Raw genomic sequence first — 56233 nt, 5'->3', positions numbered from 1 at the left:
GTAGAATTGTTTTCAGGAAGTCGAAGAGGAAATGCGTTTTTTAAAGGAATGTATAATTCGATGAGGGCAGTAGGTATTACACTCGTTATTGGAATCCCGATTGCAATGATGAGTGCCTATGCTTTAAGCAGGATGGAGTTCAAGGGGAGAAAGGTGATCAAGAATCTTTTCCTGATCACGATGGTGATTCCGGTAATGGCAACGATCATTCCCCTTTATCGTATGTTTGCAGCAGGAAAAATGCTGGATCATATTTTCTGGCTCAGCATGGTGTATGTCAGTTCCTATCTGCCGATGGCTTCATGGCTGATATCCAACTATTTTGCGACGATTCCAAAAGAGCTGGAAGAGGCAGCTATGATAGATGGATGTGGAAGAGGAGCGGCATTTTCCCGGATCATCTTACCTCTTTCCCGCCCGATTATTCTTTCCGTGACATTGATTATGTTTTTGAATACATGGAGTCAGTTTCAGATACCGCTTATTCTGGCTTCATCCATGGAGACAAAGCCGATGGCGATTGTTGTGTCGGAATTTATGACGAAAGACTCTATTCAATATGGATTGATTGCCGCGGCCGGAATGACCGCATTGATTCCACCGGCGCTCACAGCTATGCTGTTCAGGAAATATCTGATTTCCGGAATGATGGGAGGGTCTGTGAAGGGATAAGCGAATATGATACATGCAAAAGGCTGCCGTTTGGCAGCCTTAATTCTATTCAACAATAATTGCATTTGGATAAATCCGTTCCATTCGCTCATCTGGGAAATGTTCATCCAGAAAATATTCGAGCCCTGTCGATGCTTTCACACCTTCGGTCTGCCGGATGGAATAGCGCGCCATCGCAAGCCCGGACATGATCATATCAAAAATCATAAAGACAATCATCACCCAAGTCAAAGTTACGCCGATTTTCTTCGGAATCTTTTCAATCCAGCCTGAGAACAGCGGGTAGAGGATTTTCAGCCACACAACGGCGGCGATACCCCAGAAAAAGCAGTACAGCAGGTTGATTCGGCCGCCCAGATTGAACGGGATATGGCTGTAGTCCCAGAATACCGTGCCGAAAACAATCTCAGTGAAGACACTGCAGATGTATTCGTAGGCCCCGCCGAGTATAGTGCCGAATACGAAAATATAGCTGTCGCTGCGGGTCCGGTACTGATATAAAATGGCTGTAAGCAGCACACATCCGAGTCCCCAGACAATGCTGAACGGGCCATAAACCACACTGCTTCGGCTCATTAGTTTCCCGGCAGTGATCAGACAGAAGATGGTTTCGGTGATATCCCCCAGGAAAGCCCCGAGAAAGAACAGGCATACCAGTTTATAGAACGAGCATCCAACGGCAAATACGCCGGCTTTCTCTTTGGCTGCTTCCAGTTCACGTTCTTTCTCAAGTTTCGCCTGCAGCAGAGCTTTTTCGTCCAGATTCGGATAGGCTTTTTTCAGATGCTTCAGTGTCCAGCCGGTCAGATCTTCTCCCAGTGTGTCCGCTGCATTCTGGAGGTCTTCAGAAATCCTGTATACAATAGACGCTTTATTTACACGGGAGCGCACGGTCAGAATGCCGCTGATGGTTCCGATCAGGTCAATGCCGAGAATGATTCCGGCTATGATCAAGATCAGTTCGCCGATGCTTCTTGGGATCAGATGCATCAGATCTGTAAGAAGCGGATTGGCAAATGAAACGCAGAATACAGCGATCAGTCCCCAGAGAACTGTGTAAGGAAGTGTGACGTAGCCTCCGAACTGGAAACGCTTTCTGGAATAGTCCCACCATTTTCTATGGAAAATACGTTCTAAGACAAAACCGGTTCCAATCGTTACGAAGAAAGAAAGGACGGTTCCTCCCAGAAACAGGAAGAACAGATTATTTTTCAGCTCCGACAGAAAGACCGCAAATAGTAGGGCGCTGATACCGTAGGACGGACAGTAGGGACCGAACAGAAAACCGATATCGACAAACTTCTTCTCTCTTACAGCAGCCGCGGCTGTGCCAAGCGCCCATCCTGCCAGGGAATACAGAATAAAAAACCATAGCAGTTCATACATTGAATAACTCATCTTTTGTGCCTCCATTTCTTCCTATCACTATAGCAGAAGAGAGAAGGAAGTGCAAGAAGCGGTGATTAACGTTCCTCCCGAATCAGTTTAAGAACAGCGGTATGTTCATAAGTCATTGCCTCATCGTGGACAAAAGCGACTGTCCCATGCACCGGAGCGCAAAGTGTGCTGCGCACCGTGCCAAGATATGGATCATGGATCCGTGCAAGAACTTGCCCTTTTTTGATTTCATCACCGGCTTTTACGAAAGACTCAAAGAAACCTGCATCCGCCGCCCGCACCGGTATAAAGTCCTCGCTTTCGATGACCTGTGAGAGATATCCGTTCTTTCCGTTGTAGCGAATGATGTGCTGCTTGGACATAAAGTTCAGGATGGCCTCCACAGCCTGCGCCGCACTGACATGGTCGATGCGTGAAGTGTTGGTCGTGTAAATGGAAAATGCGTTGGTCTCCCAGATCTGCCAGTTGTAATTCAAGGTCGTCGTATCAAAGGGACGAGGCGTGTGGAGTACAACGTACGGAAGCCCGAACTGTTTGGCAAGCTCCACCTTTTCAAATCCGGTTTTCATCATACGCACATGCGGGACAAAAGAACCCGGCATATAGAAAGAGGCGAACTGAATACCGAAAGGATAATCATTTACAATATCAAAAATTCCTGCAGCGATGCGCTGTGTGGTCTCTCCTTCATCCACGACCGGATATTCACGGACGGTAAAGAGCCATCCGTCAGACGGAGAGATGACGCTGCCAAGCAGGATGCCCTGCAGTGGATCGACGATATGACCGATTTCGTCTCCCTTCCGGACAAAACCGCCATGAGAGCGTGTCTTTACGAAAATGCCGGATCATCTTCAATACCCCAGAACGCGAGGATATTGTCCATGACTTTTTGAAGCTCGATAAGCGGTGACTGTGAAACGCGCGCCTTGTTCAGCTCATAAACTGCAAGCTGAATATAAGAAAGTGTTTCGCTTCCGATGGATTCGCGCAATGTGATGCCATTGTCGTACGCGCGCATCAGATTGGAATAAATGGAATTCATATCATCTGCGTCAAAGCAGTAACGCTGGATGAAATTCTCGCTCATGGAATACGTTATTTTTATAAATACCAAACTTGACACCATACCGGGCGAGCAGTTCGTTTACCGTATCGGTGTGCCTGTAAAGATCCATTTCCTGCATAATTCTCCTCCTCCTTTGTAATTCCTAATAGAAAAGGCGCTTTGCATAATTATGCAAAACGCCTTTGTTTAATACAACTCTTATAGTACCGGAGAATGCCGGGAGTCAATCTGTTTTTTCCTTTTCTTATAATTTGGCAAAAACCGGTCGTTTCTTTATTCCTGAAGATCATGAATCAGGGCGTTGATCTGCATGCGGGCTTTCGTACGCTGCATGCCGTCGCAGTATTGTTCCGCCATACGCAGAAGATGTTCACGGCAGGCGGTTACGATTTCCGGTCTTTTCAGCTCTATGATCAGCGTCGGAGCAGTATTGCGGACAAGAAGAGCCATTCCTTCTTTTTTGACGAAGAGATTGTAATCATGTCTGGTGTCCGGTTTAGAAGGAATGAAATAGTAATTTTCATAGGTATCCATCAAGCGAAGAATGTTCTTTAAATGAAGCACATAGGTTTCCGGGGTATACATAGACTGCCCGTCGTATGTTTTGTAAGGCGCTGCAATCGGAATCATCCCGGAACGAATATCCTTCGGGTCGGACAGCTCGCATATGTCGATAAAAGGGGTATGCTTCAAATGCTCTTCAAAAGAGGATAGTTCGTTTAAATTCTTTTCATAAGCAGTCTTCCATAATACATGATCGGTCTTATCTCGAAGCTGTTCCAGAATCTCTCTCGGGATTGTAGTTGCTGAAATAGGAAAGACTTTCTGGACGATGGATCCCGGCTGTGAAAAGAAATCCTCAAAACAATCCATAAGTTCTTCCGAAGTGTTGTGTACAGTCAGTGCCGGCTGGCAGAGGGACAGATAATCGTTATACTGTCCGGTGTATGCGTAAACGAGAGACGGATTGGTGGTAAGTAGTGTGATTGGGTTGCTTGTCATCCCGACACACGTAGAGAAGATTGCAAAATGACCGGGCAAAACGATCATGGAATGACGGTACAGATTATCGCGCAGTCGGGGATAATAATATACCTTCGTCTGGCCTGTTACATAAAGCGGAAGCCAGTAACGCAGAGATTCGACATAACGATTCATAAAATTGATAGATGGCATGATCTGGCATATCGTGAAGCCTCTGGTGATAATTTCCATTAAGCTGGACTGAAGTTCAAGGGTGAAGGAATAGTCCTCGAACAGCTATTCCAGATTGTCGTCATAAGCAAACAGAATCGTAGAAGGTTGCTCAAGCGTTTGCATGAGGCCGAGTAATCGATGAATGGCTTCTCTTTTTCCGCTGTTGCCATAAAAATATTCTGTTTCATCATTAGAAGACGAAATGTGGTTCGATGCTGAAATGTTGTGTTTTGGTTCAGGGACAGCCGGAGTGTGAGATATCCTGCTCAGTGTATTTTCAACAATATCGTAATCATCGGAAAGCCATTTAAAGATATATTCAGCCAACGCAGATGAGGGCATGGAAGAACGCAGAATACTCTGCTCCAGCATTTCAGAAAGCGCATGACGCTGAAAGTCAGCTACACAGTGTTTGGAAAAGAAATCAGCCATACGTGAAATGTGCTCGCGGTTTCGAGGCATTCCTCGTTTTCCTGTGCGAAGAAGGCTGATCAAAGAGCGATCCACCGAAATGGCGGCCGCAAGTTCTTTGTTTGAAGTCTGTGTGAGATTCATTAGAAAATTCAATTTATCCGAAAATAGCATAGTAGTACCTCCCGATTATAATTGTATTGTATCAAAATCGGGGATCCTGTGCCAGTGATTTGACGAGAATTTGTCAGATTATTAAAACGAACAATAACAAGCGCGGATCCGTGTAAAACACATTCAGTAGGATCCGCGCTGCTTTGCATTTCTTAGTTCAAATGCCAGATATCTTTGTTATATTGTTCAATTGTTCTGTCAGATGAGAAAAATCCGGCTTTCGCAATATTTACCAACATCATTTTGGCCCATGCAGTTCTGTCGCTGTAATCGGCGAGCATGCGTTCTTTGGTTTCGGTGTAATCGTTGAAATCAAGAAGGGTCATGAACCAGTCTTTGTGAACCAGCTCATCGTGAAGTCTGGTCAGGTTTTCTTCATTTCCAATCTTTTTCATTTCGTCTCCAACGATGAAATCCACACATGTCTTGATGCGTTCGTCAGAAGAGTAGATTGCGTAAGCATTGTAGTCACTCTTTGCATAGTGCTCAATCACAGCCTCGCTTGATTCTCCGAAGATATAAATGTTCTCAGGGCCTACAAGATCGCTGATCTCTACATTTGCACCATCCATGGTTCCGAGTGTGACAGCACCGTTCAGCATGAACTTCATATTTCCGGTTCCGCTCGCTTCTTTTGATGCAAGTGAGATCTGTTCGGAAATATCGCAGGCCGGAATTAATTTTTCGGCAGCGGTTACATTGTAGTTTTCCACCATAACGAGTTTTATGTATGGAGCAACTTCCGGATCGTTTGCAATCAGCTCCTGCAGGCAGAGGAGAAGATGAATAATGTCTTTTGCAATTACATAAGCCGGAGCAGCCTTTGCGCCGAAAATGAAAGTGATTGGCTGTTCGGGTTTGTTGCCTGCCTTAATATCCAGATATTTATTAATGATGTACAGAGCATTCAGCTGCTGGCGTTTGTACTCATGCAGACGTTTGATCTGAATGTCGAAGATGCTGTTTTCGTTAATTTCGACACCGGTATTTTCCAGAATAAAGTCTTTGCATACTTTCTTCGCATTTGTTTTGATTTCAAGAAGTGTATTTAAAACATCTTCGTTTTCTTTGTATTTCAGAAGGTTCTCGAGAGCGGAGGCATCTTTCTTATAATCTGTACCGATCAGGCTGGAAATATAATCGCTCAGTGCATGATTGCAGTGAAGCAGCCAGCGACGGAAAGTGATTCCGTTGGTTTTATTATTGAATTTTTCCGGGTAAATATCATAAAAAGCTTTTAATTCACTGCTTTTCAGGATTTCCGTATGAAGCGCAGCCACACCGTTAATTGAGAATCCATAATGAATATCCATATGTGCCATATGAACCAGATTGTTTTTGTCGATGATGGCAACGGCTTCCTGCGGATACTGCATCTTGACACGTTCATCCAGGCGGCGGATGATCGGCATCAGGTGAGGAACAACTTCTTCCAGATAGCTGATTGGCCATTTCTCCAGTGCTTCGGCCAGAATCGTGTGGTTGGTGTAAGCACATACGTGTGTCACGATATCGCAGGCTTCCTCGAATTCAATTCCCCTTTCGGTAAGGAGACGGATGAATTCCGGAATGATCATACTTGGATGTGTATCATTGATCTGGACAACAGCATAGTCTGCAAGATCGTGCAGGTTACATCCTTTACTTACTGCTTCATCGAGGATCAGCTGTGCAGCGTTGCTGACCATAAAATACTGCTGGTAGATCCGCAGTTTTCTTCCGGCATCGTCGCTGTCATCCGGATAGAGGAATAAGGTCAGATTGTGGAGAATATCATTTTTGTCAAATGTAATTCCATCGCCGACAATACTTTCCTCTGCGATGTCGATATCAAAGAGGCGCAGACGGATGGATTTGTTTTGATATCCGGCTACATCAATGTCATATAAAGATGATTTGAGCATAAAGCCGCGGTAAGGAACCATATAGGAAATGCCGGTCGGTGTTAACCAGCTTTCGTCTGTCAGCCATGGATTTGGAGTTTCTTTCTGCAGGTGGTTCTCGAATACCTGCTTGAAAAGTCCAAGGTGATAATTGAGACCGATTCCTTCACCCGGAAGTCCAAGTGTGGCGATGGAGTCAAGGAAGCATGCCGCCAGTCGTCCAAGGCCACCGTTTCCGAGAGATGGCTCCGGTTCCACTTCTTCGATTTTTGAAATAGATTTGCCATTTTCTTCAAGGAATTTTGCAACCTCATCATAAATACCGAGATTGATCAGGTTATTGGAAAGCAGCTTTCCAATCAGAAATTCTGCAGAAATATAGTAAATTTTCTTTTTGCCATCCTGATAGCCTTTCTCAGAAAGTGCTTTTTTTGTATAAACTAATAATGCATGGTAAATTTCTTCATCTGAACACTGTGAACAGTCTTTTCCAAACATGTCAAAAATTAAATTTTCTAATGATTTCATTGTTGTATCTCCTTTCAGGGGTAAATGTCTGTTTACTGTGTATGTATAGACTATAGCACGCCCTGAAAGGTGAAAAATACAACAAAATTGTTCTGTTATGACATGTTCTTGCGAAATTTGTGGGGAGAGATTCCGTTTGCCTGCTGGAATTTCTTGATGTAGTAGCTTGTGTTGTTAAATCCGCATTCCAGCGCGATTTCTGTGACGGAGTCATCGGAATGCAGAAGAAGCGTCTTTGATTTTTCCAGACGTAGGTCATTGATATATTCAATCAGAGTTTTTCCGGTATACTGGCGGAATAGTTTCATGAAATAGTATTCGCTGTAGTTGGAAAGCCCTGCCAGTTCTTTGGCATTCAACGGTTCATTGTAATGTGAGTTGATGTAGTCCAGCACATTTTTTATAGAAGAAAGACTCTTATTCTGCTCAGCGTGGTCTGAGGTGATGATGTAATTTCCTGCGAGCATTTCATAGAAAAATGCGTAGAATAGTGCCTTGAGACGTACATAATAATAAGGTTCCTTTTTGTCAAGACAAGAGTGGATTTGACCGAAAATCTCCATAAGGCGGTCGTAGCCGGAGACATCCGGCGTGATACGATGAACAAATTCCGCCTGATTTGCCGCCAGCGGAGCGATTAGACGCTCTTGACATAAGTCCCCGGCGGTTCCTGCAAGATAATTCAGATCAAAAACAATGCTTTTATAGTAGAGGATGTGGCGTGGATCCGTTTTCATGGAATGCAGGACCCCACGGTTCACAATCAGCAGATCACCTTCTCTGACACGGAGTGCCTCTCGGTTTAACCGTACCAGTCCGCTTCCGGATTCGATGAAGATAAATTCCATTTCTTCATGCCAGTGCAGGTAGAGAGAACGGAAGATCTCGCAGTTGTCGGTGTAGGTTTCTACTGGTAGTTCAAAGGATCCATGAGAGCCGAGCTCTTTTAAAGTATTGTCTACCTGCTGAGAGATGGTTCCTGACATAATTGCTCCTTTCTGTCACTTGATCGGCGGTATTTCAAAGGTGTCATCTGATATTGCCTGCGAAATAACCGGATGAAATATGAGTGATTTTCAAAACCGGTATTTTCAGAAATTTCAATCACGCTTAAATCGGTGGTAAGAAGCAGTTCGCACGCTTTTTCCAGACGATAATGGTTCATGTATTCAACCAGGGTCATTCCGGTAAATGACTTGAAGAACTTTGTAAAATAAGAGACACTGTAGCCGCAGAAATCAGCGGCTCCCTTAAGAGACAAGGGACTCGCATAATTCGAGTGGATAAAAAGAAGTAGTTCTTTTATCTTTTTAATCTGGGTGAGCTGTGAATGGTCGGGAGGAGCATGTAATGTTCGCCCTTGCAGTGATTCGAACAGCCAGAAAATCCGGTAAAGCTGAGACTTCACGAATAGTTCGTATCCATGGGAGGACTCGGAGATAGTCTGTGTAAGGGAAGTCAGTATCTCGGAAATCCGGTCGTGCTGTGGATGGTTGGAAGGAATCCGGAAAGGAAGGGAAATCTGCTCGTCCAGATAAGGCTTTATATATGTAGTGTAACAGTAGTCGGAAGGCGAATCTTGTCCCAACATCTTTAGATCAAATAAAATACTGAAGTACTCACAGGTTTCTTCATGGAGTTGTTCAATGGCGTGCAGCATCCCGGGAAGGATTGGCACGATATCCCCTGTGTGGACAGTAAAAGGCACTTTGTTCAGTGTAACGGTACAGCATCCGCTCTGAACAAACATCAATTCCATCTCATCGTGCCAGTGCATAGGGCAGGAATACAGGGAAACCGGAATTTGAAAATGATAGACAACATAAGGGAATTCCAGCGTTCCATGTTGTCTGTATTCATAGAGAGAGGAAATGTGCGTATCTGACATGATTCAAGAACCTCCTTTTATTGGTGTAAAAATACGAGAATCTTCCATATTATGTTACAGTGGGAAGATTCTCGTAATGTTTCTTATATATTAAAGTGTTTTGCCTGTAAGCATTTCGTAGCTCTGCAAATATTTATCGATTGTTTTCTGAACAATCTCATCCGGAAGAGTCCAGTCATTATCCGGATTCGCTTTCAGCCAGTCGCGGGCAAACTGTTTGTCGAAGGAGGGCTGACTATGGCCTGGTTCATATCCTTCAGCAGGCCAGAAACGAGAGCTATCCGGAGTCAGCATCTCATCACCGATCACCAGATTTCCTTCTTCATCCAGACCGAATTCAAACTTGGTGTCTGCAATGATGATTCCGCGGTTTAGTGCATAATCTGCACATTTCTTATAAAGTGCAATAGTGTTGTCACGAAGCTTTGCGGCATATTCTTCCCCTTTTCCCGGGAAATATTTTTCCAGATGAGTAATACTTTGTTCATAAGAAATATTTTCATCATGGTCACCGATCTCGGCTTTGGTAGATGGTGTGTAAATAGGTTCCGGAAGTTTATCGGATTCTTTTAAACCTTCCGGAAGTTTGATTCCGCATACGGTTCCGTTTTCCTGATAGCTTGCCCAGCCACTTCCGGTGATATATCCACGCACGATACATTCAATCGGGAGCATGTTCAGTTTACGGCACATCATGCTGTTACCGTCAAACTGTGGCTGCTGGAAGTATTCCGGCATATCCTTTACATCTACAGAAATCATATGGTTTGGAAGAATATCCTGAGTCAGATCAAACCAGAATTTGGACATCTGAGTCAGAACAGTTCCTTTCTTGGTCACTGTGTTGTTCAAAATCACATCAAAACAACTGATACGGTCTGTTGCAACCATAATCAGGCTATCGCCGTTATCATAAATCTCACGGACTTTTCCTTCTTTGATAGGTTTCATTTTTCTACACCTCGCTAAGTTGAAATTAATATGTATTCTACTTAATAGATAAACAGATTTTGAAACAAAATGCAATCCTATTTTGAAATTTTGTGCAATCCGTTATCTATTTGTATCCCGTTCCGGAACAAGAAAGATAAACACCAGGGAACTGATCAGCAGAAGATAGGGGTAATAAAGATTCGGCATAATGTCAAATGCTGAAATCTCATATCCTAGTCCTGCAGCTGCCGAGATTGCCACAAGCATCTGTGCACCGTATGGGATAATCCCCTGGAAGACGCAGGAAAATGTATCCAGTATAGAAGCGGCATTTTGGGGAGAGATCTGATAATCTTCAGCCATTTCGCGCGCAATCGGGTTAGCCATGACGATTGCCACGGTATTATTTGCGGTGGCAATGTCCATTGCACCAACAAGAAGCCCCATGCCAAGCTTTCCGCTTTTCCTGCTTTTGAATATGCGTTTGACCAGACCGAGAAGGGCGGTGAATCCTCCGTATTCGTGAATCAGAGCACAGAGGGTGGCAACGAGGATAGCGACCATGGTAGTCTCATACATGCTGGAAACACCGTCTCCCATGTGGCTCAGAAGTTCTGTGGCCTTTGTGGTGCCTGTCGCGAGCATGATGACGGAGCCGGATGCAATGCCAATCAAAAGGACAACAAATACATTGATGCCGATGATTCCACCAATCAGGACGAGCAGATAAGGACTAACCTGGATCAGGTTGTAATCGGTATGAAAATTCGTAGATCCTGCATGCCCTGAGGTGCGGATAAAGAACACGAACAGAGTGATCAACGCCGCAGGAAGGGCAATGGCAAAATTGGCACGGAATTTGTCTTTCATTTCACAGCCCTGTCCATTGCAGGCGGCGATCGTGGTATCGGAAATGAAAGATAGGTTGTCACCGAACATGGCACCGCTCATGACAGAACCGATACAGAGTGGTGCGGCAAAACCGGAACCTTCAGCTACGGCGAGAGCAATCGGTGTGATTAAAGTGATCGTTCCGACGGAGGTTCCCATGGCAAGAGATACAAAACAGCTGACTATAAAAAGTACAATAACTGCATAGCGCGCGGGAATCAGTGAAAGCAGAAAATAGGCAACGCTTTCAGCACTGCTTCTGCCGACAACACCGACAAAAATTCCGGCGGTCATGAAAATAAGAATCATAGTGATGATATCCTTATCCCCGACTCCTTTTGCCATGACCTTCAGCTTTTCATCAAAACTCAGTTTTGGATTCTGAAGGCAGGCGACCAGAAGAGCAGCCAGAAAACAGACTACTATGGGAATATTATAGAAGCCCATTGTGATATGCAGCCCGTATTCAAAAAGAATTCCCAGGCCTAGATACATGATCAGGAAGACTCCGATCGGAAGAAGTGCTTTCCAATTTCCTTTTTTCATATAAAATCTCCTTTTTTGTGTTTTTGCGCAATACACCAATGGTGTAAGGCAACGCTATGCATAAGTATAACATATCTATACGAAAATGGGGAAAAGAGTTGAAGCAAAAAAATCTGTAGTGATATAATGATATTTCAGAAAGAAACAAAACGAAATATCAACAGAATGATGCCGAAAATATATAGATTAAGGGAGCATGTGATATGCTCCCTTAAATTATGTATTGAAATTAAGAATATCAGCTGCGTTTAATAAAGGTAGTCTGACATTTCGGACAGCGAATTTCAATCTTGCCCTTTCCTCTTGGAACACGGATTTTCTGTTTGCAGGAAGGACATTTATAGATATGATGCGTCTTACGCTGCTTGAAAAGTTTTTTTTGGTTCCACCAGAAGTTCCGAATGCCTGCGGTCGCTTTCAGAAAAGATTGATTCTCGGAGGATCTCTTGTAAATGTTTCTGGAGAACATTCTGAAATAAGTATAAATAAGTATTACCAACGCCAGATAGTACAAAAAGTTCCATCGAAAAAAGCCGGAAAGAAGAAACATGATAATTCCGGTCCACATCATAAATCTTCCAAAAGAATCGACCCCATAGCGACCATACATAAAACGCATAAATTTTTCTTTCATTTCTAATCATCCAATCTTTATAGTAGTGTTGTGGTAAAAGGTATATTATTATTTTACACAGACTTTCTGTGGAATCAATAAACTTCTTATTAAAAAAGTCTAAAAAGTGTGTTATACTTCTGGTTATAACAAGATTCCCGGGAGGCAGTAATGGAAGAAGAAAAAAATAGGGAAATAAAAAAAGAAGATATACAGAAAGAAAATAGAAAAAAGCGTCCGGAAGGGGCAGGAGAAGAACGTCGTAGGAAGCGTCCGGAAGGAGCAGGAGAAGAACGTCGTAGGAAGCGTCCGGAAGGAGCGGGAGAAGAACGTCGGCGAAAACATTCGGAAGGTATGATGAATGAACGCCCGAAAAGACGCCCGGAAGGAATGAACGAAGAACAGCGTAGAAAACGTCCGAAAAAAGAGTATGCGGAGCATACCGGCATACAGGAAAAAGAAATGCAATCAGAGCATATGGCTGGAAAAAGCACGGGACACAAAAAGAAAACGCACAGAAGAGGCCCAAGGAAACGGCACAGTAAAGGCTCAAAGGCGGCTGGAGTTATCAGCAAGATCATTTTGATTATTGCTCTGGCAGTTTTTGCATACTCAGCTTATCAGTTGTTTGATATTTATTATGGATATCACAAAGGAGAAGCAGAATATGACGAAATTGAGAAAACGGTTGTGAGCATTGATCAAGAGGAAGCGGATCGTTATCAGGTGGACTTTGACGCGTTGAAGGAAATCAACCCGGACGTCGTGGCATGGATTCGTTTCGATGAACCTGCGATTATAAATTATCCGGTAGTTCAGGGAAAAGACAACAGTGAATATTTGTCGAAGACGTTTAAGGGGTATGAGAATACGGTTGGAACGATTTTCGTTAATGTGGATAATAATCCGGATTTTACTGACAGAAATACAATTATTTACGGACATCATATGAATAACGGAACGATGTTTAATGAACTGGATGAATATGAAAGTGAAGAGTTCTGGAAGAAATATCCTTGCTTTTATATTTATACTCCGGATGGCGCACAGCTGAAATATCAGATCTATTCTGCGGGCATTGTAAAAGATATAGCTGAGAATTATACATATGAATTTGCGGATGATGAGGCGTTCCGGTCATTCCTTCAAATAACAAAAGAATCCAGCTTTTACGATACAGGTGTGGAACCGGATCTGGATTCCAAAATTGTAACGCTTTCAACCTGTACAAAGGCGAATAATGATGAACGTTTAGTCGTTCACGGGATGCTGGTTGAGGTCAAAAATTAGGAAACAAAATTGAAAAACAGGAGGAGAAGATGGCTATAGATGTAAAATTCGAAGTGGGAGACATCATCCGGATGAAAAAGCCACATCCCTGCGGAAACTCGGAGTGGGAGATCTTGCGTGTGGGAGCAGATTTCCGGCTGAAATGCCAGGGATGCGGACATCAGGTGATGGTTTCCAGAAAACTTGTGGAGAAAAATACAAAAGAAATTAGAAAAAAAGCTTGAAACGTGTGTTGATTTATGGTATCATACCAACTTGTGATATACTATTTTTATCCTTGTTCCCGGCGAATCCGGGAGCCAGAGACCATAAGGAGGTGCAGGACATGAGCAAATATGAATTAGCAGTTGTTGTCAGCGCAAAACTCGAAGACGACGCCAGAGCAGAAGTTATCGAAAAGGTGAAAGCACTTGTAACACGTTTCGGCGGTAACGTAACTGACGTTGATGAATGGGGAAAGAGAAGATTAGCTTACGAAATCCAGAAAATGAAAGAAGCTTATTACTACTTTGTCCACTTCGAATCTGATACAACTACACCGGGCGAAGTTGAGAAGAGAATCCGTATCATGGACGGTGTAATCAGATATTTATGCGTGAAAGACGAAGCTTAGAAAGAGGCAGCGTATGAATAAAGTGGTTTTAATGGGACGTTTGACAAGAGATCCTGAAGTAAGATATTCACAAGGTGAGAATGCTCTCGCTATTGCAAGATATACATTGGCTGTAGACCGTAGATTCAAGCGTGACGGAGAACAGAGTGCAGATTTTATCAACTGTGTTGTTTTCGGTAAGAGCGCAGAATTTACAGAACGTTATTTCCGTCAGGGAATGCGCGTTACGGTCTGCGGACGAATCCAGACCGGAAGCTATACCAACAGAGATGGTGTGAAGGTCTATACAACAGAGGTTGTTGTTGAGGAGCAGGAATTTGCAGAAAGCAAGAATGCGAGCGGCGCGCAGTCTTATCAGAACGCCCCGGCTCCGGCACCAAGCGTAGATGCTGGTGACGGCTTCATGAATATTCCGGACGGAATTGATGAGGAATTACCTTTTAACTAGGAAAGGAGATGTGCAAAATGGCATTCGAAAAAGGAAACAGACCAGATTCTCCGATGAAGAGAAGAGGCGGACGCAGAAGAAAAAAAGTTTGTGTATTCTGTGGTAAAGAGAACAACGAAATCGATTATAAAGATGTAGCAAAATTAAAGAAATATGTTTCTGAAAGAGGAAAGATCCTTCCGAGAAGAATCACAGGAAACTGTGCAAAACATCAGAGAGCTCTTACAGTAGCAATCAAGAGAGCAAGACATATCGCTTTAATGCCATACGTTCAGGATTAATTAAAATATTAAGGCTGAATCTCGGGAAATTTTCCGGGAATTCAGCCTTTTTGTTTTGCGTGTATTCGGTTAATCATCAAAACTGCCGCCTGCCATGGCCTTGATCGAAGAGGCATATTCGGAAGGAGTCATCCCGGTGATTTTCTTAAACTGCCGGGAAAAATAATGAATCGAAGTATAACCGAGCTGTTCGGAAATCTGGGTGAAGTTCATGTGATTTGTTCGGATCATCTGCTTGGCCACATCGATTTTCATGGATGAGAAGTATTCGATGACTCCCTTGGAACATTTTTCGCGGAAAATCTTCTGAAGCTGCGAACGTCCGATCAGATTATCGCGGCAGATCTGCTCTATGGTCACATGCGAGTGAATATGGGCTTCCAGATAATTTACCACCCGGTTGAAAATCTCGGTATCGCTCCGGCTTGTGGTTGACTTGGGAGGGAGTTTTGGGAAATTTTTCTTAAAAACAATCGGATTGGTATTATGGCGGACCAGATGAATCAGCAGGTGCTCCAGATCAAGTCGTATCATCTGTTCTGCCCCGAAAGAATTTGGTGTTTTCTTTTCCATATGCTGCAGATACGGATTATCCAGGCGACACGCGAAGCAGTCTCTTGCTTCGATGATCGTATCTGCCAGAAGGTTTCGCTCCAACTCATCAATTCGCAGGATCTTACCGGCAAAAAAATTCATGGCTGGCGATTTCGATGCAAATGATACCACGACCAGATTGGGGGCAGAATCACCGGTTGCCTTTACTGCGTGGAACTCATTGGGCTGATGGAAAATAATATCGCCCTTTTTTAGCAGGTGGTAGGTCGTTTCCGTAATGACACCGACTTCTCCTTTGTCTACATAGAGAAACTCCCAGAAATTGTGGGATTCACCTGCAAAAGAAAAATTATTCATGTACTCAAAATAATGAACAGTGTATAATTCATCAATATGAATGGAATCTTCAAGTTGTACGCCAATATAACCCATATATTGCCTCCAGTGTGACGGTGCGAATGATAAATAATCAGAGTCATTGAACCGAAATATATATTCTCAATAAGTATATTAAACCAATGTTCGGAAAAAATCAATCATAAGTGGCTGATAGTGCAAAATGATAAAAAGATAATATAAATGAATTTTTCACATATGTGCAAATAATCGGAAATAATCTATATATAAGGATATAATAAGACAAATTTAGAGATTGATTATATAAAGACGAAAGAGAGAAAAAGTTATATTATGGACTTAGTTAAAGTAAGTAAAACGAAAATAAAAGTAGGGAGAGATGGAAAATGAAAAAACCAGTATTAGTAATCATGGCGGCAGGAATGGGAAGTCGTTACGGTGGACTCAAACAGATTGATCCGGTAGATGAGCAGGGACATATCATCATGGACTTCTCCATCTTTGACGCAAAGCGCGCAGGCTTTGAAAAAGTTGTTTTCATTATCAAAAAAGAAAATGAAGCAGATTTTAAAGAGGCTGTCGGAAATCGTATGGCAGAGCAGATGGAGGTTGCTTATGTATATCAGGATCTGCACAATATTCCGGAAGGATTTGAAGTGCCGGAAGGACGTGTGAAACCGTGGGGAACGGCTCATGCGGTTCTGAGCGCGATCGATGAGATAGACGGGCCATTCGCTGTAATTAATGCAGATGACTACTATGGAAGAGATGCGTTCCAGGTTATCTATGATTATCTTGCAACTCATGAGGATGATGATAAATATCGTTACACGATGGTAGGATATAAGCTGGAAAATACGGTTACGGACAATGGTCATGTGGCACGTGGAGTGTGTGATACGAATGAGGCCGGAGAACTGGTACGCATCACAGAAAGAACACGTATTGAGAAGAGAAACGGTGGAATCGCTTATTCTGAAGATGATGGAGCGTCATGGACCGAACTTCCGGGAGATACACTGGTGTCTATGAATATGTGGGGATTCACACGCAGCATTCTAGATGAAATCAAGGCTGGATTCCCGGCATTTCTGGAAAAGGGACTTGTATCAAATCCGATGAAGTGTGAATATTTCCTTCCGGCTGTCGTAAGTACACTTCTGGAAGAAGGACGTGCAACGGTTGCAGTTCTGGCTTCTGCAGATAAATGGTATGGAGTGACTTATAAAGAAGACAAACCGGTTGTAGTTCAGGCAATTAAGAAAATGAAGGCAGAAGGACGTTATCCTGAGAAACTTTGGGGGGAAGCATAATGGGAAAAGGAAAAATTGATGAAGCGATAGGCCAGTTCCGGTATGAAGGCGTGCTGATCGATGAAAGACCTTATGGTAGTGGGCATATTAATGATACATATCTGTTGACATTTGAAATCGCAGAAATGGGAACGATCAAGGTTATTTTACAGAGAATGAACAAGAACATTTTCACAAAACCGATAGAACTTATGGAGAATATCCTGAACGTGACTTCTTATCTGCGCAAGAAGATTATTGAAAACGGAGGGGATCCGGACCGTGAGACACTGAATGTGATCCGTACCGTTGATAATATGCCATATTTTGTAGACTCTGAAGGTGAATACTGGAGATCCTACAAATTCATTACGGATGCAACCAGTTACGATCAGGTAGAAAGTCCGGAAGACTTTTATCAGAGTGCAGTCGCTTTTGGCAATTTCCAGAGACTCCTTGCAGAATATCCGGCAGAAACGCTTCATGAGACGATTGAAGGATTCCATGATACAAAAGCAAGATTCCAGGTATTTAAGAAAGCGGTGGAAGATGATGTATGCGGACGTGCTGCTTCTGTACAGAAGGAGATTCAGTTTGTTCTGGAGCATGAACATCTGGCAAATGTGTTCGCGGATCTGCTGGAAAAGAAAGAGATCCCGCTCCGTGTTACGCACAATGATACGAAGCTGAACAATATCATGATTGATAACAAGACAAGGAAAGGCATCTGTGTAATCGACCTGGATACGGTTATGCCTGGACTTGCCATGAATGATTTCGGTGATTCGATCCGTTTCGGAGCGAGTACAGCTACGGAAGATGAACAGGATCTTTCGAAAGTTTCCTGCGATATGGAACTCTTCGATCTCTATGCAAAGGGATTTATTGAGGGTTGTGGAGGTAAACTGACAGAGAAGGAAATCGACCTGATGCCAACGGGCGCTATGGTCATGACCTTTGAATGTGGTATGCGTTTCCTGACCGATTACCTGCAGGGGGATACTTATTTTAAGATCCATCGCGAAAATCATAACCTGGATCGCTGCAGAACTCAGTTCAAGTTGGTTAAGGATATGGAAGCTAAATGGGATACCATGCGTGAGATTATTGATAAGTACAAATAAAGATAGAGAGCCCGTGCTTGTCCGGCAAGGGCTTTTATCTTATATAAAAGGATGGGTGTTTAGTAAAACGACCAATATTTTTAGTAAATATAATTGAAAAATTTAGTAAAAAGTATTCCCTATTTCAGAAAAGTATGATATAGTAAGTTTAGAAGAAATGATTCGAACATATAGGAGGATTAGATCATGGCAATTTTAGTAACGGGTGGAGCTGGATTTATTGGAAGTCATACATGCGTAGAACTTTTAAATGCAGGCTATGACGTAGTTGTTGTGGACAACTTATGCAATTCTTCTGAGGAAGCACTTAGACGTGTGGAGAAGATTACCGGGAAAAAGGTAACTTTCTATCAGGCAGATATCAGGGACGGAGCTGCGCTGGATGAGATTTTCTCAAAAGAAAGCATAGATTCCGTTATTCATTTCGCCGGACTGAAAGCAGTAGGTGAGTCTGTAGCAAAACCGTTGGAATACTATCAGAATAACATCGGCGGAACGCTCACTCTTTGTGAAGTGATGCGCAATCATGGCGTTAAAAATATTATCTTCAGCTCTTCAGCTACTGTTTACGGAGATCCGGCATTCATTCCGATCACAGAGGAATGCCCGAAAGGAACCTGTACCAATCCATACGGATGGACAAAATGGATGCTTGAACAGATTCTGACAGATTTGCATACTGCAGACCCGGAATGGAATGTAGTGCTTCTTCGCTACTTCAACCCGATTGGAGCACATAAGAGCGGTCTGATGGGAGAAGATCCGAAGGGAATTCCGAACAATCTGATTCCGTATATCACTCAGGTTGCTATCGGCAAGCTGGAGTGCCTCGGCGTATTCGGCGACGATTACGATACACATGACGGAACCGGCGTGCGTGATTACATCCATGTTGTAGACCTTGCAATCGGCCACGTAAAAGCACTTAAGAAGATTGAAGAAAAAGCCGGTGTATGCGTGTACAATCTTGGAACCGGAACCGGATATTCCGTATTGGATATGGTTCATGCATTTGAAAAAGCATGTGGAAAACCGATTCCTTACCAGATCAAAGCAAGAAGACCTGGCGATATCGCAACCTGCTATTCTGATGCAACGAAGGCAAAAGAAGAACTCGGATGGGTTGCAGAGCGCGGACTCGAAGAAATGTGTGAAGACTCATGGAGATGGCAGAGCCAGAATCCAGATGGATATAATACAAAATAATAAAAAGTGTTTTTTTGAATAAGGGACGCCCGAAGAAGGGCGCATAGATTGATAGCGAACGTCGTGACGCTGCGGTGAACTAGTTGCTAACGCAGACTAAGGTGCTCGGGAATGCCCTCGCACCTAAGACTGCGTAAGCACCGGATTTCACCTCCGCTAAAAGCACGACTGGATTGTTCGATATCAATCTATGCGCCCTTCTTCGGGCTGACTTTTTCAAATGGGGAGGGAACTCTGAGAAGTCGCGGAGGTGGAATTGTGGTGTTGGATACATGATGGCTTGAATTAGATGAGTTCATTGTGTGGATTATATAGACCATCCTGATACCAAACAAAACTTCACGCCAGCACACTAGAATAAAGATACAAAATCATTTCTACTTCCCTAAACAAAAGAAAGGTGATATAATGTTCAAGTAGGCAATGAGCCGTGCGAAAATCAAAGACAGCAAGATGCCTGCTGGCAGGCAAGCTTGCGGGCTATGATTTTCATAGGGCGAAAGCCCGTGAGCGAAAGAACGAAGTTCTTGAGCTTGGCACGGCGGGGAAAAACCAAACGAAAACCAAAAGTGACAGACTGCCTGCTGGCAGGCAAGCTTGCGGGCTATGATTTTCATAGGGCGAAAGCCCGTGAGCGAAAGAACGAAGTTCAACCAGTACAGCTGATTATGAGGAATGACTATTATGAAGCAGGATATCAAATTACAAGGACAATTAAAATTTTATATGCAGTGGCCGTCAATCATGACGCTATTTCTGATAGCGATGAATATCTGGATTTTCTGGATCGATAAGAAAGCCGGAATCGTCATGGGCGTATTTGTTCTCGTGTATGCTGCGTGTGTGACTGTCATGTACTTTTACAGTAAATCGCTGGTACTGGCGGACATGGTGGAGTTCGCTGCGCAGTACAGCGTAGTCCAGAATACACTGTTAAAGGAATTGTCTATACCATATGCAATATTGCAAAGTGATGGTAAGATTATCTGGACCAATACACAGTTTGACGATGTGTTGGGAGAAGAAAAGAGAAAAGATGCGTATTTGAGCAGATATATTCCGGAACTGAACCGAAGTGCTTTCCCGAAGGAAGAAGGGGAGACGGTCAATCTGGAATTCGGTTACAAGGACAAGGATTATCAGGCAGAAATCCAATATGTATCTGTGGAGGATTTTAATGAATCTGAACAGTTGCTGGAATTTCCGGAAGAGAAGGAATATTTCGTTGCAGTTCATTTGCAGGATGTAACCGAATTGAATGCTTATATTCGTGAAAATGAGGAACAGCGCCTTGTTGCCGGACTGATTTACATCGATAATTATGATGAAGTGATGGAGAGTGTGGAAGAGGTTCGTCAGTCTCTTCTGGTGGCTCTGATCGACCGTAAGATCAACCAGTATATTGCAAATCTGAATGGTATTGCAAAGAAGCTGGAGAAAGATAAGTATTTTATTGTAATTAAGAAGGAAAGTTTCAATCGGATGGAAGCGGACCGGTTCTCGCTTCTGGACGATGTGAAGAACGTAAATATTGGAAATCAGGTTCCGGCTACGCTCAGTATCGGATTGGGACTGAGCAAGGACACATATTCGGCGGGGTATAACTATGCCCGCGTTGCAATTGATTTGGCTCTTGCCCGTGGTGGTGATCAGGCAGTTGTAAAAAATTGCAAAGGAATTACTTATTATGGCGGAAAACGTGAACAGACTTCCAGAAATACGCGTGTGAAAGCTCGTGTCAAGGCTGAGGCACTCCGGGAGTTTATCATTGCAAAAGAGCGTGTGATCGTAATGGGGCACAAGATACCGGATGTAGACTCTTTTGGCGCAGCAATCGGAATCTATCGTGCGGCATCTGCGATGGAGAAGAAGGTCAATATCGTGTTGGATGATATTTCGGTAACATTACGGCCATTGTATGAAGCATTTTCTAATAATACAGCATACCCGGAGGATCTGTTTGTCACCCCCCGAGAGGCGGAGGAACTGGCGGATGAAAATACGATGGTTGTTGTAGTGGATACGAATAAGCCAAAGATGACGGAATGCGAACGGCTTCTTCGCATGACGAAGACGATTGCGGTTCTGGATCATCACCGCCAGAGCGATGAAGTGATTGAAAATGCGGTTTTGTCTTATATTGAGCCGTATGCTTCTTCTGCCTGTGAAATGGTTGCAGAGGTTTTGCAGTATATTGCAGACGATTTGAAGATGACTGTGATGGAAGCAAACAGTCTGTATGCAGGTATTCTGGTTGATACGAATAATTTTATGAATCGGACAGGAGTACGTACATTCGAGGCGGCAGCATATTTGCGAAGATGTGGAGCGGATATTACCTATGTTCGCAAACTTCTCCGGGACGACATGGCTTCTTATAGAGCGAAAGCATCGGTTATCAGCAGTACAGAAGTTTACAGGGATGTTTATGCAATCGCCAGAGGAGAACATCTGGGAATTGAAAGCCCGACGATCATTGGTGCACAGGCGGCAAATGAACTTCTCAATATTGAGGAAATCAAAGCGTCCTTTGTACTTACTGTATATAACGGAAAGATTTATGTCAGCGCAAGATCGATTGATGAGGTAAATGTTCAGATCATTATGGAACGACTGGGCGGAGGCGGACATATCAATACAGCCGGGGCGCAGTTCGAACATACCGATATGGTGAAAGCAATCGAGACACTTAAGAAAACAATTGATATTATGATTGAAGAAGGAGATATCTAGATGAAAGTTATTTTAATGCAGGACGTGAAGTCTCTTGGGAAAAAAGGAGAAATTGTAAATGTAAATGACGGATATGCAAGAAACTTTATTTTACCGAAAAAGTTTGGGGTTGAAGCAAATGGAAAGAATTTGAATGATCTGAAGCTGAAAAAGCAGAATGAGGAAAAAGTTGCTCAGGAAAATCTTGATGCTGCAAAGGAACTGGCAGCAAAACTTGGAGAAGGTAAAGTAGAACTGAAGATCAAAACCGGGGAAGGCGGCAAGACATTTGGTTCTGTTTCATCAAAGGAGATTGCAGTTGCTGTCAAAGAGCAGATGGGAATTGATATCGATAAAAAGAAAATTCAATTAAAAGAATCGATAAAAACACTTGGAATGCATCTTGTGCCGGTAAAATTGCATCCGAAAGTAACGGCAGAGCTGAAAGTACATGTAGGAGAGGCATAGGGGGAGCTGTGAATGGATGAAGCGCTTATCAAGCGGGTACCGCCGCACAGTATAGAAGCAGAACAGTCTGTTGTCGGTGCTATGCTGATGGACCGGGATGCGATCACAACGGCTTCCGAGATTATTTGTGGAGATGATTTCTATCAGACCGCTTATGGAGTGATCTTTGATTCGGTGGTGGAGTTGTTCAACGAAGGAAAGCCTGTTGATTTGATCACGTTGCAGAACCGTTTGAAAGAGAAGGATGTTCCTGAGGAAATCAGCAGTCTGGAATTTGTGCGGGATCTGCTCGCTGCTGTGCCGACTTCGGCAAATGTGAAGTATTATGCGGAGATTGTTGCTGAAAAGTCAACACTTCGCAAAATGATCAAGATGAATGAGGAAATCGCGAATGCCTGTTATCTGGCTAAGGAACCGGTAGAAGCGATTATGGAACGGACTGAGAAAAAAGTATTCGAACTGGTTCAGAATCGAAATAACGGGGATTTCGTACCAATCAAGCAGGTTGTATTAAATGCATTGGAGAAAATTGAAAAATCTTCGAAAAGCAAAGGTACGGTTACCGGAATCCCGACGGGTTTCATTGATCTGGATTACAAGACATCCGGACTTCAGCCGTCCGACCTGATTCTGGTTGCAGCCAGACCGTCTATGGGAAAGACGGCATTTGTCCTGAATATCGCGCAGCATGTTGCGTTCAGGCAGAATAAAACCGTAGCTATTTTCAGTCTCGAGATGTCAAAGGAACAGCTGGTAAATCGATTATTTTCTTTGGAATCCTATGTGGATGCACAGCTTCTGAGAACCGGTAATCTAAAAGATTCCGACTGGGAGAAGCTGATCGAGGGTGCAGGAATCATCGGACGATCCAATCTGATCATTGACGATACGCCTGGAATTTCTATTTCGGAAATGCGTTCCAAATGTAGAAAATACAAACTGGAACACAATCTGGAACTGATCATTATCGACTACCTGCAGCTTATGAGCGGAAGTGTAGGAGGAAGAAGTGAGTCGCGTCAGCAGGAAATTTCCGACATTTCCCGTTCACTGAAAGCTCTTGCGAGAGAACTGCATGTTCCGGTTATTTCGTTATCACAGCTCAGCCGTGCGGTAGAGCAGAGACCGGATCATCGTCCGATGCTCTCGGATCTTCGTGAATCCGGGGCGATCGAGCAGGATGCGGATGTGGTTATGTTTATTTACCGAGACGATTACTATAATAAAGATACAGAACATGTGAATGAGGCAGAGATCATTATTGCCAAGCAGAGAAATGGTCCGATCGGTACGGTTACGCTGACCTGGCTGCCACAATACACGAAATTTGCAAATTCACAGAGAAAACAGGATTATGACGAGTAAAAAGATTGCACCGTGGTGCAATCTTTTTGTGTAAGTGCCTAATATGAAAATAAGATTTAGGTTTCTCCAAAGATTTTGTGCAGATATCGTACAGGAGCAGGTCTTGCTGCCTCGCGTCGACTATTCTGCTGTTGCCGGATCAAGTGATCCAGTTTTCGAAACCGGTCTTCTTCCTGGCGCTCTTTCGCCTGAAGAAGAAAATCCATGTTTTTGTTTACTTTTTCAGAGACACTTCTGGTAATGAGCTCTTCCAGAACTTTATTGTTTCCGGTAATGATTTCCTGTACTACTGCGCGAAATGCAAGAGTTGGGTCCTGGACGGGAGTGCCGGTACCGCTTTCAGAAGGAAGTGGCTCAGAGGTTCGGCCTTTAAGATCCGGATCTTCTTTGGGGTGATTATTTTTGGCTTTCAGTATTTCCCGGGTACGAATCAGGTCAGGAATTAATCCTTTAAGATCCTTTAGTTGTATACCCTGATTTTTCAGTTCTTTGATACAGCAAAAAAGCTGTATATCCTCCTTCGTATAGTGTCGATGCCCCATATCAGTGCGTCCGATCGGGAGATTCAGTTCTTCTTCCCAATAACGCAGGACGTGGGATTCCACGCCTACTTGTTTTGCCGCTTCTGATATCATATAATGAACGTCGCCCATACGATACCCCCTTATTCTATTAATGACCTTCAGAAAACAAAAAAGTTTCTGAAGCTAGTACATGTAACACTTACATTGTAGCATAGAATATTGAAAATGGAGGAAAAATCGTTCGACAAATCCTGCAAAAAAGGCAGCGGATTCTAAAATCCACTGCCTTTTACTTTGCTACATCAGAGTTGCAGAAAGCTGATTATTCAGCGCTGATAGCTCCTGTAGGACAAGCTGCTTCGCAAGCGCCGCAATCAACACAAGCGTCAGCGTTGATCTGCATATGATCATCACCCATAGCGATAGCTCCTACTGGGCATTCGCTTTCGCAAGCGCCACAGCTTACACATTCATCAGAAATTACATGTGCCATAGTTATGTATCCTCCTTTTATATAAAAGTTTTGCTGTTCAGCATGATTCTATTCTAATACATCATTCGTAAATATACAAGGGAATTTATGCTTTAAATTATGAACATTGCATAACCTTGCTCATATTTTTGTAAATTATGCATAGAATCTTTACGAAATCTTAAGAAAAAATTTCTCCCCATTTTTAGGGTTTTGGTGTATAGTGGTTAGTATATGAACAAGCGGATTTACGGTTCTGCCGAGTCGAACTTGATATTTACACGAAGAGAAAGAATACTGGACAGACGAAATGGAGCGAGGTTATATGAGAAAACGATGGAATAGTTTAGCTGTGATCTTGTGCGTATCTTTGTTTGTAATGGGATGCAGTGAACAGGCGCAGAATACTGGAAATGACAGCAATACTGCTACGAATAAGACAGAAGTGCAGACCAATGAAAAGCAGAGCAATCTGGATGTATTGCAGCCGATGGCTTATGGAAATGTACAGGGGCTTACGCTTGAGAAGGGAACAAGCATTTCCATTATTGGAAGAGGCAGTTCATCTGCTTATTGGACAGAAATCAAGGCAGGAGCTCAGAGAGCCATTGATGATATGAACAGTATGTTGGGATATAAGGGTGATGATAAAGTCAAGCTGACGTATTCTGCACCGGCGATGGAAGATGATGTGGATGACCAGGTAAATATTCTGGATGAAGAACTGGCACGCTATCCGTCAGCAATAGGAATTGCGGCAGTTGACTCTGGGGCCTGTGAAGTACAGTTTGATCTGGCGGCTGAAAATGGAATTCCGGTAGTAGCATTTGATTCGGGGACAGATTATCAGGATATCGTATGTATGATCGATACAAATAACATGGAAGCAGCGGCCATGGCGGCGAATAAGCTTTGCGATATGATTGATAATGAGGGCGAAGTAATTGCTGTGATGCATGATAACAAATCAACCTCAGCAAAAGAGAGAGAAGAAGGATTCCAAAATACGATTCAGCAGAAGCATTCGAATGTGCAGGTGGTAGAAAAGTATCACCTGGATGATCTGGAAGATTTACAGAAGCAGATTGAACTGGAACAAAAAGAAGAAGATAAGACAGAGGACAATGGCAGCAGCGAGCCGGAGAAAGATGGTGAAGACAGTGATACTCCGGACGTGGACGAGGCTGCTGCAAGTATGACTCAGGAAGATGCAGTGAAGTATATATTGGAAAAACACCCGGATGTGAAGGGAATCTATACAACGAATGAAACGACGGCAAAACTGGTACTCAGTGTTCTGGAGGAGTTGGATGGAAATGATGTCAAAGTGGTCAGCTTTGATGGCGGAAAGGAACAGCTGGAGCGTCTGGAAGAAGGTTCATTGGATGGCTTGATTGTTCAGAATCCATACGGAATCGGTTACGCTACAGTCGTAGCCTGCGCACGCGCGATCCTCAGTCAGGGCAATGAAGCAGAAGTGAATGCAGGATTCACCTGGGTGACAAGAGATAATATGGACAGCGAAGCAATTCAGAAAATGATGTATTAACAATCAGAGAATCAGTCAGACATGATTAGCTATAGGAAAACCCGCCGTATCAAGACTCAGCGAGAAGCTGGATCGGGATACGGCGGGTTTCTTTATCCTCTCTGCAAAGAGAAAATAAATTCAGTTCCAACGCCTTCTGTACTGATCACGTTGATGTTTTCATTGTGAGCCTGGATGATTTCTTTTACGATGGAAAGACCAAGTCCGGTTCCTTTTTTGTCTTTCCCCCGTGAAGCGTCTGTTTTATAGAAACGTTCCCATATCTTATTCAGACTGGATCTGGGAATGCCGATTCCGTTATCTTTTACAGAAACGAACACTTTTTCTCCGCGCTCAGTGGTTTCGACGGTAATCGAGGAATCCGTGCCGCTGAACTTAATTGCATTGTCCAGAAGGTTGTAGAGTACCTGTTGGATTTTGCGTTTGTCAGCATAAACATGCAGTTTGCGAGAAGCAAACAGAAGCTCAATCGTAATTTTCTTTGCCGTGCAGGTTCCTTCGAAGGATTCGGCTGTGTTTCGTATGACTTCATGAATATCGAAAGATGTCTTATCCAGAAGAAGGTCTTTGGTGTCAAATTCGTTCAAGGTGAGCAAATCTCGGGTAAGATCTGTCAGACGTTCCGTTTCGAACAGAATGATCTTCAAGTATTTATCCTGCATTTCCGGAGGGATTGTGCCATCGGCCATGGCTTCCACGTAACCTTTGATGGAAGTCAGAGGGGAACGGAAATCGTGTGAGACATTCGCCACAAATTTTTTCTGGTAATCTTCCATATCTTTTAGTTGAGAAGACATGTAATTCAGGGAAGCGGACAGGTAGCCCATTTCATCCTGAGTATCAACCGGAATCACGACGTCCAGATTGCCGGAAGCATATTGCTTGGCGGCATCCGTGATTTTACAGAGCGGACGGTAGATGAAAAAATGTATTCCCATAAAAATCATGAAAGACAACAAATATACAACTAAAACTATAATTGCGGTGTTCCGGGTAATGATGGAACGACTTTGATCTATGTCGCGATAAGGCTTATGGATCAGCAGATACCCCTTGGTAGAAAATTTCTGTGTTACAGGTGCGATCACAGTGATCATTTTCTGATCAAAATATCCGTGATAATCACCAATCAGATACTGACTGCTTCCCGCTTCAGCCGGATCAAAATCCTCAATGTAAGAAGGAATATAGGAAGCATTTTCGCTTTTGGCAGATGCGATCATGTTTCCTTCTTTGTCAACAAACCAGATCGTTGAATCCAGATAAGAGCGCATTCCGTTCAGCTGTGTGTAGACATCCGCGGTAGAAATCTGTTCCGAAAAATATCTTGGAAGATAGTCGGAGGTGACCAGATTCGCCTCCTGATATAAATTTCCCGATATCTCACGTTCCAGATAACTGGAAGTCAGTGTCGATGAAAGTGCACTTACCGTAAAAAGACTCAAAAATCCGAAAATAGCATATAAAAGCACAAATTTCATGTAGAGAGTACTTTTCATTCTTTCACCTCGAATTTATAGCCTATGCCCCAGACCGTGCTCAGTCTCCAGGACGGATGGTCCTTTATCTTTTCACGAAGACGTTTGATGTGTACGTCGACCGTGCGGGTATCTCCGATGTATTCATATCCCCAAATCTGATCCAGAAGCTGTTCCCTGGTAAATACCTGATTGGGAGAAGAAGCAAGAAAATACAGAAGTTCCAGCTCCTTCGGCGGCATGTCAACATTTACACCGTCCACCATGACGGAATAGTTGGTAAGATTGATCACGATGCCGGGGTATTCCACACATTTTCCACGGTCCGGAATATTTTGTTCCGATTTTGCAGGGTGATAACGTCTTAAAACAGCTTTGATACGTGCGACCAGCTCTTTGGAATCAAAGGGTTTGAGTACGTAATCATCAGCTCCGAGTTCCAGACCGAGTACTTTATCGAAAACCTCCCCTTTTGCAGAGAGCATGATGATCGGAGTGCTGGATTTGCTGCGGATTTCACGACATACCTGATAGCCGTCAATTCCCGGAAGCATGAGATCCAGAAGAACTAAGTTCGGATGGTAGCTGTCAAACGCAGTCAGAGCATCTTCACCATCGTGTACCATCATTGTGTCAAAGCATTCCTTCGTCAGGTAGAGAGAAATCAGCTCTGCAATATTTTCATCATCATCTACAATTAAAATTTTCTGTTTTGTTACCATGATTTATGTCCTTTCAATGAGATAGCATACCTGTGGTTTACTGTTCGCACAGTCTTATTTGAATTCTACAATCGTTACACCGGCATCTCCCTCGCCAAATGCTCCGAGACGGAAGGATTTGACATGCTTTTGACGGCGCAGATATTGATGGATGCCATTGCGCAGTGCACCGGTTCCCTTTCCGTGTACAATGCGGACCGGGCTTAAATGGGCAAGATACGCATCATCCAGGTATTTGTCGAGTTCGGCAACGGCTTCATCCACCGTTTTACCGAGAAGATTAATCTCGGAACTGATGTGCATGGATTTGTTCATTTTCATTTTGCCGCTGGAAGTACGCCGCATCTGCTTTGCGGTAATTGTCAGTGGTTCTTCAATGATTTCAAGGTCCGACATGGATACCTGGGAGCGCAAGATTCCCATCTGTACGAAAAGATTACCTTTTGCGTCAGGAAGGGAGCTCACTGTTCCGGTAAGATTCATACTGAGTACCTTGACGGAATCTCCGAGGTGGAAATCAGAAGCCTTGTGCTCCTTTTTCGGTTTTGCCGGTTCGATACGGGAAGAATTCTGTGTCTTTGCCAGTTGTTTACGGATGCGTTCCCGTTCTTTCTCCATCTCGGCAGCAGACACATTTTCCTTGCCGAATTTGCGGAAATTTTTCATAGTCTCATCGGCAAAATCCTTCGCTTCTCTTACAATAGCGCTTGCTTTTTCGTTGGCTTCCCGGAGAATCTTGTCGCGCTGTGCGTCCAGTTTATCCTGCTTGATCTTCATTTCGGATTTCATGCGTTCCATCTCCCGACGGTAGGAAGCAACTTCATCCCGCTCTTTTTCAATGGTTTTGCGGCTTGCCTCCAGATCGGTCAGCAGATCCTCAAAGGATTCGTCCTCCTCACTCAGACGGCTTTTGGCATCCTGAATGATGTAAGAGGGGAGTCCGAGCTTCTCAGAAATTGCAAACGCGTTACTCTTTCCGGGAATTCCGATCAGTAGATGGTAGGTGGGACTTAAGGTTTCAACATCGAACTCGCAGCAGGCATTTTCCACGCCCGGTGTCGAGAGTGCAAATACCTTCAGTTCGCTGTAGTGTGTGGTAGCCATGGTGCGAATTCCCCGATTATGCAGATAAGACAAAATTGCAATGGCAAGTGCAGCACCTTCTGTCGGATCTGTTCCTGCGCCAAGCTCATCGAAAAGTACCAGCGAATCTTCATCTACGTGTTTCAAGAACGATACGATGTTCGTCATGTGGGAAGAAAACGTACTCAGAGACTGTTCGATGCTCTGCTCATCCCCAATATCCGCGAAAACCTGCCGGAATACAGAAAGTTCTGAACGGTCAAGTGCCGGAATGTGAAGTCCGGCCTGCCCCATCAGAGTAAACAGCCCAACCGTTTTCAAAGAAACCGTCTTGCCGCCGGTATTTGGTCCTGTGACGATGAGCAGATCAAAAGTATCTCCTAACGTAACACTGATCGGCACAACTTTTTTCTTGTCAAGAAGAGGATGTCGACCCTCACGGATTCGGATTCGCCCTTTTGTATTAAAAGTGGGACGACTTGCGTTCATATCCAGTGCCAGAGCACCTTTTGCAAAAATCATATCCAGTTCGGTCATGACGCGGTAATCGGTGCGGATCTCTTCGGTATATTCAGCCACATCCGCACTGATCCGGGCGAGAATGACCTGAATTTCCTCCTGTTCCTGGGCATAAAGCTCCTTCAAATCGTTATTCAATTTTACAACCGCCATTGGTTCGATGAACAAAGTAGAGCCGGTAGAGGATTGATCGTGGATCATGCCCTGTACCTGACTGCGGTACTCTGCTTTCACCGGAAGGCAATACCGGTCACCACGCATCGTGATGATGGCATCCTGCAAATAGGAACGAAGTGAGCCGTTTAACAGTCCGTTTAATGTGGAATGGATTTTGTCATTCATTCCAGAAATGCTGCGGCGTATCTGCTTCAGCTTTGAACTGGCATCATCGCTGATTTCGTCTTCGCTGATAATACAACGATCAATTTCGGCGCAGACCGGGGCAAGCGGAGAAATCTGTTCAAAGTATGCATCCAGGCAATCCGCGCATTCTTCCACAGTATCGTGTTTGCCGTAAACCTTTGCCCGTGCTGCCACTTTCAGAAGCTTTCCGATTCGAAGAAGTTCCGCTGCATTTAACGCACTGCCGATTTCCAGTCGTTTCAGGGAATCGGTCACAGCATAGCATCCGCTGAAAGAAAGATGACCTTTCTTGATGATTCGGGTAAATGCCGCGGCAGTCTGTTCCTGGGCGGTTTCAATCGCTCCGATGTCAGTCATCGGTTTCAGCTTCTGACAGGCCTGTTTTCCTCCCGGGGAGGAAGCATGTTCTGTGAGCATATTAATGATTTTATCAAATTCAAGTTTATATAAAGTTTTCTTATTCATAATTACACCTCATATTTTATCTGTTTCTATTCTACAGTATTTATATTGGAAATGAAAGTGAAAAGGATAAATTTATTATCATTGAACATTGAAGCAGAATCATGTATACTACTAAAGAGAGCATTGAACGAAACGCTTTGAATTGAAGGAGAAATAACATGTTCAAAAAGCGGGATGAAGATCAGAAAGTGCAAGAATCTATGTCACAGAATCCGGAAGCGTCCGATCATGAAGAAGAGGAACATTATTCTTTTCTTCAGGAGACGTTTAAAGATGAACAGATGACTGGGGAAAAGCTAAGAAATATAATCTGTAAAACAGCAGGCAAAGGCTTGATATTCGGTCTTACTGCCTGTCTGGCATTTTGTGCGGCAAGACCGTGGGCAGAAGTTATTTTTTCAGGAAAAAGCGGCACCGTTTCGATTCCCGAAGATACGGATGAAGATGTGACGGAGAAGGATCCGACGGGGGAAGGAGAAGGAGACGTACAGCAGGAAGAAGCGGTTACATATCCTGCCCTGACGGTCGATAATTACCGGGAAATGAGCCGGGCACTCTATCAGGTGGCTTCTCAGGCAAACAAATGTGTCGTGGAGGTCAGTGCAGTAAAGAATGAGGATAACTGGGAAAATATTGTCTATGATGATGTGAACAGTGTTTCCGGCACCATTGTATGGGAGAATGCACTGGAAATCATAATTCTGGCACCTGCGAGAATCATGAAGGATGCCCAAAGCCTGAATGTGACATTTTCAGACGGTGTAACGTATCCGGCATCACTAAAGAAACAGGATCGAAATCTGGGAATGGCAGTATTCTCTGTTGAACGAAGGCTGCTTTCCAGTTCGACAGCAGGGCAGATTGTCGCGGCAACGCTTGGAAACTCCAACATTGTAGGAAAAGGAGACCCTGTAATTGCACTTGGCAAACAATTTGGATACGCGGGAGGTACCGGATATGGCATTATCAGTTCTGTGAAAAACCGGGTGGCCGTGGCGGACGGTGAGTACAGGCTGCTTACGACTGATATAGCGGCAGCTCCGGGAGGAAGCGGAGTTTTGTTTAATACGAATGGGGAAGTTATCGGGATTATCGATCAGAAGATTACCGATAATGAAAGCATGAATCTGGTTACTGCTTATGCGGTTTCTGATTTGAAACAGTATATAGAACAGCTCTCCAATGGGAAAGCAATTCCATATCTGGGAGTAAAGGGAGTAGAGGTACCTGACAGTGTTGCAGAGACGGATGGAATTCCGGAAGGCATTTACGTGAAGGAAGTCGAAGCAGATTCTCCGGCAATGAAAGCAGGAATTCAGAGCGGAGATGTGATCGTGGAGCTGAATAAGAATCAGATATCGACGGTCTCCGGATACGGAAAGCGTCTGATGGAATGCGAAGTCGGGCAGCAGATCAAGGTGAAGGGAAAGCGCCAGGGAGCTTCCGGATATGTGGATGTAGAATTTACTGTCACAGTAGGAAGCAAAGAATAAGATTGCCATAAGAATATGGCACCGGATGGGTCCGGAAAGTTTAAAGAAGTTAGAAAGAGGATAGACATGAGATACATCAATACATTACACGAAGGCGAGACAATTAGAACAATTTATCTTTGCAAAGGAAAAAGAAGCGCAGAGACGAGAAATGGGAAACCATACGATAATCTGATGCTGCAGGATAAGACGGGAACTCTGGATGGAAAGATCTGGGACCCGAATTCCAACGGGATTGCAGATTATGATGAGAAAGACTTTGTGGAAGTGTTTGGTGATGTGATCAGTTATAATGGAAATCTGCAGCTGAATATCAAACAGCTCCGAGTTGCAGGAGAAGGAGAATATAATCCGGTCGATTATATGCCGACCAGTGACAAGAGCGTGGATGGAATGTACGAAGAATTGATGCGCTACGGTGCACAGGTTAAGAATCCATATTTACAGCAGATCATTCAGTATTATTTTGTTAAAGATGAAGCATTTATCAAGAGATTTAAAGGCCATTCAGCAGCAAAGACAGTACATCATGGCTTTGCAGGAGGTCTTTTGGAACATACACTCAGCGTTGTGAAAATGTGTGAATACATGGCTGGGGCGTATTCCATTTTAAGTAAAGATCTGCTTTATACGGCAGCTATGTGCCATGATATCGGAAAGACTCGGGAACTTTCTCCTTTCCCTGATAATGACTATACAGATGACGGTCAGCTTCTGGGACACATTGTGATCGGTGTGGAGATGATCGATGATGCGATTCGCGAAATACCGGATTTCCCGAAAAGACTGGCAAGCGAACTGAAGCACTGCATTATCGCACACCACGGCGAGCTGGAATACGGATCTCCGAAAAAACCGGCACTTGCAGAAGCGGTGGCACTTAATTTCGCAGACTGCACAGATGCAAAGATGCAGACACTGACCGAGATTTTTAAAGATAAGAATACAACAGACTGGCTGGGATATAACAAACTGTTTGAATCGAACCTGAGAAAGTCCAGCATTTAACAAGAAGCAGAAGGGACGGAAGAAATATCTTTCGTCCTTTATAGATTGGATGAAGGAGAACATCATGTTAAAGAAAAATGATATGGCAGTTGTGACAATTTCGGATATGGGAGTGGATGGCGAAGGAATCGGAAAAGTAGATGGATATACACTTTTTGTAAAAGATGCCGTAATCGGAGATGTTGTAAATGTAAAAGTGATGAAAGCAAAAAAACAGTACGGTTACGCCCGCCTGATGGAAATCGTGGAGCCGTCTCCATACCGCACAGAACCGGTTTGTCCGGTCGCAAGACAGTGCGGCGGCTGTCAGATTCAAAGCCTTTCCTACGAAAAACAGTTGGAATTCAAGAAAAATAAAGTAAGAGGAAACCTGATCAGAATCGGTGGATTTGAAGAAAAACTGATCGATCGGATCATGGAGCCGATCGCGGGAATGGAAGAACCATTTCACTATCGCAATAAAGCCCAGTACCCGATTGGAAAAGACAAAGAAGGAAACTTGATTGCCGGATTTTATGCAGGACGCACCCATCAGATTATTTCCAATCACGATTGCGCACTTGGAGTTCCGATCAATCGTGTGATTCTGGAAAAAGTGCTGGCATTTATGAAAGAAAACCATATCAGCGCTTACGAGGAGACTACCGGAAAGGGGCTTGTGCGCCATGTGCTGATCCGGTTTGGATTTATCACGAAAGAAATCATGGTCTGCCTTGTAATTAATGGAACGAAGCTTCCATGCGCTGAAAAACTGACCGAATCCCTGGCTCAAATCCCGGGAATGACCAGCATTACCTATAACATTAATTGTGAGAATACAAATGTAATTATGGGAAATGAAATTCGTTTACTATGGGGACAGGAATATATCACAGATTATATCGGAGATGTAAAATACCAGATTTCCCCGCTTTCTTTTTATCAGGTAAATCCGGTGCAGACGAACGTGCTGTATGGACAGGCGCTGGAATACGCCGGTCTCACCGGAAACGAGACAGTGTGGGACGTATACTGCGGGATTGGGACTATTTCGCTCTTCCTTGCACAGAAGGCGAAAAAAGTTTATGGTGTCGAAATCGTACCGCAGGCAATCGAGGATGCTAAGAGAAATGCCGAAATCAATGGAATTCAGAACGCAGAATTCTATGTCGGAAAAGCCGAAGAAGTCCTGCCGGATTATTATGCCGCGTATGCCAAAGAGCATCCGGGAGAAAATGCACACGCAGACGTAATCGTGGTGGATCCGCCGCGGAAAGGGTGCGAAGAGAGCGTGCTTTCGACCATGGTAAATATGGGACCGGACCGGATTGTGTATGTGAGCTGCGATTCTGCGACGCTGGCGAGGGATTTGAAATACCTGTGTGAGAATGGATATGGACTCGAGAAGGTGCGGGCGGTGGATATGTTTCCTATGACGGGGCATGTCGAGACCGTATGTTGTCTACATCGGGTGAATTCGTAGAAGTCCTTTGTTTTAGGCACTTTGCGAGATATATGAGTTTCGCACCTACAGGTAAACAGGGACGAAAAAAGCAGATTATGGACGGAATCGAGGTATCGGTAGTTCTGCATCTGGTATGAGTGGACACATGAAAAAGAAAATTTCATTTTTATTTGAATATCGTTAAAACAGTCAAAAGGACGCTTGTTTTTCAGAATTTCTGAGAGGTAAGAGTCCTTTTCTTTTATTCAGATTAAATGGAGGATAATTGAGATGACAAAGAAAAGAGTAATGTGTTCATCAAAGGATTACGAGTCGGGTGCAGGTATTGTCCTGGTAAAGGTTTCAGAACTTCATGATTTTAAAGACCATCCTTTTAAGGTGGAGCAAAATCAGGAATTGTTTGAATTACGCCAAAGCATGGAAAAGGAAGGGGTTTTGGTTCCGCTGTTAATCCGCCATAATACGGATGGTGACGGTTATGAAATTATCGCAGGACACAGAAGAAAGGCGGCAGCCATATGGGCAGGTATGGAAGAAGTGCCAGCCATTATCCGTGATTTGGACGATGACCAGTCAATCATTGCGATGGTAGACAGTAATCTCCAAAGAGAAAAAATTCTGCCGAGTGAAAAGGCATTTGCCTATAAGATGCGACTAGAAGCAATGAAACATCAAGGCAGAGTAGATGATATGACTTCGGACCCATTGGGACCGAAGTATATGGAAAACAATCGCAGCAATGAACAGCTTGCCCGGATGGTGTGGGAAAGTGTGACACAGATTAAAAGATATATCCGTCTGACAAAATTGATTCCAAAGATTTTGGATATGGTTGACCGGGAGCTGCTTGCAATTCGTTCAGCGGTGGAAATTTCCTTCCTGACGGAAGCAGAACAGTATGAACTTCATGCTGTGATGGAACTGGAACAGTGTGTCCCAAACATTTCGCAGGCGAACCGGTTAAAGCGGATGAGCCAACAAAAATGTCTTGATATGGATATGATTTACGAAATTTTGGAGGAAATCAAGCCGAACCAGAGGGAACAAATCAAAATCCCACTTGAGCGGATCGGAAAGTATTTCCCGGCAGATTATACGCCGGCTCAACAGGCAGACTTGATTGAAAAGTTACTCAAAGGGTGGGCGCAGAAGAATAGGAAAAGTAATGTGCATTAGGTATTATAGAGAAAGACTTTTTCCAATTTTTGGGAGAAAGTTAACGTCAGACGATGGTGACGCAATATATGATTACGAAATGGAGTGTGAAGAAGCTATGGAACTGAATTATAGGAATGTAAACGGATATTTGCTTCCAGAACTGGAGTATAAATCCGGAGAACAGATGACACAACTTGGAAAATATGGATTTCTCCGCAGAGATTATTTGAAAAATCATAAACGGGCGAAATATCAGGTAATGCTTTTACAGGACACAATAGGAGAACATCTTCTGGAGATTGACCAGGCGGCAAGGAAACGGGAAGAGATTATCCTGAGAGAGCTGGAAAAAAGTGATCCATTGGCAGAGAAAGGGGTTGACCAGATGGCTTGGGTAAGGGCTGCTAACAAACACAGAGCAATCGCAGAGGAAATCATTTTAGAAGAACTGATTTACGTTTAATGAAATAATAAATAAACAGAATAAATGAAGGAAAAGGCACAGGTCATGAAAATTGATTTGTGTCTTTTTTCATAAGGAGGTGAGGAGCTTGGCACAGATTTTTCGTGTGGAGAGAACTAAGAATTATACGGTAATGAGTAATCACCATTTCAAGAATAAGAATCTGACATTGAAAGCGAAAGGCTTATTGTCGCTGATGTTAAGCCTACCAGACGATTGGAATTATAACATGCAGGGACTGGCAACATTGAGCAGAGATGGAATTGATTCTGTTCGTTCCGCAATTAAGGAATTAGAGCATCATGGATATGTGGAACGTCACAGATTGCGTAACGAATATGGCTTTTATGGAGATGCCGAATATATTATCCGGGAAGTTCCATTAGGAGAAGAAAATGATTGAATGGAGATGAGAAGAGCCTAAAGGTGGATAGCCCAATTTGGGACAATCAGGTCATAGGAAATTCCTATCTCCAGATATCAGAAAACAGGAAAACCAGATATGGGTAATCCCATATTGGAAAATCCATCACTATTAATAATCCATATTATCAAATATGAATAATTAAAGAACCAGTAAATAAAATATCCATCTTATCAATTCACGTAAGTATTGATAGGATCGGATAAGAAAAGAAAGAACGAGGTATGATTATGAGAATGATGAAAAACGACAAAAATGAAACAATTATGGTGATTGGAATTGATCACGGTTATGGAAACATGCACTGAAGCGCAGCGAGAACAGCCTCGGGGAAACCACCTGTGCGGATATCAACGGCGACATGGCAGAAGATGGCATCACGCTGGCATATGACTACGAGGAAAACTGCTTTCGGGAAGAAGCTGAAAACGATGCCTACGTTCTGTACAGCGTGGGGTCCCGGAAGGTAAAGCTGGCGGCGGATTTCCTGTATGCCGATCATTCCTCGGTGGCAAATCCCGGAGACCCGGAGCCGGAATGGGCCAGAGGCGATGCTGCTGCCTTACCGGATTATATCGCAGGCAGAGAGCTGTATGGCAATAATTCCTACGCCCAGATTCGCGGCGGAGGACTTGCTGAGTTGAACATCGAGTAGGTGCCGTAAATAGAAAATGTGATTCAGGTCATCCCCGGAATATCATCTTCTGATCAGATGGTATTCCGGGGATTTTTGCGTTTTGGAATGCGTGCTCACAAAACAACACAACTGCATATCCTGCTGAACAAATGTCTTTGTAACCCCTCATGAATGAGGGGTGGGGCGTTGAAGTGTCGGAGACACTTTTTTGTATCGTTAATATTGAACAACAAGGATGAAAACTTGCTGTGATTCGTTTTCATGACATATTGACTTCCTAACGAATATTAGGTATAATATTCCTAACGACTATTAGGAATATGAAGATTGGAGAAAAGAAATGGAAAAGATAAAAACAAAGGACAGAATTCTTTTCGCAGCGCTTGATTTGTTTTCTGAAAAGGGATATGACCAGACATCCATTGATTTAGTTGCAGAAGCTGTGGGAATAAAAGGTCCATCCATATACGCACATTATAAGGGAAAGGAAGATATTCTCGATTCCCTGATTGCCATGATGGAACATAAATATGACGAGAATTTCGGAAATAGCTCTCATTTGGATAAGATTCCGGAATCACTGGATGAATTCAAGGAAGATTGTCTGAGACGAGTTGGATTCACAATGAAGGATCCGCAGATACAAAAGGTCAGAAGATTTTGTACAAAGGAGCAGTATAGAAATGAAAAGATTGCGGCACTTACATCAAAGCACCAGCTGACCGGAAATCAGGAAATGTATGCTCTGATGTTAGAAAAAATGATGGAAAAGAATTTGATTCGCAGGTTTGATGCCAATCTGCTTGCTCTGGAAATCGTAGCACCGGTAACAGTGATGATAGAGATTGCAGACCGGGAGCCTGACAGGACGGACGAAATGTGGACGCAGATAGGTGTGCATCTGTCACATTTTGTTGAAATTTATGGGATGAAGTAAGTTGATCGTACAAACCATCACCAGTGAACAGATGAATGACAGAAAATTACGGAATGTGTAAAAGCAAATATAGGCATTGTGTAGATGAAAATGAAAAGATATTATGACACCACTTTATGCAATTTCAGCAGTATGTTTTTGGGTAACCGCACTGTAAAAAAGTAATTTCCCATTTAAGGCAGGAGATGCGTTCATGATTGGAATCTATTTTAGCGGAACTGGAAATACAAAACATTGTGTCGAAAAGTTAGTCAAACTGTTGGACGCGTCTGCTCAGAGTTTTCCGTTAGAACATACAGAGATGATTCAAATATTGACAAAGCATGACATCATTGTGCTGGGCTACCCGACGCAGTTTTCCAATGCCCCTATCATAGTGCGTGATTTTATTAAAAATCATTCTTCTCTATGGAATGGGAAAAAGGTCTTTTGCGTCAATACGATGGGGCTTTTCAGCGGTGATGGAACAGGATGTACGGCTCGAATTTTAAGAAAACGCGGGGCGACAATACTCGGCGGTTTGCAGATCAAAATGCCAGATTCCGTCTGCGACAGCAAACTGCTGAAGAAAACGCCAGAGGAAAACCGGGAGATCGTCCGTCAGGCCGACCAAAAGATAGAAGCTGCCGCACGGCAGATCAAGCAAGGAAACTACCCCCAGGACGGGCTGTCCTTCTTTTCCCACCTGAAGGGACTTTTTGGACAGCGGCTGTGGTTTTACGGCAAGACGGCGGGATACACAGACAAGCTGAAAATCAGCGAAAAATGCGTGGGCTGCGGGCTGTGCGTCTCTTTATGCCCCACGAAAAATCTCTCCCTGCGAGACGGGAAAGCCACCGCGGAAGACCGGTGTACCATGTGTTACCGCTGTATCAGCCGCTGCCCCCAAAAGGCCATCACGCTGCTCGGGGACGAGGTAATAGAGCAGTGCCGGTTTGAAAAATACGGCTCTGAGGAGTGAAAGTGCATGAGGGCGGAAAGCGGCTTATGGATAGAAAAATTGGGATGTCGATGCGTTTTCGGATGAGGGCAATGAAAAGCCGGTGTGTTTGCAATTTCAAGAGACGAGTGGCTCACCGGAGAATCAAAATTTGCGAGGATATGAAAATGGAGTATAGAACACTATCCGTGGATGAAGCAGAACAATTCTGGAGTTTGATGAACCAATTGGATTACTATATGGCAAGGGTAAGATAAATTCTCGTTTACACGACAATGACTTACGATATAAGCAGGTACAGAATAAAATGATAAATGCGCCCCGATGGGCAAGGAAGGAGTATATGAAAATGATCGTTTCGGAAAAAGAGCTTTGTAAATCGAACGAAGCGGACTCATCTTCCTCGGAAAGACTTGGAAAGGCGATAATCGCGCTTCTTGTTATTGCGGCTGTGCTGATTGCAGCCCTTGCGGGAGCGTGGACCATGTTCGGCACCCAGCTCACAGCGGCCATGACCATCGAGAAGCTGGATGATCATCTGTGGAGTATGGAATATAAGGGAGACTATGGCTTCGATGGCTTTCTGGAGCAGGGCGGGGCAAAAAGCGACGCCGAGATGGGAGACTACATCGCCTCATTCCTCTCTCACGGCTTCTGGAAGCCGGACACCTCCACCGCCGGGGGAAACTACGGCTGCTCCACCGTCGCGGTGACAAGTCCCGACGGTGCGGCCCTCTTTGGCCGCAACTTCGACTGGGAAGAATGTGACAAAATGCTGGTACATACCATCCCCAAGAATGGCTATGAGTCCATCGCCACCTGCAATTTGGACTTCCTGGGCTTTGGGGAGGACTGGAAGCCCGATGGAAGCATGGGCGATAAGTTCATGGCGCTGGCTTCCGTCTACGCTATCCTGGACGGCATGAACGAAAAGGGCCTGTGCGTGGCTGATCTCATGGTGAGCCACGAGGAGGGTGTCGACCAGAATACCGATAAGCCCGACATTACCATTGTCTCCGGTCTGCGGCTGCTGCTGGACAAGGCGGCGAATGTAGAGGAAGCGTTGGAATTGCTTTCGCAGTATGATATGCACTTTTCCCTGGGCCGCGCCCAGCACTTCTCCCTCTCCGACGCTGCCGGGCGGAGCGTGGCGGTGGAGTGGCAAAACGGCGAGATGGTGGTGACGGACACCCCGGTGGTGACCAACTTCTATCTCCACGGGGACTACGGCACCTCCGGAAGTGGACAGTCCTATGTGCGTTTTAACACGCTCACCCAGCGGCGGAATGCGGCAAAGGGCGTGATGACCGCCGAGGAAGTCCGCACCTCGCTGGCGGCTGTGGCACAGAGCAACTTCCCCGGCGAGAACGGCGGAGAGAAAACCTGCTGGAGCTGCGTCTATGACCAGCCGGAAATCGTAAACCGGCTGATCGAACAGCTGGCTCAGCGGGCGAAGTGTCTGGAGGTTTGATTTTACGAAATCAGTGACTGAAAAGAGAAGGTGTAAGCGAATGTGGAGTTACATAGCGGGGGGAGTATTCCTTGCCCTGGCAATGTATTTCATTGTCCAGGGGATACGATGCGGTGCGGCGGTGAGGGAAAGTAAAAACCGTCTTGCCGCTTACAATGCCCAGACGGCGGCATTAAGCTACGGCGAAATAACCTATGTCGATTCGGGTGAGGGCGAGGTGATTTTATCCGTCCACGGCATTTTCGGCGGCTATGACCAGGCTTATGACACCTGTAAGGACTTTTGCTCCGACTATCGGATCATCGCTCCCTCACGGTTCGGATACCTGGGAAGCGACGTTTCCGGCGACGGAACGCCCGCCAGTCAGGCGGCGGCCTATGTGGAGCTGCTGGACAAGCTGGGCATTGACAAGGTGCACCTTCTGGCCACATCGGCAGGCGGCAGCGTCGCGATCCGATTTGCCCTTGATTATCCCCAGCGCACGAAGGGTCTGATTTTATACTGCTCCGCCATGCCGCCTGTGGAGAAGCCGGAGAAATATGCCGAATATGCCGGACCGCCCCCGTTCCTGTGCAACGATTACGTCATGTTCCTGTTAAGCCCTATGTTTGAGCCGATCATGGGGATGGAGCAGTCCACCATTTACAGTATGCTACCCATAAACGACAGAAAAGTCGGCGTGATACTGGACGCTTCCGTTACCAACCCCGATATGGCGAGGGACTTTGGGGAGTATCCGATTGAGGATTTACAGGTCCCCACGCTGATTTTCCACGCAAAGGACGATAAGCTGGCAAGCTACATCGAAACGGAGAGGGCGGTAGCAAGATTCCCAAATTGCACGTTCATTTCCTTTGAAAGTGGCGGGCATTTGCTGACAGGACACGCAGAGGAAATCAAAGAAGCGGTTTCCGATTTTGTGGAAGACAGATCGCATTGACAGAACTTCTTTTGGCACATTGCCGGGGAATGGGACAGGAGGCTCAAAATGAAAATGAAACGGAAAGACAGAATCGTACTGAAAACCGCCGGGGCAATGCTTGTGCTGCTGTTGTTCTTTTTCGCGCAAGGAGCAATCGTGGTGATCACGGGAATAGAGGGCATTCCCTCCGCGCTGATCAGGGGTGCTGTAATCTGGGGGCTTGTGATTATCACATTGGCGAATTCCATCATCCGATACAAAGGAATCTTAAAGCTGGGATTTCGCAGTGCGGAAAAAGGGGCAGCGAAGAGAATGCTCTATTTTTCGCCGCTTTTGCTCATTGCCCTTTCCCCTTTTACGGCGGGAATAAACTTTAACGGTGGTGCGGCATTGATTTTAGCAAACTTGTTTTTGACGCTTGGAATCGGTATGGCGGAGGAAATCTTCTTTCGGGGCATCATCTGCGGCCTGTGGTTGGAGCGCGGCGTACCGGGAATACAAGCGGCATACATTCCGCTATCTTGGGCGGCGATAAAGGATGGTGTATAACCATATTGATTGGACAGATTTTGTTGTAGAGTAAAGGCAACACCTCACAAAGCCGTCAGGCGGTCTTTGCGCAGTGGTGTCTTAAAAGAAAAAGGGAGTGAAAATTTATGCGTGACTTTATGATGGCGGCGCTGCCGCTGGTGGTGGCCGGGATCGCTTGGCTGTGTTCTTCGCCGGACTGGCAGAAAAGAAAAAGAAGCAGGAAAAGAAAAACGGCTATGAGGCCATGGGGATGAGCCTGGGGATGTGCTTCGGGGCCGCCGTTGGCACCATTTTCCCGGAGTACATCGGCGTCACCCTGTCTATGGGGATGCTCGTCGGACTGCTGGTCGGTATGTGCGTAAAAAAATTGTGAGGAGGATACCAATGAATTTTTGCCAAAAGGAGGATTGGAGGGCAGCCGTATGGGTTCTTTGCTGAAATCAACGAGGAATACGAGAGCGCTGCCCACGGGAACCTTGCGGTATATCAGAAGCGATTATCCGGGGTGCCTTTCGGATGAAGAAGTCAGCTGGCTGCGAAAAAATGGCGTTACTACAATCATTGACCTGCGAGATAAGACTGAATATGCAGAAAAGCCATGCAGACTGGAGACGGAAAGCGGGTTTACCTACTATCATCTGCCTGTTACCGGGGGCGGAGCCGTACCAGAATCTCCGGATTCTGTTGCCGATGCTTATGTCAAGATGATAGATGGACAGATGGAGCGGATCATTTGTGCCATTGTGAAGGCGGAAAGCAATGTGCTGTACTTTTGCGGCGCGGGAAAAGACAGAACCGGCGTGGTTTCCGCGATCCTGCTGAAACAGCTCGGATTCAGCGACAGCGTGATCATCGAGGATTACATGAAAACGAAGGACAACCTGATGGACTTCCTGAAAGCGTTCGCTGCGGAGCATCCGGAGGTAAACATTCATACCATTCTCCCAAGAGAGGAGAATATAAAAAAGGTTTTGGCTGCCCTTTCCCAAATCGAGGAGAAAGCGCAAAGCGTTTTTACCGGAGAAGCGGATATATAGAAACGAAATATCGGATCAAACCTGGAGGTATATAAGTGAGTATGGAGAAAAATGCACCGTTTATGATTACGCAGGCGCGGCCGGAGGACGCCGCCGCCCTGCTGGACTATTTGAAATGCGTCGGCGGAGAGACGGACAATCTCAGCTTCGGCCCGGAGGGCGTACCGCTGGATGTAGAGGCGGAAACGCAGTATCTGGCCGCGCAGGTCGCTTCAAAGGACAATGTGCAGTATCTTGCCTGGGCGGACGGTCAAATCATCGGAGATGCCAGTTTGAACCGCAAGCCGAGGCGCATGAGCCATCGGGGCGAGTTCGGGATCAGCGTGCGAAAAGCCTATTGGGGCTACGGGGCCGCCTCCGCGCTCATGGAAGCCGTTCTTGCGTTTGCTGTGGAAAACGGCTTTGAGCAGATCAATCTGGAGGTTCGAAGCGACAATCTCCGCGCCATCCGGCTCTATGAGAAGTTCGGCTTCCGCAAGCTGTGTACCTTCCCGGCCTTCTTTAAGCTGAACGGGCAGTACATTGACTTTGATCTGATGAACCGGGACATGCGCTAAGCAGTCATGAGTAAGATTTTTTGAAAGAGGAGAAAATGAAATGAAAAAAATATTGAATAAACTTTTCATCATAGCAAGTTTAGGTTTGATCGCAGCGGGTGCAATCTTTCTGTGCGTCAGCATTTTTGACGGAAATGAGACCACGACACCATTGGCAATCGCATTGGCGTGCATATTGCTGTCAAACCTTTTTAATGTGATTCGGATGAATATGGATAAGAAATAGCAACTTGATCATGTTCAATCAAACCAAATCTGAATCCTGAAAGGAAACCATTATGAAACAGCAAAAATTTTTCGTTATTGTTATAACCGTCTGTGCCCTCCTGCTATCTCTGGCCGGGTGCGCATCCAGCTCCGCCTTTGACGGCAGCAGCGCAAAGAACGCGGATTCCTACCACTTGGATGTCAAAATCATGAACGGCACGGACACCCACACCCTGGAGCTGAAGCAGGGTGATACGCTCAAAATTTTATTCGAGACGGTGAAAGGGGCGCTGGAGATGAAGATTACGTCACCGGACGGAACATCGCTCTATCAGGGAGACGGAACCGTGACGAAATTTACCGTGGAGGCTCCTGTGGACGGTCCCTACGCAATCGTCGTTGCGGGGCAGAATGCAAAGGGCAGGATCCACGTTGATGTGGAAAAAGTGCCTGCGAGTACGGAACCGGCGGAGACACCGGAGCCGTCGAATTCCACTGTGGAAGAAGAAATCCTTCCCGCTGAGGCTCCTACCAGGGAAACGACGGACACCTCCGTTTCCATCGCGCCACCGGTGCAGGAGCATAATAATCCGGATGCCGTGACAGCGGAACCGGTACATATTCGCTGAGTGGCGATATTCTCTCCGCCGACATGACCAATGACTTTGACCAAAGCTCCATGAAAATGGAGTTTACGGCTGGGAAAACGGATGACGGGACTTTCCTGTACACAGAATATAAGGGGCTCTTGCTTTGCTGGTCGCAGGGCGAGGGCGAAACAGGAAAGGGTGGAGATGATGAAGCTGAGTCGGGTTATCCGGGAGCGGATGTGGTAGAGCTTGTGAATCTCCGCGGCGACACGACAACGGTATATAAATTAGCGGACGGCACCTATATGGATCGTATTGAACGCCGTTTTATCTATAACGGTACGGATACTTGGACTGACGAGGACGGAGTGGAGTGGAAATTGTTAGTTTTGAAAATGTAAATATCACATATCCTGAACATACACATATTGAGCCGTGTGTGATATCAGGTGTCAAATTTTTCGAAATTATAAGCGTGAAAAGATGAGAGGAGTTGGTTGATGGATGAAAAAAGATCATGCAAAAAAGCGATATATTGGAAAGATAATCGTGGCGTTTCTATTTGGAGCTGCAATCATGGCATTCATAAGATATATATCTTATGGGGGCATGAACTCCGGAACACAGGTAAATAATGAAGAATTTCTGAAAGTTGCAGAGGAAATCGATGATATTGCGATACCGGAAAATGTAAAGATATTCGCTCTTGGAGAGGCGACCCACGGAAATAAAGAATTTCAGGAATTAAAGCTTGATATGTTTAGAAAAATGGTAGAGGAATATAACTGTAAGGCCTTTGCCTTAGAAGCAGATTATGGTGGATGCTTATTGGTAAATCAATATATACACGGTGAGGGGAAAAATACGGAAGATGATGCAGTGGAAGCACTTGCTTTTCATATTTACCAGACGGATGAAATGAGGGCATTGATTCGCTATATGGCAGATTATAATAAACAGGCAAAACCGGAAGAGATGTTAAGCTTTTATGGGTTTGATATGCAAAACTCCGACTTGGATCAAAAATGTGTAGATGAAGCATTTTCAGAACTTAAGATGCAGTATACCGATATGGAAGATGCTGCGGAAACTTTAAAGAATATACCAGGGATGGAAATGTATGCGCAGGCAGCGAGATGTTATCTGCAAAATCAGGAGCTTAGTAATGCGTCAAATGTAGATTATGCAAAAATAAGGGATCATTATATGGCTGAAAACATCGACTGGATTTATGAGCATGTTCAGAAAGCAAACGAATCTATGCTTATGATTTCGGGGCATAACGGACATGTAGCAAAGAAGAGTACATATACTACATTCATGGGTGAAGAACTGTTTGAAAAATATGGTGATGATTATTTTGTCATTGGCACAGATTTTTACAAAACAGAATGCAATTTGCCTGGAAAAAATGGAAAAAGAATTACGCGAAAATTTTATTCTGCTGATCCTTTGGCAAATACAGCGTATGCCCTTGGGATGGATATGACGTATCTTGATTTTGATAAACTGCAAAAATCAGAAAAAATAAAGAACATTATCAATCAGAGTATGCTGATGGGATCACTCGGAGAGGGTTATAGCTTTTTGAATAAGATCTTACCAAATAGCTATAGAATCAATGATGTCCCAGCAGAATTATATGACGGAATGATTATTGTGATAAATGCGACACCAACAGATATAAAGCATTAATGAAAAAATATGGAGGGAGGAACAAATGATGATATGATACAGAAAAGGTTTGGCTTGGATATTCCGGTTTTTGTTATTTTGCAGGAAAAGTTAGAAGATATATTAAGCAAGGCTCCCGATTGGTGGGGAACATCTGACAAAGATATATACGATAATCTAATTTTTGTGATGTCTCTTGCTACCGCTGAAATCATTGCGGAGAAAATTGGAGAACCGACAAAAGAATTGGAACAGATATGTATTTGTGATAACACTATTTTTTGGTCTTTCGACAGGAATAAATATTGTGGATTTGGTAAATCCCGAAAAATTATTTTTTATAGGGAACAGAAACTTTGAATTTGTGGAGGATAACTATTGTGGATAAAGCAGTTATTTATATACATGGAAAAGGTGGTAATGCTGAAGAAGCTATTCATTACAAACCGCTCTTTAGTAATTGTGATGTGATTGGTCTCGACTATACTGCACAGTTTCCATGGGAAGCAAAAGAAGAATTTCCATTACTTTTTAATTCAATTTATAGAAACTACAAGACTGTTGAAGTAATTGCCAATAGTATTGGAGCGTATTTTGCTATCAATGCCTTATCAAATCAGCAAATAGAGAAAGCATATTTTATTTCGCCCGTTGTAGATATGGAAAGGCTTATTGCTGATATGATGATTTGGGCAAATGTTACAGAGGATGAACTCAAAGAGAAAAAAGAAATTCAGACAACCTTTGGAGAGACTCTTTCATGGGATTATCTTTGCTATGCAAGAGAAAATCCTATTATATGGGAAATCCCAACGCACATTTTGTATGGTGAAAAAGATAATCTTACCGCTTATGGAACGATATTTGAATTTGTACAGAGGACTAATTCAACACTTTCTATTATGAAAAATGGAGAGCATTGGTTTCATACGGATGAACAAATGAAATTTCTTGATGAATGGATAATAAAATCTTCCAAATAAATTCAAGTTTACAGAACTGAATCAAAAGAGCTCGAAGGAGCTCTTTTTCCTTTTTTATAATAGTATCATTATGGTATAATAGAGGCATTAAAATCGGAAGTTGGAGGATACACGCATGAAAATTGTAATCATTAATGGAAGTGCCAGAAAAGGAAATACGCTGGCAGCAATCAATGCATTTATAAAAGGAGCGTCAGAAAAGAATAAAATTGAAATCATTGAACCCGACAAACTCAACATTGCACCATGCAAGGGATGTGGTGTCTGTCAATGCTTTAAGGGATGCGTCGATAAGGATGATACAAATTCTACCATTGATAAAATTGCTGCCGCAGATATGATTCTTTTTGCTACACCAGTTTATTGGTGGGGAATGTCAGCACAATTGAAACTTATCATTGATAAGTGCTACTGCCGTGGATTGCAGTTAAAAAACAAAAAAGTTGGCACAATTGTTGTAGGTGGTTCTCCCGTAGGCAGCATCCAGTATGAGCTGATTGATAAACAGTTTGACTGTATGGCAAAATATCTTTCATGGGATATGCTTTTCAAAAAATCATATTATGCAACAGCCAGAGATGAACTTGAAAAAAATAAGGATTCCATGAACGAACTTGAGTGGATTGGAAAAAATTTATAAAGCACACACCAAATTCCAGTCTTGCACTCTGTTGATGTGCTGATTTTTCTGCGCTATACTCCTTCAAAAAGGGGGGTGTTTTTATGGGTAAAGAAATCTATAACATTATCAATGATATGGCAGAGGTACTAAATGCATCACAGATGCAGAAATTGCAAGAAGTTTTAATAAATCGTTTGTCAGAGAATAATACAGTTGACTATTTACAAACCGGTAATGAGGAATTTCTTGATATGTTTTTAACTGCCAAGCATTTAGAAGGATGTTCTGACAAAACGATACGCTATTATAGGTGTAATATTGAGAAGATGCTGGAGTCAATTAACATACCGGTGATAAAGATATCTACCGAAATGTTACGAAAATATCTTGTAGAGTATCAAGCAATAGATAATTGTGGAAAGGTGACTATTGATAATATTCGTAGAAGCCTTTCCACATTCTTTTCTTGGTTGGAGGAAGAAGATTATATAATAAAAAGTCCGATGAAAAGAATTCATAAGGTGAAGACAGCGATTATTGTAAAAGATACTATTTCAGATGAGAAAGTTGAGATTCTTAGGGATAATTGTAATAATTTACGTGATAGGGCAATGATTGATTTCTTGCTTTCGACAGGAATTCGGGTAGGTGAATTGGTAAGATTGAACATTGATGATATAGATTTCTCAGAACGTGAATGTGTTGTTTATGGAAAAGGAGATAAAGAACGTAAAGCTTATTTTGATGCAAAGACAAAGATTCATTTGATAAACTATATCGAATCAAGGACAGATAATAATAGTGCATTATTTGTTTCTCTGAATAAACCACACAATAGACTTACTGAAAGTGGTGTAGAATTACGCTTGCGAGAAATGGGTAAGAAGTTAGGTGTAGAAAAGGTGCATCCACATAAATTCAGGAGAACTATGGCAACTAGAGCAATTGAAAAGGGAATGCCGATAGAACAAGTACAGAAGATACTTGGACATGAACAGATAGATACAACGCTTAGATATGCTATGGTAAATCAGAATAATGTGAAAATGTCCCATAGAAAATATATTTCTTAGTGATTGATAAAAAGAGAAATAAGGGTTATAATTAATTTGGCAAGATAAAATTATGATAGAATTTGGATAAGGAGGTTGCTATGATACAGATAAGACCAGTTTCGGACTTGAGAAATAAATTTCCTGATATTGAAAAAGCGGTTGGAGGAGGAGAACCGGTATTTTTAACAAAGAATGGATATGGTGCAATGGTTGTATTAAGCTTAGAGGCGTACTCGAAACTTACAGATGGTGTTGAGGTTGCATTGGACGAGGCGGACAGATACGCATCAGAAAATGAAAAAAGATATACACATGAAGAAGTTTTTTCAAATCTTCGAAGGAGGGTAAATGGCTGATACACAGTATGAATTAAGGTATTTACCTTTATTTTACGAGGATTTAGAACAAAAAGTTATATATATCAGAAACTTTGCATAATGAAAAAGCGGCAAATGATTTATTAGATGCAGTTGAAAAAGCGATAATGGAAAGATTACCTATTGCGGAATCATTTGAACCATTTCGCTCTGTAAAAGAAAGGCAATACAAATACTATCGTATTTATGTTAAGAATTTTGTTATTTAGTATGTTGTAATAGATGGTATTGGTTCTAAAAAAATCATGGAAGTTAGACGTTTTTTATATAATAAACAAGACCGTGAACAGTTGATATAAATCAATCAACTACGCGGTGAATTTGAATTTGTGGAGGTGTTCTTTACATTGCAAACATCAGAGAGCTTTAGATTAAGTGCTGTCCTGGCGTTTTCAGGTGGATTTCAGGATGCATATACTTACAATATGAGAGACCATGTTTTTGCAAATGCTCAGACAGGTAATGTTGTTCTGATGAGTCAGAATTTTATGCAAGGCAATGCGGTTATGGGGTTTCATTATATGTTTCCTTTGCTTTCATTTGCTGCAGGAATTTTTATTGCCGAGCAAATTGAAAACAAGTTCAAGAACAGTAAGGACATACACTGGAGACAAATCATTCTGTTTATAGAAATACTAATGCTTGGCCTTGTCGGATTTATGCCACTCAAATTAAATATGTTTGCTAATATGTTAGTTTCCTTTTCATGTGCTATGCAGGTGCAGACTTTTAGAAAAGTGCATGGATACGGATATGCGAGCACTATGTGTATAGGAAATTTAAGAAGCGGAACAGAAAGCTTATCACATTACCTCCGGAATAAGGATAAGGAATCTTTATATAAAGCACTTCATTTTTGGGGTATAATTATCATTTTTGCAATCGGAGCCGGAAGCGGAGGAGTTCTATCTAATATCTGGGGTATAAAAACGATTCTGGTTTCCCCAATACTCTTAACTTTCGTTATTATAATGATGATTAAGGAGTACCGGTAAATTTCAGTTTGACGATTTGATGCTTGACAAGTGAATTATAATAAGAAGAAAAAGATATCACTTCCCCAGCGTTGTAATATCTCTTTTTTCGTGAAAGAAAAGACTACTCTGCAACCCTCCATAGAATGAAAAGTAGTCTAATCCAATGCCCGGATAGAGGGCGATGCATCTCCTGTGTTTAGGGGGTGCAAAAGGGGGTGCAACCGTTGGATTGTATCAAAATGGTGGTTGCGATGAAGAATGGAATCAGCAGTTGTCCGAATTGCAAAGCCATAGATGAAGTGATTATTGAAAATGCATTTGTGGATGCGTTCCAGCTTCTGGCAGACAACTTTGATGATGTCCTTGATTCAGTGTTGAACACCATTGAAGATGTATTGAAAGACGATACTGAATTAAAAAGAGTGAAACAGCTGGAAAAGGATATTAGTAGTATCGAAACGAAAAAAGCAGGTTAACAGATCTGCTGATTGATGGTAAAATAGAGCAGGAAGATTATGATGAAAAGAAGCTGAGTTTTCAGAGAAAACTTCATCAGATGACAGAAGAAAAGGCTTATCTGGAAGAAAATATCGGGCAGCAGAAAAATATAAGCAAGCGTATGGATCAGCTCCGTAAGACACTGGAAAATGAAGACATTCTGGATGAATTTGATCGTATTGTGTTTGAAAGCATTGTGGAAAAGGTAATTGTCGGTGGATACGATGAAAACGGGAATCCTTCCCCATATAAACTGACTTTTGTTTTGAAATGTAATCAGGATTTGAAAGTAAACGATGCAAAAGCAGAATATCGAAGTAAACAGAAAGGAAAAAAGGTGTCATGATGGAGCAGGATAGAAAAGAGTATTTGGATAAAGATGAATCGGAAAAAATGTGTTCATCAAAGATTGGCGAGGCTGGGGAAATGTGTTCTCCAGCCGATACCGACACATGTGGAGACGGTTGTTCTTTTACAACGGAAATAAGCGGTTTTTCAAGTGTTTGTATGGTGAGTTCAGTCTATTTGCCACCGATTTGCCACCCACAAAAATAAAACCATGTGAAAACAAGAAAAGCGGTTGAACATTGAGCAGTTCAACCGCTTTTTGGTTGTGCGCCTGTAACGATTTTTTAAATACATCAACAGCGGTCTGTTGCATCGCATCAGTATTGAAAGTATAAGTTTACAATGTGGTTTCGGTATTCTTGTATTTATCTTGACATATATATCGCAGTGTGATATATAATATATAACGAAGTGCGATACATATTACTGCGATGTATGAAGAACGAAAGGAGGCACTGACAGATGGATACACATATTAAAAAAGTATATGTTCCAATGACGGAGACAGGGTTCTACATCCTGTTATGCTTAAAAGAACCAAATCATGGATACGGAATTGTTCAAAAGGTAAAGGATCTTACGAATGGAGATATCGTTCTTGCGCCGGGCACAATGTATGGCAGTCTGTCCAAGATGGAAAAAGATGGATTAATCTGTTTCCTAAGAGAAGAAGAAAAGCGAAAAATATATGTAATTACAGATTTGGGACAAGAAGTACTGGAAATTGAAATGAAGAGGATTGAGAGATTGTATCGGAATATGAAGGAGATGAGATAATGGGAAAAGTTAAAACGGTATTTAAATTTTATACAATTCCGGAGTACAGGAAAGAAGAAGAATTCCTCAGCTCCATGCATAGACAAGGCTGGAAATTTACGAAAGTGACATTTCCTGGATTTTATCATTTTGAACAATGTGAGCCGGAAAATGTAACCTATAGGCTGGATTACAACCAGGACGGAGTTGCGAATAAAGCGGAATATGTTCAGATGTTTTCTGATTGCGGCTGGGAATATCTGTTTGACTTTGTCGGGTATAGCTATTTCCGAAAAGCATCCGATGAAGCCGATATGAATGAAGAAATCTTTTGTGATGATGATTCCAGACTTGATATGATGAAGCGTGTTTATAAAGGCAAGGTAATGCCGCTAGTTATCATTTTTTTATGCATAATCCTTCCACAGTTAATCATGAACACCGTGGGATATGGTAGCGGAAGTATCGTACAGGATGTACTTTCAATTACCTTTTTGTTTTTAGGGATTCTGTATATTGTATTACTTGGTTCTTTTTCTGTTCAGTTTTATCAGTATGAAAAAAGTGTACATCCGGAGGATAATAGACGAAAAGTAAAGTATTGTGGAATTATGGCAGGTCTTGTAATAAGTGCATTCATAATGATGGGAGCAGTATGGTTCTCATTTTCATCAGATTATACGCTTCATGAGTATGAAAATGGGTTCATAGTAGAAGCTGACCGATTAAATAAAAGTATCGTAAAAGAATATAATTTGAAGAAGGGAGACAGCGTTGCGGTTTCTCATGAGGCTGAAGGCGGGGAACTCTATATCAGTATAAAAAAGGAAAATGAGGAACCTGTTTTTTATGGAAATACGTTTGGAGAATGGGATGATTTTTCTGTGAATATACAGGAGGATGGCTGTTATCAAATAACGTGTTCCGGAAAGAAAGCTAAAGGTACAGTAAGATTTACTATAAAATAAAAGTCCAAATATTGTGGGGATGGTGAGCTGGACATATCATGTCCCATAGGCGGATTTATGGACATTGCTCACTTTGTGTCCTGTAAATTTGTCATAGCAGGAGGTATTCTGTTCTCAGAAAGGAGGTCACAAATTTATGGATCAAGTAAAAATCGGAAGCTTTATCAAAGAGCTCCGGAAGGAGAAGGGGCTTACACAGGAACAACTGGCAGAACAATTTCAGGTATCAAGAAGAACCATCTCAAGATGGGAGACCGGAAGTAATTTGCCGGATTTGGATCTTCTCATTGAAATGGCGGATTATTATGATGTGGATCTGCGGGAAATTTTAGATGGGGAAAGGAAAAGCGAGAAAATGGATAAAGAATTAGAAGAGACTGTATTAAAAGTTGCAGATTATAGTAATGAAGAAAAACAGAAATTGACAAGGCGTATGCATTGGTTGTTTATCGGAGGATTTATCGCAGCGGTTATTTATATGATTCTGGTGTTCAGTGATCGGGCGGATAATTTCCTCGGAGGATTGTGCTTGGGAATTACATTTGGCATGATGATCGTTGGAGTGATTATGACGAGTAAATACGCGGCCCGGCTCAGAGCGTTCAAAATGCGGCTTCTGCATAGAAAGTAACAAGGAAAATCTGTTGGACAGATGATAATGGGTATAAAAAAACACAAGGGCAGGAGGTCCTTGTGTTTTTTGGCAAATATCTTTTTCAATTATATGTCTTTGGACGAGAATCCTGCTAAACCGAAGGCAGCAGGGCCGCCATGCGTGGTAATCACTCCGCCTGCCTGAATCCAGTTTACCTGGAGAAATCCACATTCTTTTGCAGTTTCTTCAGCACTGATGCGGATTTCGTCCTGCAAACCGATGGTATATACAAGCCATAGAGTATCACGCTTCAGAGCATAGCTGTCGGCATAATCTTTGATAAGCTGGGAAGCGATCTTTTTCATTTCCCCGCGATACTTTTTGGTGGCAACCAGCTTGCCATCCAGTATTTCAATGCAGGGATGGAGGTTTAAAATGCGGCTTCCCATGCACACTGCGTTACTGACACGGCCACCGGCACGAAGAAATTCCAGATTATCAGGAAGAAAACACATTTTCGCGCGTGCAATCAAGTCATTAGCGGCCGCCAACACTTCATGGATGGATAATTCGGGATTCTTTTTCAGGAGTTTGGCATTTCTATAACAATGGCTGCCTGTCCTACAGAGACCTGTTTGGTGTCGATGGCGGTGACATAGTCTCTGTCTTCTGCGGCAAGCATTGCACTTTGATAAGAGCAGGTGGTTGCTGCGGAATAAGCCAGATAAAGAATCTGCGCTGTCGGATTGATGTTGTGAATTTCATCAAATATATTTATGAAATCCTCAGGGGAGCTTCCGCTGGTTCTTGGAAGTTTTCTGGTGTCATGATAGTAATCGCAGATCTTCTGAACCGGAAAAGAACCGTCGTCAAGTGTTTCTGAGTCAAAAGCAACATGCATGGGAACGAGTTGTATGTCATACTGAGTGGCAAGTTCAGGGGTCAGATCAGAACCGGTCTCTGCAACAAGAATAATTGGAACCATAGGAAATCTCCTTTCAGGTGTAATTGCTTATTCTGTCTCAAAACAGAACACTAATAATAGAACACATAGTTTCAAAAACTGCGTCAAGATTTTTTTTGAACAATGTGAGGCGGCGGGAAATGAAAAGACTCTTTATCTTGCTGCATAAAATCAGAAAATTTTATTTTACTTAAAAAATATTTGGAAAATATATTGACATAATCATAGAAGAGTGATAATATAAACTTAACAAAAGAAAAGAAGAGACAACTTCAAAAAACAGGAGGTAGGTCCAATGAAATAGATAATTTGAATTGGACAAAATCAATAGAAAGAGGGGTTATACAGTGAAACTTCTAGAATATCATTAAAAGAGCTATTTGATTTGTAAAGAAAATCAAATAGCTCTTTTTTTGTAATGCCGCGGTATCGGAAAGAGAGTGCATTTATGTAATACTATACAAAGATTTACAAGATGGCAGCAGTACGCAAGGACTGAACACAAAATTGCGCAGGTTCCCGAAACGGGAATATGGTCGAGAATGGTGATCTTATTCGGTTGCATCGCGCTCCATAGTCTCATTTATCGCCCGGATAACAAATTGGTTCATGCTCTCCTGCTGCCGATCAGCGTGTGCTTTTATCACGGCTTTCTGTCCCTTTGGTACACGAATCCGGATATCTTCAACGGTTTCTTTGAGATATTTAGCTGTTGCGCGTCTGCGTGCATCGGTTTGACCTTTATATGTATTCTTTCTTTCTTCTGTCATTTTCAATTCTCCTTCAATGCATAAATGGGGGCCCTAAATTAGGGTGCTCCTTCTCCACCTTACAATAATATTATAACAGATGTAAATATGTGTGTCCACATAGTATAATATAATCAAAGATAAGGAACGGGACAGCCGGAAGAAACGGTGAAAGGCCGTGATTGCCGAAAGTGTCCGATACTCGGAACCATATCCCTTTGAGCCTGGCGGGCAATAGGAACGAAGATGATCCGAGGGCAGTCCAATCCGATTCTAAATTATGGAAAGGTGGCATACATGATGAAGAAATTTGACTTAAGAAAAATCATGCTGAAGGCGTGGGAGATCTTCCGCAAGTTCGCCGATCTGAGCTTTGCAGAATGCCTTCATAGAGCATGGTTAAGCGCAAAAGTGGCAGAGCTCAATGAGAAACGTATCCAGGCGGCGAAGATGGCAGCAGTCAATAGCTGCCCTTTTTCTATGTGTTTTCTGCCCAAGATTTGTCCAAGATTGCATGGACAAAGATAAATTATGATAATATGAAAATGTGAAGAAACTTTGATTTTATGCGGTTTGTTAAACAATCGAAAATCGTGATAAAACAATAACTTTTAAACGACAAGTTCAATGACAAATAAAGAATCTTCCTTTAACAAGATATAGCAAGAATTCTCCCACCTCTTTAGGTGGCGAGATGAATTGCAAAAAATATAAGAGAACACTTGTTCTAAGGTGCCGGATGTGGTATAATATAATCAG

General features: G+C 43.2%; 65 protein-coding genes and 1 pseudogene (1 of these 66 cut by a window edge). 47 read left to right on the top strand and 19 right to left on the bottom strand.

Going from position 1 to position 56233, the window contains the following annotated elements:
• On the top strand, positions 1-672 hold the 3' portion of the coding sequence (locus ACTNB3_RS10625; protein ID WP_441025505.1) for a carbohydrate ABC transporter permease. Its footprint begins 165 nt before the window's first position; the window shows 672 of its 837 coding nt (coding positions 166-837); its start codon lies beyond the left edge, outside the window; the stop codon is at positions 670-672.
• A 45-nt stretch (positions 673-717) separates the two neighbouring features.
• Here the strand turns inward: ACTNB3_RS10625 and ACTNB3_RS10620 are convergent, their stop codons facing one another.
• The 11 genes from ACTNB3_RS10620 to ACTNB3_RS10570 all read right to left on the bottom strand — a co-directional run bounded on the left by ACTNB3_RS10620 (position 718) and on the right by ACTNB3_RS10570 (position 11590).
• Positions 718-2070 carry a putative ABC transporter permease gene (locus tag ACTNB3_RS10620; RefSeq protein ID WP_427819945.1) on the bottom strand — a complete coding sequence of 451 codons (1353 nt, stop codon included), beginning with the start codon at positions 2068-2070 and terminating at the stop codon, positions 718-720.
• A 65-nt stretch (positions 2071-2135) separates the two neighbouring features.
• Positions 2136-2765 (bottom strand): hypothetical protein, encoded by a 630-nt coding sequence (locus tag ACTNB3_RS10615; RefSeq protein ID WP_441025502.1) that lies wholly within the window; start codon positions 2763-2765, stop codon positions 2136-2138.
• A gap of 137 nt (positions 2766-2902) precedes the next feature.
• Positions 2903-3115, bottom strand: a complete 213-nt coding sequence (locus tag ACTNB3_RS10610) for a hypothetical protein (protein WP_441025499.1) — start codon at positions 3113-3115, stop codon at positions 2903-2905.
• A 10-nt stretch (positions 3116-3125) separates the two neighbouring features.
• Positions 3126-3257, bottom strand: coding sequence for a hypothetical protein (locus ACTNB3_RS10605; protein WP_441025496.1), 132 nt, complete (start codon positions 3255-3257; stop codon positions 3126-3128).
• 155 nt (positions 3258-3412) lie between these two features.
• Positions 3413-4315: a hypothetical protein gene (locus ACTNB3_RS10600; protein ID WP_441025493.1), complete on the bottom strand. Its 903-nt coding sequence runs from the start codon at positions 4313-4315 to the stop codon at positions 3413-3415.
• Positions 4316-4399: 84 nt separating this feature from the next.
• Entirely contained in the window at positions 4400-4921 is a 522-nt protein-coding gene (locus ACTNB3_RS10595) for a hypothetical protein (RefSeq protein WP_441025490.1), read from the bottom strand.
• A gap of 152 nt (positions 4922-5073) precedes the next feature.
• Positions 5074-7332 carry a glycogen/starch/alpha-glucan phosphorylase gene (locus ACTNB3_RS10590; protein ID WP_441018218.1) on the bottom strand — a complete coding sequence of 753 codons (2259 nt, stop codon included), beginning with the start codon at positions 7330-7332 and terminating at the stop codon, positions 5074-5076.
• Between the two features lie 95 nt (positions 7333-7427).
• Positions 7428-8318, bottom strand: coding sequence for an AraC family transcriptional regulator (locus ACTNB3_RS10585; protein WP_427806890.1), 891 nt, complete (start codon positions 8316-8318; stop codon positions 7428-7430).
• Entirely contained in the window at positions 8291-9220 is a 930-nt protein-coding gene (locus ACTNB3_RS10580) for an AraC family transcriptional regulator (protein ID WP_441025486.1), read from the bottom strand. Before ACTNB3_RS10580 ends, ACTNB3_RS10585 begins: the two co-directional genes overlap by 28 nt.
• Before the next feature lie 90 nt (positions 9221-9310).
• A complete protein-coding gene (locus ACTNB3_RS10575) occupies positions 9311-10171 on the bottom strand; it encodes a phosphoribosylaminoimidazolesuccinocarboxamide synthase (RefSeq protein ID WP_427806888.1) in 861 nt (286 codons plus the stop codon).
• A gap of 102 nt (positions 10172-10273) precedes the next feature.
• Positions 10274-11590: a Na+/H+ antiporter NhaC family protein gene (locus ACTNB3_RS10570; RefSeq protein ID WP_441025483.1), complete on the bottom strand. Its 1317-nt coding sequence runs from the start codon at positions 11588-11590 to the stop codon at positions 10274-10276.
• Between the two features lie 346 nt (positions 11591-11936).
• Here ACTNB3_RS10570 and ACTNB3_RS10565 point away from each other — a divergent pair, with 346 nt between their 5' ends.
• From ACTNB3_RS10565 to rpsR, 6 genes are all read left to right on the top strand, one after another.
• Entirely contained in the window at positions 11937-12230 is a 294-nt protein-coding gene (locus ACTNB3_RS10565; RefSeq protein ID WP_427819949.1) for a hypothetical protein, read from the top strand.
• Positions 12231-12374: 144 nt separating this feature from the next.
• The gene (gene srtB / locus ACTNB3_RS10560; protein WP_441025480.1) at positions 12375-13493 is read left to right on the top strand and encodes a class B sortase; all 1119 of its coding nucleotides are present in this window, start codon (positions 12375-12377) and stop codon (positions 13491-13493) included.
• Positions 13494-13522: 29 nt separating this feature from the next.
• Positions 13523-13717, top strand: a complete 195-nt coding sequence (locus tag ACTNB3_RS10555; RefSeq protein ID WP_427806882.1) for a DUF951 domain-containing protein — start codon at positions 13523-13525, stop codon at positions 13715-13717.
• A gap of 101 nt (positions 13718-13818) precedes the next feature.
• On the top strand, positions 13819-14106 hold the full coding sequence (gene rpsF, locus ACTNB3_RS10550) for a 30S ribosomal protein S6 (protein ID WP_427806881.1): 288 nt from the start codon (positions 13819-13821) through the stop codon (positions 14104-14106).
• Between the two features lie 13 nt (positions 14107-14119).
• On the top strand, positions 14120-14554 hold the full coding sequence (locus ACTNB3_RS10545; protein ID WP_427806880.1) for a single-stranded DNA-binding protein: 435 nt from the start codon (positions 14120-14122) through the stop codon (positions 14552-14554).
• Positions 14555-14571: 17 nt separating this feature from the next.
• Entirely contained in the window at positions 14572-14835 is a 264-nt protein-coding gene (gene rpsR / locus ACTNB3_RS10540; RefSeq protein WP_178037364.1) for a 30S ribosomal protein S18, read from the top strand.
• A 69-nt stretch (positions 14836-14904) separates the two neighbouring features.
• Here rpsR and ACTNB3_RS10535 read toward each other — a convergent pair whose 3' ends face one another.
• Positions 14905-15822: an AraC family transcriptional regulator gene (locus tag ACTNB3_RS10535; protein WP_427806879.1), complete on the bottom strand. Its 918-nt coding sequence runs from the start codon at positions 15820-15822 to the stop codon at positions 14905-14907.
• A 311-nt stretch (positions 15823-16133) separates the two neighbouring features.
• Between ACTNB3_RS10535 and ACTNB3_RS10530 the strand changes: the two genes are divergently transcribed.
• The 7 genes from ACTNB3_RS10530 to dnaB all read left to right on the top strand — a co-directional run bounded on the left by ACTNB3_RS10530 (position 16134) and on the right by dnaB (position 23914).
• Positions 16134-17060, top strand: coding sequence for a nucleotidyltransferase family protein (locus ACTNB3_RS10530; RefSeq protein ID WP_427806878.1), 927 nt, complete (start codon positions 16134-16136; stop codon positions 17058-17060).
• Positions 17060-18163, top strand: coding sequence for a phosphotransferase enzyme family protein (locus tag ACTNB3_RS10525; RefSeq protein WP_427819951.1), 1104 nt, complete (start codon positions 17060-17062; stop codon positions 18161-18163). The genes ACTNB3_RS10530 and ACTNB3_RS10525 overlap by 1 nt, the downstream gene beginning before the upstream one ends.
• Before the next feature lie 186 nt (positions 18164-18349).
• Complete coding sequence (gene galE / locus ACTNB3_RS10520) at positions 18350-19369, top strand: UDP-glucose 4-epimerase GalE (RefSeq protein WP_427806876.1); 1020 nt, start codon at positions 18350-18352, stop codon at positions 19367-19369.
• A gap of 506 nt (positions 19370-19875) precedes the next feature.
• The gene (locus ACTNB3_RS10515) at positions 19876-20163 is read left to right on the top strand and encodes a hypothetical protein (protein ID WP_427819953.1); all 288 of its coding nucleotides are present in this window, start codon (positions 19876-19878) and stop codon (positions 20161-20163) included.
• Entirely contained in the window at positions 20054-22102 is a 2049-nt protein-coding gene (locus ACTNB3_RS10510; protein WP_427806874.1) for a DHH family phosphoesterase, read from the top strand. Before ACTNB3_RS10515 ends, ACTNB3_RS10510 begins: the two co-directional genes overlap by 110 nt.
• Positions 22103-22549: a 50S ribosomal protein L9 gene (gene rplI / locus ACTNB3_RS10505; protein ID WP_441025476.1), complete on the top strand. Its 447-nt coding sequence runs from the start codon at positions 22103-22105 to the stop codon at positions 22547-22549.
• Positions 22550-22561: 12 nt separating this feature from the next.
• Entirely contained in the window at positions 22562-23914 is a 1353-nt protein-coding gene (dnaB, locus tag ACTNB3_RS10500; protein WP_427806872.1) for a replicative DNA helicase, read from the top strand.
• Positions 23915-23970: 56 nt separating this feature from the next.
• Here the strand turns inward: dnaB and ACTNB3_RS10495 are convergent, their stop codons facing one another.
• Together ACTNB3_RS10495 and ACTNB3_RS10490 are read right to left on the bottom strand one after the other, a co-directional pair.
• Complete coding sequence (locus ACTNB3_RS10495; protein ID WP_427806870.1) at positions 23971-24567, bottom strand: helix-turn-helix domain-containing protein; 597 nt, start codon at positions 24565-24567, stop codon at positions 23971-23973.
• Between the two features lie 193 nt (positions 24568-24760).
• Positions 24761-24931 carry a DUF362 domain-containing protein gene (locus ACTNB3_RS10490; RefSeq protein ID WP_427806869.1) on the bottom strand — a complete coding sequence of 57 codons (171 nt, stop codon included), beginning with the start codon at positions 24929-24931 and terminating at the stop codon, positions 24761-24763.
• A gap of 304 nt (positions 24932-25235) precedes the next feature.
• Between ACTNB3_RS10490 and ACTNB3_RS10485 the strand changes: the two genes are divergently transcribed.
• Positions 25236-26459 carry a substrate-binding domain-containing protein gene (locus ACTNB3_RS10485; RefSeq protein WP_427806868.1) on the top strand — a complete coding sequence of 408 codons (1224 nt, stop codon included), beginning with the start codon at positions 25236-25238 and terminating at the stop codon, positions 26457-26459.
• Positions 26460-26551: 92 nt separating this feature from the next.
• Here ACTNB3_RS10485 and ACTNB3_RS10480 read toward each other — a convergent pair whose 3' ends face one another.
• Genes ACTNB3_RS10480 through ACTNB3_RS10470 form a run of 3 tightly spaced genes read right to left on the bottom strand, consistent with a single transcriptional unit; the run spans position 26552 to position 31089 of the window.
• Positions 26552-27958, bottom strand: a complete 1407-nt coding sequence (locus ACTNB3_RS10480) for a sensor histidine kinase (RefSeq protein ID WP_427819955.1) — start codon at positions 27956-27958, stop codon at positions 26552-26554.
• A complete protein-coding gene (locus ACTNB3_RS10475) occupies positions 27955-28659 on the bottom strand; it encodes a response regulator (protein ID WP_441025472.1) in 705 nt (234 codons plus the stop codon). The genes ACTNB3_RS10480 and ACTNB3_RS10475 overlap by 4 nt, the downstream gene beginning before the upstream one ends.
• Before the next feature lie 54 nt (positions 28660-28713).
• On the bottom strand, positions 28714-31089 hold the full coding sequence (locus ACTNB3_RS10470; protein ID WP_427819956.1) for an endonuclease MutS2: 2376 nt from the start codon (positions 31087-31089) through the stop codon (positions 28714-28716).
• 158 nt (positions 31090-31247) lie between these two features.
• Here ACTNB3_RS10470 and ACTNB3_RS10465 point away from each other — a divergent pair, with 158 nt between their 5' ends.
• From ACTNB3_RS10465 to ACTNB3_RS10315, 31 genes are all read left to right on the top strand, one after another.
• Positions 31248-32582, top strand: a complete 1335-nt coding sequence (locus ACTNB3_RS10465) for a S1C family serine protease (protein ID WP_441025469.1) — start codon at positions 31248-31250, stop codon at positions 32580-32582.
• Between the two features lie 66 nt (positions 32583-32648).
• Positions 32649-33590, top strand: coding sequence for a 3'-5' exoribonuclease YhaM family protein (locus ACTNB3_RS10460; protein WP_320856181.1), 942 nt, complete (start codon positions 32649-32651; stop codon positions 33588-33590).
• Positions 33591-33654: 64 nt separating this feature from the next.
• Positions 33655-35052, top strand: coding sequence for a 23S rRNA (uracil(1939)-C(5))-methyltransferase RlmD (gene rlmD / locus ACTNB3_RS10455; protein ID WP_441025466.1), 1398 nt, complete (start codon positions 33655-33657; stop codon positions 35050-35052).
• A 252-nt stretch (positions 35053-35304) separates the two neighbouring features.
• A complete protein-coding gene (locus tag ACTNB3_RS10450; RefSeq protein ID WP_441025463.1) occupies positions 35305-36210 on the top strand; it encodes a ParB/RepB/Spo0J family partition protein in 906 nt (301 codons plus the stop codon).
• 97 nt (positions 36211-36307) lie between these two features.
• Complete coding sequence (locus ACTNB3_RS10445; RefSeq protein WP_441025460.1) at positions 36308-36655, top strand: TnpV protein; 348 nt, start codon at positions 36308-36310, stop codon at positions 36653-36655.
• 88 nt (positions 36656-36743) lie between these two features.
• Positions 36744-37058 (top strand): helix-turn-helix domain-containing protein, encoded by a 315-nt coding sequence (locus ACTNB3_RS10440; protein WP_441025457.1) that lies wholly within the window; start codon positions 36744-36746, stop codon positions 37056-37058.
• A 382-nt stretch (positions 37059-37440) separates the two neighbouring features.
• Positions 37441-37734, top strand: a complete 294-nt coding sequence (locus tag ACTNB3_RS10435; RefSeq protein WP_441025454.1) for a hypothetical protein — start codon at positions 37441-37443, stop codon at positions 37732-37734.
• A gap of 322 nt (positions 37735-38056) precedes the next feature.
• Positions 38057-38653 carry a TetR/AcrR family transcriptional regulator gene (locus ACTNB3_RS10430; RefSeq protein WP_154431767.1) on the top strand — a complete coding sequence of 199 codons (597 nt, stop codon included), beginning with the start codon at positions 38057-38059 and terminating at the stop codon, positions 38651-38653.
• Between the two features lie 193 nt (positions 38654-38846).
• Complete coding sequence (locus ACTNB3_RS10425; protein WP_427806836.1) at positions 38847-39614, top strand: EFR1 family ferrodoxin; 768 nt, start codon at positions 38847-38849, stop codon at positions 39612-39614.
• Positions 39615-39936: 322 nt separating this feature from the next.
• Positions 39937-41064, top strand: a complete 1128-nt coding sequence (locus tag ACTNB3_RS10420; protein WP_441025451.1) for a linear amide C-N hydrolase — start codon at positions 39937-39939, stop codon at positions 41062-41064.
• 40 nt (positions 41065-41104) lie between these two features.
• The gene (locus tag ACTNB3_RS10415) at positions 41105-42004 is read left to right on the top strand and encodes an alpha/beta fold hydrolase (protein WP_441025449.1); all 900 of its coding nucleotides are present in this window, start codon (positions 41105-41107) and stop codon (positions 42002-42004) included.
• A 48-nt stretch (positions 42005-42052) separates the two neighbouring features.
• Positions 42053-42535, top strand: coding sequence for a hypothetical protein (locus tag ACTNB3_RS10410; protein WP_427819979.1), 483 nt, complete (start codon positions 42053-42055; stop codon positions 42533-42535).
• A gap of 157 nt (positions 42536-42692) precedes the next feature.
• Complete coding sequence (locus tag ACTNB3_RS10405) at positions 42693-42890, top strand: hypothetical protein (protein WP_441018190.1); 198 nt, start codon at positions 42693-42695, stop codon at positions 42888-42890.
• A 49-nt stretch (positions 42891-42939) separates the two neighbouring features.
• Entirely contained in the window at positions 42940-43554 is a 615-nt protein-coding gene (locus ACTNB3_RS10400; protein WP_441025446.1) for a tyrosine-protein phosphatase, read from the top strand.
• Positions 43555-43595: 41 nt separating this feature from the next.
• Complete coding sequence (locus ACTNB3_RS10395; RefSeq protein ID WP_427819996.1) at positions 43596-44111, top strand: GNAT family N-acetyltransferase; 516 nt, start codon at positions 43596-43598, stop codon at positions 44109-44111.
• Positions 44112-44151: 40 nt separating this feature from the next.
• Positions 44152-44337, top strand: a complete 186-nt coding sequence (locus tag ACTNB3_RS10390) for a hypothetical protein (RefSeq protein ID WP_427806826.1) — start codon at positions 44152-44154, stop codon at positions 44335-44337.
• 52 nt (positions 44338-44389) lie between these two features.
• Positions 44390-44947: a hypothetical protein gene (locus ACTNB3_RS10385; RefSeq protein WP_441025443.1), complete on the top strand. Its 558-nt coding sequence runs from the start codon at positions 44390-44392 to the stop codon at positions 44945-44947.
• Between the two features lie 50 nt (positions 44948-44997).
• The gene (locus ACTNB3_RS10380; RefSeq protein WP_441025440.1) at positions 44998-45309 is read left to right on the top strand and encodes a hypothetical protein; all 312 of its coding nucleotides are present in this window, start codon (positions 44998-45000) and stop codon (positions 45307-45309) included.
• 103 nt (positions 45310-45412) lie between these two features.
• Entirely contained in the window at positions 45413-46603 is a 1191-nt protein-coding gene (locus ACTNB3_RS10375; RefSeq protein ID WP_441025438.1) for an erythromycin esterase family protein, read from the top strand.
• Between the two features lie 33 nt (positions 46604-46636).
• Entirely contained in the window at positions 46637-46942 is a 306-nt protein-coding gene (locus ACTNB3_RS10370; RefSeq protein ID WP_441025435.1) for a DUF1697 domain-containing protein, read from the top strand.
• 20 nt (positions 46943-46962) lie between these two features.
• A complete protein-coding gene (locus ACTNB3_RS10365; RefSeq protein WP_005337276.1) occupies positions 46963-47565 on the top strand; it encodes an alpha/beta hydrolase in 603 nt (200 codons plus the stop codon).
• Positions 47566-47680: 115 nt separating this feature from the next.
• A complete protein-coding gene (locus tag ACTNB3_RS10360; RefSeq protein WP_441025431.1) occupies positions 47681-48205 on the top strand; it encodes a flavodoxin family protein in 525 nt (174 codons plus the stop codon).
• Between the two features lie 83 nt (positions 48206-48288).
• The gene (xerA, locus tag ACTNB3_RS10355; RefSeq protein WP_427819989.1) at positions 48289-49260 is read left to right on the top strand and encodes a site-specific tyrosine recombinase/integron integrase; all 972 of its coding nucleotides are present in this window, start codon (positions 48289-48291) and stop codon (positions 49258-49260) included.
• 80 nt (positions 49261-49340) lie between these two features.
• A complete protein-coding gene (locus tag ACTNB3_RS10350; RefSeq protein ID WP_441025428.1) occupies positions 49341-49598 on the top strand; it encodes a type II toxin-antitoxin system Phd/YefM family antitoxin in 258 nt (85 codons plus the stop codon).
• A 368-nt stretch (positions 49599-49966) separates the two neighbouring features.
• Entirely contained in the window at positions 49967-50614 is a 648-nt protein-coding gene (locus tag ACTNB3_RS10345) for a YoaK family protein (RefSeq protein ID WP_441025426.1), read from the top strand.
• A gap of 206 nt (positions 50615-50820) precedes the next feature.
• Positions 50821-51072 carry a hypothetical protein gene (locus ACTNB3_RS10340; RefSeq protein ID WP_441025423.1) on the top strand — a complete coding sequence of 84 codons (252 nt, stop codon included), beginning with the start codon at positions 50821-50823 and terminating at the stop codon, positions 51070-51072.
• 80 nt (positions 51073-51152) lie between these two features.
• On the top strand, positions 51153-51440 hold the full coding sequence (locus ACTNB3_RS10335) for a hypothetical protein (RefSeq protein WP_441025420.1): 288 nt from the start codon (positions 51153-51155) through the stop codon (positions 51438-51440).
• Complete coding sequence (locus tag ACTNB3_RS10330; protein WP_441025417.1) at positions 51437-51649, top strand: hypothetical protein; 213 nt, start codon at positions 51437-51439, stop codon at positions 51647-51649. Before ACTNB3_RS10335 ends, ACTNB3_RS10330 begins: the two co-directional genes overlap by 4 nt.
• A gap of 255 nt (positions 51650-51904) precedes the next feature.
• Positions 51905-52219 carry a PadR family transcriptional regulator gene (locus ACTNB3_RS10325; RefSeq protein ID WP_427808702.1) on the top strand — a complete coding sequence of 105 codons (315 nt, stop codon included), beginning with the start codon at positions 51905-51907 and terminating at the stop codon, positions 52217-52219.
• Positions 52219-53166 carry a DUF2812 domain-containing protein gene (locus tag ACTNB3_RS10320; protein WP_441025414.1) on the top strand — a complete coding sequence of 316 codons (948 nt, stop codon included), beginning with the start codon at positions 52219-52221 and terminating at the stop codon, positions 53164-53166. Before ACTNB3_RS10325 ends, ACTNB3_RS10320 begins: the two co-directional genes overlap by 1 nt.
• 136 nt (positions 53167-53302) lie before the next feature.
• On the top strand, positions 53303-53797 hold the full coding sequence (locus tag ACTNB3_RS10315) for a helix-turn-helix domain-containing protein (protein WP_441025412.1): 495 nt from the start codon (positions 53303-53305) through the stop codon (positions 53795-53797).
• Between the two features lie 89 nt (positions 53798-53886).
• On the opposite strand, the pseudogene ACTNB3_RS10310 reads toward ACTNB3_RS10315, so the two are convergent.
• Both ACTNB3_RS10310 and ACTNB3_RS10305 read right to left on the bottom strand, forming a co-directional pair.
• Positions 53887-54746: pseudogene (locus ACTNB3_RS10310) on the bottom strand (DegV family protein).
• Positions 54747-55276: 530 nt separating this feature from the next.
• A complete protein-coding gene (locus ACTNB3_RS10305) occupies positions 55277-55495 on the bottom strand; it encodes a hypothetical protein (protein ID WP_441025409.1) in 219 nt (72 codons plus the stop codon).
• Between the two features lie 276 nt (positions 55496-55771).
• Between ACTNB3_RS10305 and ACTNB3_RS10300 the strand changes: the two genes are divergently transcribed.
• Entirely contained in the window at positions 55772-56002 is a 231-nt protein-coding gene (locus ACTNB3_RS10300; protein ID WP_441025406.1) for a hypothetical protein, read from the top strand.
• Positions 56003-56233 lie beyond the last annotated feature (231 nt).

The organism is Bariatricus sp. HCP28S3_D3, assembly GCF_052065755.1.
Taxonomy (GTDB): domain Bacteria; phylum Bacillota; class Clostridia; order Lachnospirales; family Lachnospiraceae; genus Allocoprococcus.
The sequence above is the reverse complement of the archived record's forward strand: the minus strand, read 5'-3'. Positions and strand labels throughout refer to the sequence as shown.

What these genes read in the sequence shown, in the direction of transcription:
- ACTNB3_RS10620 (WP_427819945.1), bottom strand. Translation starts at nt 2,070, where the DNA reads ATGAGTTATTCAATGTATGAACTGCTATGGTTTTTTATTCTGTATTCC.
- ACTNB3_RS10610 (WP_441025499.1), bottom strand. Translation starts at nt 3,115, where the DNA reads ATGAATTCCATTTATTCCAATCTGATGCGCGCGTACGACAATGGCATC.
- ACTNB3_RS10605 (WP_441025496.1), bottom strand. Translation starts at nt 3,257, where the DNA reads ATGCAGGAAATGGATCTTTACAGGCACACCGATACGGTAAACGAACTG.
- ACTNB3_RS10600 (WP_441025493.1), bottom strand. Translation starts at nt 4,315, where the DNA reads ATGCCATCTATCAATTTTATGAATCGTTATGTCGAATCTCTGCGTTAC.
- ACTNB3_RS10595 (WP_441025490.1), bottom strand. Translation starts at nt 4,921, where the DNA reads ATGCTATTTTCGGATAAATTGAATTTTCTAATGAATCTCACACAGACT.
- ACTNB3_RS10590 (WP_441018218.1), bottom strand. Translation starts at nt 7,332, where the DNA reads ATGAAATCATTAGAAAATTTAATTTTTGACATGTTTGGAAAAGACTGT.
- ACTNB3_RS10585 (WP_427806890.1), bottom strand. Translation starts at nt 8,318, where the DNA reads ATGTCAGGAACCATCTCTCAGCAGGTAGACAATACTTTAAAAGAGCTC.
- ACTNB3_RS10580 (WP_441025486.1), bottom strand. Translation starts at nt 9,220, where the DNA reads ATGTCAGATACGCACATTTCCTCTCTCTATGAATACAGACAACATGGA.
- ACTNB3_RS10575 (WP_427806888.1), bottom strand. Translation starts at nt 10,171, where the DNA reads ATGAAACCTATCAAAGAAGGAAAAGTCCGTGAGATTTATGATAACGGC.
- ACTNB3_RS10570 (WP_441025483.1), bottom strand. Translation starts at nt 11,590, where the DNA reads ATGAAAAAAGGAAATTGGAAAGCACTTCTTCCGATCGGAGTCTTCCTG.
- ACTNB3_RS10565 (WP_427819949.1), top strand. Translation starts at nt 11,937, where the DNA reads ATGATGCGTCTTACGCTGCTTGAAAAGTTTTTTTTGGTTCCACCAGAA.
- srtB (WP_441025480.1), top strand. Translation starts at nt 12,375, where the DNA reads ATGGAAGAAGAAAAAAATAGGGAAATAAAAAAAGAAGATATACAGAAA.
- ACTNB3_RS10555 (WP_427806882.1), top strand. Translation starts at nt 13,523, where the DNA reads ATGGCTATAGATGTAAAATTCGAAGTGGGAGACATCATCCGGATGAAA.
- rpsF (WP_427806881.1), top strand. Translation starts at nt 13,819, where the DNA reads ATGAGCAAATATGAATTAGCAGTTGTTGTCAGCGCAAAACTCGAAGAC.
- ACTNB3_RS10545 (WP_427806880.1), top strand. Translation starts at nt 14,120, where the DNA reads ATGAATAAAGTGGTTTTAATGGGACGTTTGACAAGAGATCCTGAAGTA.
- rpsR (WP_178037364.1), top strand. Translation starts at nt 14,572, where the DNA reads ATGGCATTCGAAAAAGGAAACAGACCAGATTCTCCGATGAAGAGAAGA.
- ACTNB3_RS10535 (WP_427806879.1), bottom strand. Translation starts at nt 15,822, where the DNA reads ATGGGTTATATTGGCGTACAACTTGAAGATTCCATTCATATTGATGAA.
- ACTNB3_RS10530 (WP_427806878.1), top strand. Translation starts at nt 16,134, where the DNA reads ATGAAAAAACCAGTATTAGTAATCATGGCGGCAGGAATGGGAAGTCGT.
- ACTNB3_RS10525 (WP_427819951.1), top strand. Translation starts at nt 17,060, where the DNA reads ATGGGAAAAGGAAAAATTGATGAAGCGATAGGCCAGTTCCGGTATGAA.
- galE (WP_427806876.1), top strand. Translation starts at nt 18,350, where the DNA reads ATGGCAATTTTAGTAACGGGTGGAGCTGGATTTATTGGAAGTCATACA.
- ACTNB3_RS10510 (WP_427806874.1), top strand. Translation starts at nt 20,054, where the DNA reads ATGAAGCAGGATATCAAATTACAAGGACAATTAAAATTTTATATGCAG.
- rplI (WP_441025476.1), top strand. Translation starts at nt 22,103, where the DNA reads ATGAAAGTTATTTTAATGCAGGACGTGAAGTCTCTTGGGAAAAAAGGA.
- dnaB (WP_427806872.1), top strand. Translation starts at nt 22,562, where the DNA reads ATGGATGAAGCGCTTATCAAGCGGGTACCGCCGCACAGTATAGAAGCA.
- ACTNB3_RS10495 (WP_427806870.1), bottom strand. Translation starts at nt 24,567, where the DNA reads ATGGGCGACGTTCATTATATGATATCAGAAGCGGCAAAACAAGTAGGC.
- ACTNB3_RS10490 (WP_427806869.1), bottom strand. Translation starts at nt 24,931, where the DNA reads ATGGCACATGTAATTTCTGATGAATGTGTAAGCTGTGGCGCTTGCGAA.
- ACTNB3_RS10485 (WP_427806868.1), top strand. Translation starts at nt 25,236, where the DNA reads ATGAGAAAACGATGGAATAGTTTAGCTGTGATCTTGTGCGTATCTTTG.
- ACTNB3_RS10480 (WP_427819955.1), bottom strand. Translation starts at nt 27,958, where the DNA reads ATGAAAAGTACTCTCTACATGAAATTTGTGCTTTTATATGCTATTTTC.
- ACTNB3_RS10475 (WP_441025472.1), bottom strand. Translation starts at nt 28,659, where the DNA reads ATGGTAACAAAACAGAAAATTTTAATTGTAGATGATGATGAAAATATT.
- ACTNB3_RS10470 (WP_427819956.1), bottom strand. Translation starts at nt 31,089, where the DNA reads ATGAATAAGAAAACTTTATATAAACTTGAATTTGATAAAATCATTAAT.
- ACTNB3_RS10465 (WP_441025469.1), top strand. Translation starts at nt 31,248, where the DNA reads ATGTTCAAAAAGCGGGATGAAGATCAGAAAGTGCAAGAATCTATGTCA.
- ACTNB3_RS10460 (WP_320856181.1), top strand. Translation starts at nt 32,649, where the DNA reads ATGAGATACATCAATACATTACACGAAGGCGAGACAATTAGAACAATT.
- rlmD (WP_441025466.1), top strand. Translation starts at nt 33,655, where the DNA reads ATGTTAAAGAAAAATGATATGGCAGTTGTGACAATTTCGGATATGGGA.
- ACTNB3_RS10450 (WP_441025463.1), top strand. Translation starts at nt 35,305, where the DNA reads ATGACAAAGAAAAGAGTAATGTGTTCATCAAAGGATTACGAGTCGGGT.
- ACTNB3_RS10445 (WP_441025460.1), top strand. Translation starts at nt 36,308, where the DNA reads ATGGAACTGAATTATAGGAATGTAAACGGATATTTGCTTCCAGAACTG.
- ACTNB3_RS10435 (WP_441025454.1), top strand. Translation starts at nt 37,441, where the DNA reads ATGGCAGAAGATGGCATCACGCTGGCATATGACTACGAGGAAAACTGC.
- ACTNB3_RS10430 (WP_154431767.1), top strand. Translation starts at nt 38,057, where the DNA reads ATGGAAAAGATAAAAACAAAGGACAGAATTCTTTTCGCAGCGCTTGAT.
- ACTNB3_RS10425 (WP_427806836.1), top strand. Translation starts at nt 38,847, where the DNA reads ATGATTGGAATCTATTTTAGCGGAACTGGAAATACAAAACATTGTGTC.
- ACTNB3_RS10420 (WP_441025451.1), top strand. Translation starts at nt 39,937, where the DNA reads ATGAAAATGATCGTTTCGGAAAAAGAGCTTTGTAAATCGAACGAAGCG.
- ACTNB3_RS10415 (WP_441025449.1), top strand. Translation starts at nt 41,105, where the DNA reads ATGTGGAGTTACATAGCGGGGGGAGTATTCCTTGCCCTGGCAATGTAT.
- ACTNB3_RS10410 (WP_427819979.1), top strand. Translation starts at nt 42,053, where the DNA reads ATGAAAATGAAACGGAAAGACAGAATCGTACTGAAAACCGCCGGGGCA.
- ACTNB3_RS10400 (WP_441025446.1), top strand. Translation starts at nt 42,940, where the DNA reads ATGGGTTCTTTGCTGAAATCAACGAGGAATACGAGAGCGCTGCCCACG.
- ACTNB3_RS10395 (WP_427819996.1), top strand. Translation starts at nt 43,596, where the DNA reads ATGGAGAAAAATGCACCGTTTATGATTACGCAGGCGCGGCCGGAGGAC.
- ACTNB3_RS10390 (WP_427806826.1), top strand. Translation starts at nt 44,152, where the DNA reads ATGAAAAAAATATTGAATAAACTTTTCATCATAGCAAGTTTAGGTTTG.
- ACTNB3_RS10385 (WP_441025443.1), top strand. Translation starts at nt 44,390, where the DNA reads ATGAAACAGCAAAAATTTTTCGTTATTGTTATAACCGTCTGTGCCCTC.
- ACTNB3_RS10380 (WP_441025440.1), top strand. Translation starts at nt 44,998, where the DNA reads ATGAAAATGGAGTTTACGGCTGGGAAAACGGATGACGGGACTTTCCTG.
- ACTNB3_RS10375 (WP_441025438.1), top strand. Translation starts at nt 45,413, where the DNA reads ATGAAAAAAGATCATGCAAAAAAGCGATATATTGGAAAGATAATCGTG.
- ACTNB3_RS10370 (WP_441025435.1), top strand. Translation starts at nt 46,637, where the DNA reads ATGATACAGAAAAGGTTTGGCTTGGATATTCCGGTTTTTGTTATTTTG.
- ACTNB3_RS10360 (WP_441025431.1), top strand. Translation starts at nt 47,681, where the DNA reads ATGAAAATTGTAATCATTAATGGAAGTGCCAGAAAAGGAAATACGCTG.
- xerA (WP_427819989.1), top strand. Translation starts at nt 48,289, where the DNA reads ATGGGTAAAGAAATCTATAACATTATCAATGATATGGCAGAGGTACTA.
- ACTNB3_RS10350 (WP_441025428.1), top strand. Translation starts at nt 49,341, where the DNA reads ATGATACAGATAAGACCAGTTTCGGACTTGAGAAATAAATTTCCTGAT.
- ACTNB3_RS10335 (WP_441025420.1), top strand. Translation starts at nt 51,153, where the DNA reads ATGACAGAAGAAAAGGCTTATCTGGAAGAAAATATCGGGCAGCAGAAA.
- ACTNB3_RS10330 (WP_441025417.1), top strand. Translation starts at nt 51,437, where the DNA reads ATGATGGAGCAGGATAGAAAAGAGTATTTGGATAAAGATGAATCGGAA.
- ACTNB3_RS10325 (WP_427808702.1), top strand. Translation starts at nt 51,905, where the DNA reads ATGGATACACATATTAAAAAAGTATATGTTCCAATGACGGAGACAGGG.
- ACTNB3_RS10320 (WP_441025414.1), top strand. Translation starts at nt 52,219, where the DNA reads ATGGGAAAAGTTAAAACGGTATTTAAATTTTATACAATTCCGGAGTAC.
- ACTNB3_RS10315 (WP_441025412.1), top strand. Translation starts at nt 53,303, where the DNA reads ATGGATCAAGTAAAAATCGGAAGCTTTATCAAAGAGCTCCGGAAGGAG.
- ACTNB3_RS10305 (WP_441025409.1), bottom strand. Translation starts at nt 55,495, where the DNA reads ATGACAGAAGAAAGAAAGAATACATATAAAGGTCAAACCGATGCACGC.
- ACTNB3_RS10300 (WP_441025406.1), top strand. Translation starts at nt 55,772, where the DNA reads ATGATGAAGAAATTTGACTTAAGAAAAATCATGCTGAAGGCGTGGGAG.